This is a genomic window from Candidatus Oscillochloris fontis (genome assembly GCF_004138135.1).
Taxonomy (GTDB): Bacteria; Chloroflexota; Chloroflexia; order Chloroflexales; family Chloroflexaceae; genus Oscillochloris; species Oscillochloris fontis.
The window spans coordinates 1-57,671 of record NZ_RYFD01000005.1 but is presented as its reverse complement, the minus strand read 5'-3'; the positions used below and the strand labels follow the sequence as shown (position 1 = coordinate 57,671).

Here is a 57,671-nt window from a genome sequence, read left to right as displayed (position 1 = left end):
ATGGTATGCAGTGCCGGACCGGGTTCCCACCAACCGGGCGAGTAGTAGTACTGCGCGGCCTCCGGCAGACCGAGCTTCTCATCATCATAGGGGCCGACCCACTCGGCGGCATCAATGGCACCGGTCGAGAGTGCCTGGAAGATCTCACCCGCAGCGATAGTCTGCGGAACAACCCCCAGGCGCTCCATCACCTTACCACCGAGACCAGGGATGCGCATCTTGAGGCCATTCATGTCCGCAACGGTGTTGATCTCCTTGCGGAACCAGCCACCCATCTGGGCGGCTGTATTGCCCGCCGGGAACATTGTGATATTGAAATCAACGCCGACTTTATCCATGGCTTCGTTGCCACCGCCATAGTAGAGCCACGAGTTGTGCTGCTGAGCGGTGAGGCCAAACGGGAGGGTCGTACCAATCGCAAAGGCCGGATTGAGGCCCATGTAGTAGTAGAGGGCACTATGGCCAATCTCAACTGCACCCTGCGACACATTCTGGATCACCTCGGTACCGGGGAAGAGCTCGCCCGCCGGGAAGGGGGTAATCTTAAACATGCCATTGCTCAACTCGGCAATCCGGTCGGTCATCTGCTTCACACCGCCAAAGATCGTATCGAGCGCAACCGGCCAACTAGTACCCATACGCCACTCAACGGCTGGTAGCGAAGAACTCTGAGCCGGAGCCTGCCCTGTTGTTGGGGCAGTAGCGGCACCCGCAGTCGTCTCGGTAGCCGTTGTGGGCGAAGCCGCCGGTGCAGTTGAACAGGCCGCCAGCGTCATTCCTAGCCCACCCATGATGCCAGCAGCGGCACCGCGAAGAAACTCTCGTCGTTTCATGTTCTGCTCCTGGGAATCGGTTTGGATCGTTATCCGTGCCGGGTATTATAGTTGATTGAAGATTCTGGTGCAATAGATTGATACATCCACCCGGGCTTGTGTAAAGTCCTTGGGCTGCGCCCCAAACCCCAATTTTTGTTATGTTTTGGCGGCTTCGCCGCCAAAACATAACAAAAAAAGATCTTCGGGAGCGGCTACGCCGCCCCTACAACAGCAATAACACCACCGCCAAACTCAAAACACTCACCAGATTACTGAAGAGCACCGTGGTGGTGACAAACTGCGGCAAGAGATCATTCTCTAGCGCGATGATACTGACGAGAATGGCCGCTGGCATGCTGGCCTGCATGATGCCGACGTGGGCTTCTAGTTCGGGGAGGGCGAACCAGCCGATGAGAGTGAAGGCCAAGACTGGCCCGCTGATTAGGCGGATGGCGCTGGAAATAAAGAGATCGGAACTGAAGCGCAGCCGCCCGGCACCAGCCAACTGAACCCCTAAGATCAGCAGCATGATTGGGATAAGTGCCCCGGAGAGCAGGTCGAGTGGGCGCACAACCACCGGGGGCAACTGAATGTTAGAGACATTCACCAACAAGGCCGGAACGATAGCGATCAGGGCCGGGGTGCGAAAGACCTGCCCGACCATGGCCAGATTGAAGCCCCGGCTGACGTTCGCCGCTGCCACACAAACGACAAACGCGAGCACGAGATTTGCGAGGAAGTAGATCGTCGCCACCCCCAACGCATTGGGGCCAACCGCAAACTGGATGATCGGCAAGCCGAAGTTGCCCACATTCCCAAAGACCGCGATCATCACATAGGCCGAGGTCATGGCCTGGGAGCGCCGCAGTAGGCGGGCAACGACGAAGGCCACCAGCACCGAACCGAGGTAGACGAGGGTGATGAAGCCGATCATGCGCCCGGCTAACCCTAGCTCAATCCGGGTCTGGCTGAGGACATTGAAGACAAAAGCGGGGGTGAGGATGAAGTAGGCCAGCCGCGAGAGGGTGCGCGCTTCTAGTTGTAAGCGTGGCCCAAACAGATAGCCGGTGAGGACTAATAAGAAGACTGGGGCTAGAACATTCAGAAAAATAGTGATCAGTTGTGGCATGCGATTTCATATTTCTCGTATTTTTTGGCGGCGCAGCCGCCAAAAAATACGAGAAATATGAAAGTTTGGGGTGGCCCCAATGACGTTGCCCATGGCATGCCTATCATAACACCCGGATTGGTTGCCCAATAATTAATGAACAACAACTTTGCAAAGCTTGTGCGTCTACGCAACCTATGGTATCCTACACCTATAAATCTGGTTGAGACTTCATTTTTTCACCCAATAGGAGTAGTGCCACGATGGATGAGCAGTTTGCTGCGCCCCTGCCTTCCTCTGGTGAGGCCACGATCACCCCGTTGATGGTTGATGATCATCTGGCTGCGCTACGTTACGAGCCGCCGCCGCTGGTTGCCGAGGAGATGTTGGCCAGCCTGCGGGCTGAGCGCAACACCACGAGCCAGGATGAGGCGCTGGCGGCGTTGCGGGCGACCGCGACACCCGACCCCAAATCAATTCCGGTGCGCCTGCGTCCCAAAACGACCAAACACAAGGGAATTACGCGCATTGATCATCCGGCCAAGCGCACCTTTGGTTATTTTGTGCGCGTGACATGGAACAAGCAGCGCCGCAGTAAGTTCTTCTCTGATTCGGTTCACGGGGATCGCTTGGCGGCGCTAAGTGCGGCGCTGGATTGGCGCAACGAGGCGGAGCGCGAGTTGGGCAAGCCGCGTACCGAGCGCCAAGTGATCGGGGTTTCGCGCACCAGCACCGGGATTGTGGGTGTGCGGCGCACCGTCAAGGATGGCCGCGAGGTGTACGAGGCCACCTGGCGGGACGGTCAGCGTATCCGGCGTACCTCGTACTCCATCGCCAAGCACGGCGAGCGCCGTGCCCTGGCGTTGGCTCGCCGCGCCCGCGAGAAGTTTGAGAAGGCGCGCCACCGCATGCCGGTGGAATAATTCTTATGTGTGGGTGCGCCCGCTGCGCGGGCGCACCCACACATTCCCCTTTCCTACCCCTCTAACAACAACGCTTCGGGGTCTTCGATCAATTCTTTGATGCGAACCAGGAAGCGTACCGAGGTACTACCGTCAATCAGGCGGTGGTCATACGAGAAGGCGACGTACATCATCGGGCGGATGACGATCTGCCCGCCCACCACGACCGCACGCTCTTCGATCTTGTGCATCCCTAGGATGCCGACTTGGGGCGTGTTGAGGATGGGGGTGGACATGAGTGACCCGTAGACCCCGCCGTTGGTGATGGTGAAGGTGCCGCCCTGGAGTTCCGCGAGGCTGAGTGTGCCCGCCCGCGCCTTCCCGGCCAGTTCGCCGATTTCACGTTCCAACGCGGCAAATCCCTTGCGGTCGGCGTCGCGCACCACCGGTACCACCAACCCCTCGTCTACCCCCACGGCAATCCCGATGTCGTAGTAGTGCTTGAGTACCACCTCGTCACCCTGGATCTCGGCATTGACGATGGGGTAGGCTTTGAGTGCCCCGATCACGGCGCGGGTGAAGAAGGACATAAAGCCCAGGTTGACGCCGTTGCGTTCCTTGAAGCTGTCTTTGCGCCGCTTGCGGAGTTCCATCACCGCGCTCATGTCAATCTCGTTGAAGGTGGTGAGGATCGCTGCGCTCTGCTGGGCTTCGACTAAGCGGCGGGCGATGGTGAGGCGGCGGCGGCTGAGGCGCTGGCGCTCTTCGGGGCGTCCGCTGGGGGCCACGGCAACCGGGGCGGCTGGAGCAGGTTTGGGGGCCACCGGCGCGGGTGCGGGAGCCACCGGCGCGGGTGCGGGAGCCACCGGCGCGGGTGCGGGAGCCACCGGCGCGGGTGCGGGAGCCACCGGCGCGGGCGCGGGAGCCACCGCCTTCAAGACATCCACCTTGGTGACGCGGCCATCCACACCGCTGCCCGCAACCCCACTCAGATCGAGCGCATGCTCGGCGGCGACGCGCTGCGCCAACGGGGTGGCCGCGACTGGAGCGGGAGCGGGAGCGGGGGCGGAAGTCGCCGCCACAGGAACAGGGACTACCGGAACCGCTTGCGCAACCACCCCACTACCCGCACCCACCGTCGCCAACACATCGCCGATGGCCACCGTCGCACCCTCGCCACACAGAATTGAACCCAACACCCCGGCGTGATCCGAGGCCACTTCGAGGTTCACCTTGTCGGTCTCCAACTCCACCACCGCCTCACCCGCCGCAACCGGGTCGCCTTCACGCTTGAGCCACTTGGCAACGGTCGCCTCGACTATCGATTCGCCCAGGGCGGGAACTTTAATCTCGTAGGCCATGATGCTGCTTTCTATCCTTATTAAGATCAGTCTACTACAAAGGAACATCCCTTTGCCGCCGAACGGCCCTCACCCCCAACCCCTCTCCCGTGGGCTGCGCCCACAGGAGAGGGGGGCACATTCTTAGTGGATCTCCGCTCCTATTCCCCCCTCGCCTGTTCGCATAGCGAACGGGAGAGGGGGGCTAGGGGGGTGAGGGCCATAACGCAACGGTCAAGTTGATACGCCCCTTCTGAAACCATGTCTAACAAATCTCTTGTGTGATGTTTGGCGGCTGCGCCGCCAAACATCACACAATAACCGACACACCCTGCACGGCAGTGCGAATGATGCGGTTCTGTTCGAGTGTATGTTGGCTATGCAGCCCCTCGGCTGGGCTCGCCGACTCACCACGCCCGACGTAGTGCAACGAGACCTCGGCGGGCAGGATCTGGCGTAGGCGGGGCGCAATGTAGCTCCACGCGCCCATGTTCTGCGGCTCCTCCTGCATCCAGACCACCTCGTGCAGGTTGGGGTAGCGGGCCAACAGCGCGAGCAGTTCTTCCTCTGGGAAGGGGTAGAGCAGTTCGACCCGCAGCAGATCGACGCTACCTCCGGCACGTTCAAGCTCGCCACTGGCCAGCAGATCAACCGTGACCTTGCCGGTTCCCAGTATTAGCCGCGTAACCTGATCGGGGTTAGGCGCGTCACTGCCCAAGGTGAGGACTGGCTGGAAGGTCTCGTCGCTCAGGTCGCTGAGTGACGAGTTAGCACGCGGATTGCGCAGCAGACTCTTAGGCGTGAGCACCACGAGCGGGCGCGGGTAGCCGGAGAGCGAGGCGGCCTGGTAGCGCAGCAGGTGGTAGTACTGAGCTGCGGTGGTACAGTTGGCGACACGGATATTATCGGTGGCGGCGAGTTGCAAGAAGCGCTCCAGGCGCGCACTCGAATGCTCCGGCCCCTGGCCCTCATAGCCGTGGGGCAAGAGCAGCACGAGGGCTGGATCTTGGCCCCACTTGGCGCGCCCCGAGACGATAAACTGATCAATGATCACCTGGGCACCATTGGCAAAATCGCCAAACTGGGCTTCCCAGAGCACCATAGTGCCGGGAGCGTGGGTGCTGTAGCCATACTCAAAGGCCAGCACCGCCGCTTCGGAGAGCGGGCTATTATAGACCGCGAAGGCCGCACGCGCCTGGGGAAGGTGGTGCAGCGGCATAAAACGCTCGCCCGTCATCACATCGTGCAGCACCAAGTGGCGCTGGCTGAAGGTACCGCGCTCACTATCCTGGCCACTCAGGCGAATGGGGGTACCATCGGCGAGGATGGCGGCAAACGCCAGCGCCTCGGCGTGTGCCCACTCAATCCCGGCGGGGTCGTGGATGGCCTGGCGGCGGCGTTGCAGCATCCGCTCCAGCTTAGGATGCGGCGTAAACTCATCGGGGCGGTCGAGCAGCGCCTCATTCAGCTCGATCAGGCGGTGGGGCGTAAGCGGCTTGGCATAGACGGTGGGGCGCGGCTTGGGCTTATCGTTGGCCTTTGGTGGCGCAGGCGGCATGGTCGTACTGAGGCGTTGACGCTCGCGCACCAGATCGAATGCCTGTTGCAAGCGGCTCTGCACCTCATCAAACATGCCCTGTGCCTCAGCAGAGGTAATCACGCCGCGCCGTTCCAACTCACGCGCCCAGATCTCGCGCACCGTGGGGTGGTTGCGGATCTTCTCATACATACGCGGCTGGGTAAACTCCGGCTCATCGCCCTCGTTATGGCCCCAACGCCGATAGCCCACCAGATCGATCAGGAAATCCTTCTGGAACTTCTCGCGGTAGGCCCAGGCCATCCGCGCAACCGCAATACACGCCTCCGGCTCATCGGCATTGACATGCACAATCGGAATCTCAAAGCCGCGTGCCAGATCCGACGCATAATGGGTACTACGTGAATCCTGATAGTTGGTAGTAAAACCGATCTGATTATTTAGAATGATATGGATCGTACCGCCGATATGGTAGCCCTGAATCCGGGAGAGATTGAGCGTCTCAGCTACGATACCCTGGCCAGGAAAAGCCGCATCGCCATGCACCAGAATCGCCAGCGACTCCTTCTCATCACGCTGGGGGTAGCCGGGGCGGGTACGCTTCTCCTGGGCAGCGCGGGCGCGCCCGACAATCACCGGGTTGACGAACTCCAGGTGGCTAGGGTTGGGTGCCAGCGTAATCGGCATCTCAGTGACACCACTCTCGCGGTACGCCTTACGCGCCCCCAGATGATACTTGACATCGCCAGTCCAGCCGGTATAGGTATCTTTACTATAATCAGGCGTATGGAACTCACTCAGAATTGAGGAGTATGGCTTACCCAGAATATGCGCCAACACATTCAGGCGGCCACGATGGGCCATGCCGATCACCACCTCACGAGTACCTGCGGCAGCGGCATTCCGAATGATCGCATCAATCACCGGCACCGCCATATCGGTACCCTCAATCGAGAAACGCTTCTGACCAGGGAGCGTCTTATGCAAGAAGCGCTCAAAACCCTCCACCTCACTGAGGCGATCCAGCAACTCACGCTGGCGGTCAGTATCAAAATCCGCAAAGAAGAAGCGGCTCTCAGCCATGCGGCGAATCCACTCACGCTCCTCAAAATTCTGGATATGATCGGTCTCATAGCCAATCGAGCCAGAGTAGACCTGACGCAAGCGCTCGACCCCCTCGGCCGCATTAGGCGTCGTGCGCGAGATCGGGCCACGCACAATCTCAGCGGGCAACTGCGCCAGATCAGCCTTGGTGACGCCGTGGTTGACCATCTCCAAACCGGGGTCACTCGGCGGCGGCGAGCCAAGCGGATCGATCCGAGCGGCGGTATGGCCAAGCTCGCGGATGTAGCGGATGAGGCGTGCCGCGCCCACAATGCGGGTCGCATCGAGGGGAGACTGGGCAGTAGCAGCCACTAGCGCGACCACATCGGGATCATCGGGCGGCGGCGTCCAAGTAGCAAAGAAGGCGCGAGTCTCAGCATCAACCGCGCTGGAGTCGGCCAAATAGCGCTCGTACAACTCGATCAGATAGCCCGCATTGGGGCCATGAAAGGGGTTTGCGGCCGGCATATCGGGATTCTTTCAATCAGGGTTGGTATTTGGGCTATTGTACCACGCTCGGTTGGGGGCCAACATAGAGCGTCGGCACATACCACGCGACCCCATCGGGGGCCTCGGTATAGAGCGCCATGCGTGCCGCTGCCACTGCCGCCGCGAGGCTCACCCCGGCAACCAGTTGCTCATAGATGATGCGCGTAGCCCGATTGGCGTCCTGCTGACGCACCGTATGTTGCATCGCTACCACCGCTGGCACGCCCTGGGCGATCAGTGCCGGAGCCACCCCGCTCAACACGCCAACCGGCGCTACCTGCTGGCGCACCATCCCACTCTGGCATGCGGTTAGCACCACGAGGCGCACCTGAGCCTGGGCCAAGAGCGGAGCCAACTGACTGATCGGCGTAGGATCAAGCCGACCAGCGGGGCTATCCAGCAGCAACACCCCCTGCTCACGCAGCCCACCATGGCCGATATAGTGCAACACATCCACTCGCCCGACGCGGCGTAGTGTCTCACTGAGTGCCACACGAGTTGCCGGGCTGAGCGTAGGCAGCAGAACAACCCGGCCCTGATCCAGCAGAGGTCGCCATGCATCTAGGCGGGCGGCCTCTTCGGCGGCATGCATAGCTGGATCGAGATTCGCCTGGGGCGCAATCGCCAGCAGCCGCAGCGGGTCAGTCGGAGGGTGCGGGGCGGGGGATGCCTGCGCCAGATCGAGGTGGCGCGTGAGGTGATGAGCCTGCCCGCGACTGAGCAGGAGCGGGGTTGGTTCGTGGGGATGCCAGAGCAACTCCCAGGGCAAACCGAGCAAGCCAGGTTCATGGGTGGGGAGGTGCAGATGCAGACTGAGTGCCAGCCCCTGATGCGCGGCGGCATCACGCAGCGTACCGAGTGCTTGGGCCGCCTGGGGATCGGCGGTGAGTGCCTGGTAGAGTTGTTGCCCCACCACCCGTGCGGTGGTCGCGTTGAGCAATGGAATACCGAGGGCGGCCAAGCGCGCCTCTTCAGTGCCAGTAAAGCCGGAATCAGGGTACTGAAGAAGATCCAACGCCCGCAGCACCAACTCCAGATCCGCCGCTACAAATGGCGGCACAAAGCGGCTCACACGCTGCCCAATCAGCCCCGCCTCCCAGATGATGCGTACACCATCAGTGGTGGCGAGGCACGTAAGGCGCACCTCCAGTGGCGCGGAGGGTAGTGCAGTAGCGGGCGGCGGCGTAGGCTGCGTTGGCCCAATCGCAACCTGAGTAACCCCACGCACCCGCCGCCCAGCAATCTTCTGCTGCACCGGCTCGCTTGCCCCACGTACCTCCTGATGTGCATCTTCTATCGAATCACCCGTAATCTTCTGCTTGGGCATAGGGATGGTTCCTTTCTTCTAGAAGTACGGACAAGAAGCCCGCGCTCTCAGGGTATGCGTTTTGAGACCTTAATTGTCGGGGTAGCAATCTTATAGTACAATCAAGGTACTTGGTTTTTGTTTCGTCAGGGAAACTTTTTATGAGTACCGAGATAACAATCAGCGATGCAGCGGCAATACTTGGTGTGAGTGAACAACGGGTACGAACACTCTGCCGTGAAGGTACGCTTACTGCCCGCAAACTAGGTACGAGTTGGTTCATTGAGTCAAGCAGCCTCATGCAATACCAATCGATTAATCATACCATTGCCGAAGATCACCCATCATACATACCCAAACAGAGCAAACCTATTGCGCTCAGCTTCTTCTCTGGTGCGATGGGGCTTGACATAGGGCTAGAGAAATCAGGAATTGATGTGCGCTTGGCGTGTGAGATTGACAAATATTCCCGCCAAACTATTACACTAAACAGACCCGATATGGCGTTGATTGGCGATATTACCACCTATTCGGCGCAGGAAGTCCTCGATTTTGCAGGATTATCCAAAACAGACGATGTAGACCTGATCATCGGCGGGCCGCCATGCCAAGCATTTAGCACCGCAGGTAAACGCAATGGCTTCCGTGATGAACGCGGCAATGTATTTCTGACCTACCTTGATCTTGCTTTGGCGATCCGCCCCAAATTCCTTGTCATAGAGAATGTGCGCGGCCTGCTCTCCAGCCCCCTCACACACCGACCACATCATTTGCGGGGGCCACAATACTCACCACTATCCTTTGATGAACTGCCCGGTGGGGCACTCTATTTTATTCTAAACCTTATTCAAGCCGCAGGATACGGCTATTCTTTTAATCTCTATAATGCTGCTCATTTTGGCAGCCCCCAAATACGAGAACGTGTCGTTATGATCTGTGCGCGTGATGGAACGAAGCCACCATTTCTCACGCCCACCCATACTGAACATGGAGAATACGGATTACCACGTTGGAGAACCTTTCGGGAAGCAACACACGATATAACGACCCACCACCACATCAACTTTCCTGAGAAGCGGCTGAGGTTCTATCGCATGTTATCAGCCGGCCAAAATTGGCGTGCCCTGCCACAAGATCTGCAACCAGAGGCACTGGGGAACGCCTATACTGCGGGTGGCGGAAAGACGGGCTTTTTGCGGCGACTCCACTGGGATAAACCTGCCCCAACACTAGTAACGCATCCGGCCATGCCCGCCACAGATCTTGCGCATCCTGAAGAGGATCGCCCGCTCTCTGTGGAAGAGTATCGGCGTTTACAAGAATTTCCCGATCACTGGCAATTTGCGGGGCCAATTCTTGAGCAATACCGGCAAATAGGCAATGCCGTACCGATAAGCCTCGGTACAGCCATTGGAAGGTTGTTACAACAATTGATTGCCGGTGAAGCAGTACGCACGATACCCGGATTTCGCTATTCTCGCTACCGTGCTACCAGTGATGCCGAGTGGATGGCGGGGTTTTTAGCTCAATCGAGAAGAGAAGAAGCGATACAGTTGAGCTAGAACATTTAACCCAGAGATCGTAAATACTGATGGTAGATGTTGCTTGGAACGCCAAGAAAGGCTCTGTGGATTATCCGCGAGAAAATGGCAGATCTCAGCAAATGCTTCGACTAGCCCACTTTCTGCTCCTTGATTATGGCAATATTGACAGGCAACCGTGATGGGCAGAGCCTTATCGAATTGCACGCACTACTCCTCGTTATTGCCTACCCACTACCCTATGAGCGCGGGGACCAAAACACCCGAAATGACCTGTCGTCGTTCCCGCCGTTCGGGTCCAACCTGACGCGAGAACCGCAGCACAATTGTTCCGCTCCCCACCAGAAAGCACTACCCGATAGAATGACATCTTCGCTTGGTGTAAAGTCTTTTCGATCTTGGCCTGCGGTTGGCTCCGCGTGTGCGCTTGCCGTCCATTCTAACACATTACCCGCCATCTCTTCGGCTCCACATGCGGCTGCACCAGCCGCAAAACAGCCTACCGGGTTGGGGAGACCTAGTCCGGTCTGGTCGTAGTTGGCATGTTCGGGGGTTGGCTCGGTATTGCCCCACGGGTAGCGACGTTGATCTTGGCCGCGTGCGGCGCGTTGCCACTCGACCCAGGTAGGCAGGCGCAGGATCGCATGCTGCGGCAGCCAGCCCTGCTGGTGGCCGCAAGCGCTGAGCCAGCGACAGTAGGCGGCGGCTTCGTACCACGAGACCCCCACTACTGGTTGGAGTGGGTTGGTATAGCGCGAGTTGTGCCAGTAGCGAGGTTCGGTGATCATGACATCTTGATCATCATAAGGATGCCCACCCGGCTGGAGGAAGCGCCACCCCACCTCGCGCCACCATTGGGGTTGCTGGTAGCCACCAGCGGCTACAAAACGGGCATAGTCGGCATTGGTAATCGGGAAGCGGGCGATCTTGCCACCCTCGGTAAAGGGCATGGATACCAGTGGTGTATCGTCATCATCACCATACCAGAAGGGGCCGGGTGCAAGCGGACGCCAGTAGGTCTCCAGCGCTTGCAGCCACGCCGCATCCTGCTGCCCCGGCAGACCGAGCAGCGCCAGCGGGAGGCGTGGGTCGGGTATGGGTAGCTCGATAGCAGTGGCAGGCCGCGACAGGCTGGCGAGGCTACCATAGCAGAGGTGGCCCAAGGCACGCCCGGCACGGGCGCGCAGGGCCACCGGGACTTCCGGGGCTACCCCTTTGGTGAGGAGGTCGAGCAACATTGTGCGGGTGCGTGGCCAGAGGCCATTGGGCAGCTTGAGCAGTTCGGGGTCGTAGCCCTTCGCGCGCTCCGAACTAATCAGGTTCAGACATTCACCGCCCAGCACCTGTTCGAGTGGGCTACGCGCCAGCAGCGCTTCGGCCAGCACGAGGGGCTTCTCCAACTCCTGATCCTGAAGCACCTGGAAACTGACCATAAGGCTGAGGCTCTCGTGCCAATGGATCTGGCCTGCGCGTTCCAAACAGAGCTTGCGGTAGTCGCGCTGGCGCTTGAGGTGGTAGCCCGCCAGGAACTCCTGGAAGGTGCGGTGGGCAAAGGTATAGAGCTTATCCCCGCGTTTGAGCAATAGGCCATTACCGAAGGTCAGCGCATTGAGCATCATATGCGCCAACTCATACCGGCGAGACACGTCAAAAGGTTCAAACCCGGCCGCCAAGATCGCCATCACTTGCGTCTCATCGAGATCAGCAGGCTGATGTGGGGCGGCATTGCTTCGTTCAGCCTGGGTATGGGCCATAAAACCCAATTCGGCCATCAGCACCAGCAGATCAGAACTACGGAACTGGGGCAAATTGAAGCGTTCGAGCAGGTCGAGTTCGCCGCGAGGCTGGCGCCAACGCAGCAGCAGGAGGTCAATACATTCATAATAGAGCAAAGCCCGCGCATCGGGCAGCGTACCGCGAAAGGCATGCACCAGCGCCATCACCGTCAGCAAGAGGGGGGTACGCGCCAAATCGCGCAACTCATCGCGGCTCGCCAGTGCATCGCGCAGTTCTTGGGCATCCAGCGCCGCCTGAGCAGCAGGGCGGCGGCCACTCGCGGCCAATTCGCGGTACCAATCGCCCACAAACTGCTCGATCTGGCCATCGTCCAACTCGGCCAGGGTCAACGTCGCAAAACCCGCTAATTGGCGTTGTTGCTCTTCGTTATAATCGAGAACACGACACGTAACCAAGATCGGCGACTGGTAGCTACGATCCAAATCACGGATCATCTCCGCCACCCGTTTGAGGATGGAGTCACCCACTACCTCATCGAAGCCATCGAGCAAGAGCAGTGCCGAACCCTCCTTAAGCGCATCGGTCAGCAACGGCAATGCCGCCGCACAACCCGCATCGGCCAACAGCGTCGCCAGGAACTGCTCAAAGATGCGCACCGTCCCACGCGGAGACTCTTCCAGCGGGGCAAAAGCCGCGAGGTCGCGCAGGATCACCCGGATCGGCAAGCGTTGGCCCAACGTCCACCCCGGCAGCGTAGCGACATCATCGGTAGGATTGAGTTCTGCCTGAGCCAAACAGAGCGCCAGATGGCTGACGAAGGTACTCTTGCCGCTGCCGGGTACACCCAGCAGGATGGTACGCGGGCGCTCCTGGCGGCTGAGAGCTTCCAGCACACTAAGCGGGCGGGTAGCGGAACGATCCGGACGCGCTGCTCGTTCAGGATCTTGCACCTGCTCGGTCGTATTGAGGCCAATATAGAGCTGCGCAAGCATCAGCGGGCGAACTTCGGGGCTATCGTTGCGATCAATCTGGCCGAGTGGCAACGCATTACACTCATTGACACTACGCCGCAGGTAGGTGCGCAGCGCCGTTTCCGCCTGCGCCACTGCCGGATCAAGCGGAGCCGCGTGGATATGCTGATCGCCCTGCACCACCGTCTGTTGGGCATGGGTAATCGTTTCAGCTTCCATCTTCTGTTGGACTTGAGCAGTACGGAGGGCGGCCAATTCGGCTTCGAGTTGGGCAATCCTGGCTTCTAGTTCAGACATGCTGCGCCTCGGAATGGGGGTGTAGAACGATATAACTTCGCGCAGGTTCCTAACCCTGATCCTGGAAAAGAACCTGGGAAGGTACCCAATCCTTTGCATACAGATCGGCCATTTGCAACCAAATCGCAATGCGTTGGTCGGGAGGATAGGTTTGTCCCCAATACTCAACAAACAGTGCATCTTCTAAGCGCATAGCGGCAGCGTACATCTCAGATTCTATATCCTGCAATGCGCGTTGGATGTATATACCACCTCGTTTCTCATCTCCGCGCAAAGCAACACTTCCGGCGGAGAAGAGATCTCTTGCTTGGTGACATACAATCCCGTGATAGGTAAGCATATACAGAACTGCATCATCATATTTATTTCTAGATCGAGATGGACCAACAACTTTAGGTGAAAGAATAGCTGCTTCTGCACGTAGTTTACGCTTCTCATCTGATGAGAGACTGGTATAGAGTTTTACTTCTAGGGGTAATGAGTGTTCTGATTGCGAACTTTCTTCTAGCCACCATAAACGCTCTCCCGGCTCTAGCCTTGATCGTGCATATTGACGGATATATTCCATCTTCTCTTTAATGGAGAGATTACTAAATTCTGCATATGACACACCCATTTGCTGGAACAGAGATCGTTTGGGGTTGATTTCAACTTCAAATCGTGGCACATGAGTTGTTCGCACATGAACCACACTATCATCATATTTTGCCCATTTAACTTCAGGTGTGCCACCCATTTTCCCAAAAACGATATAGATATACAAAACATCTGCATGGCGCGTTGACTCAATAATACTATTAGCTACGCTACGCCAAGTATTATTTAGAGTAAATTTAACTTCAACACCAAATTGTTCGACTGCAATATCAGGAAAAACATGCGGATGGGGGTTAAAACTTACACTGATCCCTTTTGGAGCAACGAGTGTACTAATGACTTCTCTGACTCGATTTTCAAACTCTTTGGCGTTGGAAAAAACGCTTTTTGTGGTAATATCAGTATTGAGAATTAAGACAACTTGATCAAGAATATCTTCAAATTCCTTATGATCCATGGGAATACTCCCCATCATCAAGATAGGAACGTACAGCTTGTGCCATGTGCCATGCGAGTACGGGTGGAACCGCATTCCCTATTTGTCGTTCTGTCTCGCGTAGTTTCGCATCAAAGATAAAATCATCAGGAAATGATTGTATCCGTGCCGCCTCACGCATTGAGATCCGGCGGGGCAGTTTGTAGTGGTACTGGATATTCCCGTGACACTCTGCTCGTATTGTGTATCCGGGTTTGCATGCCTCAAGTTGGCGATTACCTTGATCTGGACTGCGATTCGCAAGACTCCAAATATGATTGATAGCCGGATTACTCTCTAGTAACTCTAGATCACCAATAGCTTCTTGGGCGGTTATCCAATTTTCACTCGATATATGTTCTTTAGGTGGGATGAATTCTCTACGAGGATCTGATATTCCAACAATAAAAACCCGTTCCCGACTCTGAGGTACACCATAGTTCGCTGCATGATACAGTTTGTATGAAACTTTATACCCAAGAGCACCAAAGTCCTCTAAGATCTTTTCGAGCGATGCTCTATTGTGACGCATTAAGAGACCTTTGACATTCTCGGCCACAAATATTTTTGGTTTTGCAATCCTGATCGCTTCTACCATTGCTCGGTATAAGCCGCTTCTTTTACCATCAACACCTGCCCCTTTACCATTGATTGAAATGTCTTGACATGGGAAACCACCAATTAAGACATCAATATCTTGCGGTATATCCTCTAAAACATCCCAGATGTTCTCACAGATAATTCTTTCGTCAATATTCTTGCGATACGTCCGACATGCAGCTTGATTGATTTCATTTGCCCAGATGATTTCAAAAGGCAATCTTTCATAATGAGTACCAAGGAATCTAAATCCCCCTCTGAATCCCAGATCCATACCTCCACACCCTGAGAACATAGAGACAACAGAATATGTTTGCTGAGATGTTGATACAATAAAATCGCTTTGATCAATGACGGAATAGCCGAGGTGATAGGTTGAGATGCCAGTGTTCATAACGTTGCTCCATGTATATTGTCATTGCTGAGTGGTAGAACATTTTTGTTATTATACACCGGTCATAGCGAAGAGGCAAGTGATCCTGATCATTAACGGGTTTATCACACCCAACCACCAACGTCACCACGACACAGAAGTAGGGACGATGCTTCGCCCCTACTTCCCCCTACCGCAGCGCCCGCAGTTGTAGATCCTCAAAGGTGGCCTCTACCGAGGTGCGGGTTCCACTGACCGCCACGAGGCCGTAACGCTGGCTGGGCGGTGGGTCGCTTAGGGTGAGTTCGGCGACCTGCTGGCCGTTGATGCGCAGGATGATCTCTTCGTCCTCAAGGCGGGCGGCGAGGCGGTTGGTGCCGCTAAGAATGGCGGGGTGTTCGTCGGCCAGTAGGGTGCTGGCGCGACCCGCACGGCGGAGTTCGAGCCGGAAACTGGCGGCTGCTGGATCGACCACAAAGGCGAGGTAGTTGTCGCGGTCGGTGAAGCGCACGATCAGCCCGGCTTCGCCGCCCTGTACGGTGACATCCACGCCCATCAGCATCTCGGCTCCGCCGGGGCTGGTGCGGTAGACCCAGATGTTGCCCGCACCGGCCTGCGAGGTGATGGTGTAGGCTCCGCCGCCTGCTCCAACACTCCAGCCCGAACCGGAACTACTGGGCCAGCCACTGCCCCGGAAATCCTCGCTGTAGATCACCCGCCCCGTTTCGGCAACGGGGGTTGGCGTGGGGGTGCGGGTGGCGGTCGGTGCGGGGCTGGGGCTGGGGCTAGGGGTGCGGGTGGCGGTGGGACTGGGGGCGCTGGTGGCGGTGGAGGGGAGCGCCGTCGCGGTTCCTGTTGCTGTCGCCACTGCCACCCCGGCAGCGGGTTGGGCCTCGGTGGGGATGGCCGGTGAGGCCGATGCCGGGTTGCGCCGCATCCACCATGTGACGCCGCCAAAGAGTGCCAACAACAGGCTCCCCGCGCCACCAACAATTAAGGTGCGACGGCTGGGCAGGGCTGGTGTGGTGCGCTGGATCGGTGCGGGGGCAACGGGGCGCTGGTTCATCTGCGCCTCAGCCTGCACCAATAGAACTGCACTATCGCGGTAGAAGGGATTGAGTTGTTGCAACTCGCGCAGTGTCGCCACCGCCTGCATGGTTCGCCCCGCATCAAGGTGCTCGTGGGCGCGTTCATAGAGCTCGGCTTGATGATCGCGAGGGTGCGCCGGTTGTTGCGGGCGGGGTGGGGATGGCACATGGCCACTCAGACTACGATTGTAGATCAAGCGTTCGCTGCGGTCGCTCAGCGTCTGGTAGGCTGCGTTGATACGGAGCGCCCGTTGGGTCGCATATGCCTGTTCTGCGGGGTTAGCTGCGGCGACGCGGTCGGGATGATAGCGCCGCATCTGTTGGCGATAGGCTTGTTTAATCTCGTCGTCTGAAGCGTTGCGGCTGATCCCTAAGAGTTGGTAGTGATCAAGCTGCTCGAAATCTTCCATAAGCGGTATTATAGGGGTGGGGTTGTTCCTAATAATCGAATACACGCATTATAGCATAGGCGCTAGGGCGGCTCTGTGGTATAGTATGCGAACTTGTAGGGCATGGATAACATCCTTGGGTCGTAGCCCCAAACCCCAATATTTATTGATATTTGGTGGCTCCGCCACCAAATATCAATAAATAACGATGTTCGGGAGCGGCTGTGCCGCCCCCGCCTCCCCCTCCGAAGACGGTGTACCGCGCTGATAATTCCTACTCGGCAGCGGGGCATGAGGTTATAAATCATGGATGCCGCGACGATCTTGGTTGTTGACGATGAGCAGCCCATCGTAGATCTTGTGGCCAGTTACCTCGCCGCCGAGGGCTTTGCGGTGCAACGCGCCTATGATGGGCCGAGTGCGCTGACCCTCGCCCGCGCCAGTCGCCCCGATCTGGTCATCCTTGATGTAATGCTGCCTGGCTTGGATGGGATTGAGGTGTGTCGCCGTCTACATCAAGAGACGGCGGTGTATGTGTTGATGCTCACCGCCCGTACCGATGAGGTGGATAAGCTCATCGGTCTCTCGGTGGGTGCCGATGATTACCTGACCAAGCCCTTCAGCCCGCGTGAATTGGTCGCACGGGTCAAGGCGATCCTGCGCCGCCACCGTGCTCCGACGGGGAAGAACAGCGAGCGCCCGATGCTGATCTTCAACTCACTCTCGATTGATCCCGAACGGCGCGAGGTGAAGCGGGGTGAGACTCAGATTGACCTGACGCCGCGTGAGTTCGATCTGCTCTATGCGCTGGCTAGTTACCCAGGGCGCGTCTTTACCCGCGAAGAGTTGCTCCAGCGCGTCTGGGGGCAAGATTTTGCCGGGATTGACCGGGTGGTGGATGTGCATGTCGGTACGCTACGCCGCAAACTTGAAGATGATGGCGATGTCTCGTATGTGCAGACGGTGCGCGGGGTGGGCTATAAGTTTGTGGGCAGCTCGCGATGAGATGGCCGCACCAACTCCGCTGGAAACTCTTCTTCTCGCATCTGGTGATTGTAGTGATTGCCGATGTGGTCTTGTTGGCGACCGCCACCTTCCTGGCGAGTATCGGGTTGGTGCATTCGGCCCCGCTCACCCTGGGGGCAGCGGCGGCGGAGACGGGTAGCCTCGATCCGAGTGGGTTGATCGAGACGCCGCCGCTCCAGCAATTTCAGGCGGTGGTGCAGCAGTCGCTCCTCGTCAGTGGCTTTGCCGCGTTAGCGGCGGCGGTGGTGGTGAGCCTGTTTGTCTCGCGGCGGATCGTTGAGCCACTGATTACGCTCACGAGTGTGAGTAAGCGGCTGGCGCAGGGTTTCTACCGCGAACGTACCCGCATCACCTCGGATGACGAGATCGCCCAACTGAGCCGGAGTGTCAATCAGTTGGCCGACGCGCTCGATCAGACTGAGCAGCGCCGCTTGGCGCTCTTGGCCGATGTTACCCATGAACTGCGCACGCCCCTGGCTACCATCGGTGGCTATATGGAGGGTCTGATTGATGGGGTAGTGCAACCCAATCACGAGACCTTCAACCTGATTCTGCATGAATCAAACCGCCTGCAACGTCTGATCGAGGATCTGGAACTACTCTCGCGGGTGGAAGCCGGACAACTGCCGGTGGTGGCGCGCAGCGTCAATCTTGTCCAGCTTATCGAGGCGATCTGTGTGCAGTTTGAACCGATCTTCAGCGCCAACCAAGTACGGATGGGCATTGAAGTCCCGCTGCGGCTCCCACTCGTTTGGGCCGACCCGGATCGGCTCGATCAGATCCTGATCAACCTGCTCTCCAACGCCTACCGCTACACCCCGGCTGGAGGCGAGGTGGTGTTACGCGCCTGGGCCACCACCGACAAGATGACAGTTGAAGTGGCCGATTCGGGGGTTGGGATTGCTGCCGAACATCTGCCGCATGTCTTTGAACGCTTCTACCGCGTAGATAAATCGCGCGCCCGCCAGAGTGGCGGTAGTGGCATCGGCCTCGCGATTGTACGCCACCTCGTGGATGCCCAGGGGGGCGATATTAGTGTCTGGAGTGCCGGTAAAGGCCAGGGAACAGTTTTCACCTTTACGTTGCGATTAGCTCCAGAGAGCCAGGGTAAACCTGCCTAACAACACCATATGGGTCTACTCCAACTCATCTTCACCATCGGCGGCACCATCGCGATTGCGATGTGGCTGCTCAACAAACTCTTCCCCCCGCTTGAGCGGGTACGGGATCGGCGGGCTAGTTTGCTCGACATGCCCACCCGCCCACCACGGCCCATACGTGAAGATGCGGCACCAAACATCCCCAGCGAGCCACTGCCGGTGGCACCCGAATGGTTGGGCGACTACTGGGCGGCCAATCTGCGCCTGATTGTGCCGTATCTCCTGATCTGGCTCTTCAGCTTTACGCTGCCCTCGTTACTGGCCGAACCACTCAACCAGATTCGTGTGCTTACCGGCTTTCCGCTCGGCTACTACATGGGTGCCCAAGGCTCACTGCTGATCTTCATTACCCTCACCTTCCTCTACCACTGGCGCATGCAGCAACTTGAACGCCAGTATGATCTCATCCCTAGCCACAGCCCCAGCGAACGCCAACGGCGGCGGCGCATCTTTGCCGCCTATAGTGGCTTTGCTGTCGGCTTTGGGCTGCTGGTCTTTGTGATCAGCCAACTCGAACATGTCTTGACGATCCCGGTCAGTGTGATGAGTTGGATCTTCATGCTGATCACCGTGGGACTCTACGCACTGATCGGTCTGCGCGGGCGCACCACCCAACTCGACGAGTACTATGTGGCGGGGCGGCGCATTCCGGGGATGCTCAATGGCCTCGCGACTGGCTCGGATTGGATGAGTGCCGCCTCGTTCATCAGTATGGCCGGGGCGATCTACCTGCTCGGCTATGAGGGGTTGGCCTATATCACCGGCTGGACGGGTGGCTATGTGCTGCTCACCCTGCTGCTCGCGCCCTATCTGCGCAAGTTCGGGCAATTTACGATCCCCGACTTCATCGGCAGGCGCTACCCCGGTGCGGGCACCCGCGTCATTAGCGCGGTGATCAGTATCATCATCAGTTTCACCTATGTCACCGCCCAAGTCACCGGGGTCGGCATCATCATGAGCCGCTTTCTGGGGGTCAACTACATGCTCGGCGTGATTGTCGGGCTGTCGGCGGTGCTGCTCTGTTCCTTCTTGGGCGGGATGCAGGCGATCACCTGGACCCAAGGGGTGCAGGGGATCATCATGGTGATCGCCTACATCGTGCCGGTGACGTGGCTCTCGGTCAAGCTCACCGGGGTGCCACTGCCCCAACTGATGTATGGCCAAGCCATGCACCAGATCGAGGCGCTCGAACTGGCCCAAGGCATTCAGAGCTACAGCCAGCCCTTCAACGACTGGACGCCGTGGAACTTTCTGGCGCTCACACTCTGTTTGATGTTGGGCACCGCAGGTATGCCGCACATTCTCGTGCGCTTCTACACCGTCCCGAACGTGGGCGAGGCGCGCAGCAGTGTGAGTTGGGCTTTGGCCTGGATCGCCATCCTCTACCTGACTGCCCCGGCCTATGCGGCATTTTCGCGCTTGGAGATCTTGCAGGAGGTGGTGGATCGCCCGATTGCCAACCTGCCACAGTGGACCGAGAATTGGGCCGCAACAGGCTTGCTGAGTATTGCCGATGCGCCCGAACAAGGCGGCAATGGCGATGGACGGCTCCAGTACCACGAGTTGCAGATTGACCAAGATCTGGTGGTGCTGGCAACCCCAGAGATCGCCGGGTTACCCGCGACTATCGTGGCGCTCGTGGCCGCAGGGGGCATGGCGGCGGCACTCTCCACCGCCGACGGGCTGCTCATGGTGATCGCCGCCGCCGTCGCCCACGACATCTTCCACCGCACGCTCAACCCCAAGGCGACTCCGCGTGAGCGACTGATGCTGGGGCGGCTCATGATCCTCAGTGCCGCCGTCCTCGCCGCACTGACCGCGATTCAGCGCCTGGCGATCATCGTGCAGATGGTGGCCTGGGCCTTTTCGTTGGCGGCGGCAACCTTCTTCCCGGTGCTGGTGTTGGGGATCTTCTGGAAGGGCGCGACCAGTCGCGGGGCGGCGTCGGGGATGATCAGCGGCCTCATGGTGACGCTGGGGTATATGCTGCTCAACTACACCTTCCCCGATTGGGGTATCCTGGGTATCAACCATAGTGCAGCGGGCATCTTCGGGATACCAGTGAACTTCTTTGTCACCTGGGTGGTGAGCCGCCTGGATATTGATCAGCCGACCCCGGCGAGTGATGCGCTGGTGGATTCGTTACGCCACCCGGAGGAGGGGGTCTTTCAGGCATAGACTTTTAGCTGGATAGCTTCAGAACACCATCCGTCCATCTCCCTCCTCTAGCACCTTCTCACTCTCTCTCGCTCGAATGTCCGTCTATCCACAATTGGCGAACCTCCCGGATCGCGGCAATCACGGTTGGCATATTCTCTAGTGACACACCATGTCCGCCCGGCATCTGCCATAAGGCGCTGGCGCTGGAACTGGCCGCTTGTGCCTGTTGGCTTGCCAACCAGTTGGGGACGGCGCTACTATCGGTGGCAACCAGGACTCGCAGTGGCAGGTTGCCAAGCGATGTATGCTGGAGTTCCGCATCATTCTCTTCGCGGCTGGCCATTTCACTGGCGATGGCGGTTTGCGTGGCGGCACTGGCGTTATGCAGTGCCGCGATCTGGTACAGATCAGGGTAATCAGACATCATCAGCCGCAGTAAACCGAGACGGCGCAGCCAGAGTTGTTGTTGGCCGCTGGCTGCATAGTCTTCTAGCATTGCGGCTCGATCCGCTGCTGAGATGGTCTGATCATAATATTCGCTGCGGACATCTATCAGTACCAGACCGGCAACCTCCTCTGGGTAGCGCAGGGCGAACATCCGCACATAGCGCCCGCCTAGCGAATGGGCGACTAGGATGTATGGCTCAGGCTCACCGGCTGCTGCGAGGAGGGCGTGGAGATCATCCGCAATATGCTCTGGTGTGCGTGGGAGAGGGCCGGGATCACTCCACCCACTCCCAGCTCGGTCGTAGGCGCAGACCCGCTGCTCGGTGGCGAGTTGTTGTTGTAGTGGTATCCAAGCTAAGCTGGTGCTGTTATAACCCGTCTCTAGCACCACGGTAGGGCCGCCAGTATCGCCCTGACAGACCAAGTGTAATTGGCGGCCACCGATGTCAACCATGCGACCAGGGGGCGGGAAACGTTGGGCGTCACCCAGCGTCATAAAACTCTCGTAGGTTGCGCCGAGGCCCGCAAGCACCAGTAGAATAGCGAGCAACTTGAGGAATGCGTACCCCAATAGCCACCATCGGAAGATCTGACGACGTGGAGAACGTCTATCCATGGTCAGGTTCCCTCTCCTGCGAAGAACGGGGATGCCCCTAGACATCCCCATGTCTAGCCCTGCGACACTTGCAGCCGCCGCAATAGATCAGTATGCTCGTAAGGGCGAAGCATCGCCCGCCAAATCTCGTTCGGGTTCGCCTGTCATATAGAGGGCGATGCTTCGCCCCTACTTTGTACGAACAAGGAGGATGCCATGAAATCTCAGGCTGCACACCGACATGAGGAGTTAGCCAACACCCTCACCCATGGAGCTGGTGCGGTTGCCAGTTTAGCCGCAGGGAGTGTGCTGACTGGGTTGGCTATCCTGAGCGGCGATGTCTGGCGCATTATTGGTGCGGCGGTCTTTAGTTTGACCTTGGTGTTGCTCTATACGGCCTCAACGCTCTACCATAGTGCGACCCAAGATCATATCAAGAAACGCTTGAAGATTTTTGATCACTGTGCGATCTACTTACTGATCGCGGGTACCTATACCCCATTTACCTTGGTGAGTCTCCACGGGGCATGGGGCTGGAGCCTCTTTGGGGTAATCTGGAGCCTCGCCATCGCTGGGGTGGTCTTTAAGCTGATCTTCGCCAATCGTTTTAAGTTGATCTCGACACTCTTCTATATTGCGATGGGTTGGCTGGTGGTGGTGGCGATTGTGCCCATGACTCAGACCTTGCCCGCATCAACCCTGGCTTGGTTGGTGGCGGGTGGCTTGGCTTATACCGGCGGGACGCTCTTCTACCATAACCAGCGCATTCCGTTTTCGCATGCGATCTGGCACCTGTTTGTGATTGCGGGGAGTGTGTGCCATTTTGTGGCGGTGAGTGCGACGTTGGTGTAGAGACGCAACATATTGCGTCTCTACACCAACATATTGCGTCTCTACACCAACATATTGCGTCTCTACACCAACATATTGCGTCTCTACACCAACATATTGCGTCTCTACACCAACATATTGCGTCTCTACACCAACATATTGCGTCTCTACACCAACATATTGCGTCTCTACACCAACATACCTCTCTACGCCCCCACCCCCTCCAACCGATCTTCCAGATCGGCGTAGATATCCCGCAGGTGCTCTAGGGTCTGCTCGTCGGCGTCCCAGAAGCCTCGGTCGTTGGCTTCGAGTAGCCGCCGGGCAATGCCCGCCGCTGCGTGTGGGTTGAGTGCCGCCAGTCGCTCGCGCATGGACTCATCAAGCAGGTAGGTCTCGGCCACCCCCTGGTAGACCCAGCCCTCGACGGCGTTGGAGGTGGCGCTCCAGCCGTAGGTGTTGCTGACGCGGATCTCGATCTCGTGGGCACCTTCGTAGCCGTGCGCCAGCATGCCCTCAAACCATTTGGGGTTGAGCAGTTTGGCGCGGCTCTCAAGACGTACCATCTGTTCGAGTGAGCGCACGCGCCCGCCCCCCGGCCCGCTGAAGGCTTCGACATCGGCGACCATGACAGTGGGCCGCGTGCCGCGTAGCTTCTCGACGCTCTTGGTGACGCCGCCCAGGTACTCGTAGTAGTGGTCTACGTCGCTGATTCCCACCTCCACCCCATCCACGTTCTGGAAGGTGGCTTGTACGGTACTCAACGCCCGCTCTAGTACCGGGCGCGCCGCTTGCCATTCGCCACGCTGATCCAGCGCAAAGCCCTTGCGCGTCATGAAGAGGTCGCCGATCTGGGTATCATCTTCCCACGAGCCGCTCTCGACCATGGTGTTGACATTCGCCCCGTAGGTACCGGGCGCGTTGGAGAAGACGCGCATCGCGGCTTCTTCTATGCTCACGCCTAGCTCCTTGGATTGGGCGAGGACGTGTTTGCGCACAAAGTTGCGCTCTTCTGGCTCGTTGGCTTCGGCGGCGAGGCGGATGGCACGGTCTATCAACTGGGCCTGCATGGCCATCAGGTCGCGGAAGATGCCGCTGACCGTGGCCACCAAATCAATGCGCGGGCGGCCCAACTCTTCCAGCGGAATGAGTGCCACGTCGGCCACCTTGCCCAACTCGTCAATCACCACCTTCGCGCCAATCAGCGCCAGCGCCTGCGCCACCCCCTCGCCCTCGGTCTTGATGTTGTCGGTGCCCCACAGGATGAGTGCGACTGTCTCCGGCAGGCTGCCCTGCTCGTGGCTCAGCCGGGTGAGCAGATCGTGAACCACCTTGGTGCCGCTCACCTGGGCGGCAGCCGAGGGGATGCGGTAGGGATCGAGGCCGTGCAGGTTGCGTCCGGTGGGCACCACCGAGGGGTTGCGCACCACATCGTTGCCCGATGAGGGCGGAATATAGCCGCCCGCCAGCGCATTGAGTAGCCCCGGCGTCTCGTGATCTTGCTCCAACTTGGTGCGCAGATCGCCGAGTTGCTGCCACGTCGCGCTCAGGGTTCCCGGTGCGACCCGCGCCTCGGTCTGTAGGAAGGTATCCGCCGCCTGTGCGCCCGCGATCAGCAAGCGCTGCACCGCCGCCTTGCCCAGATTCTCCACCTGGCGGTAGCGATCCTGAAGTACTGGGTCGCGGCTCAGGCCAGTGGAGAGATCGGCGTAGCGGTAGCCCAACCCTGCCGCGACCGCTTCGGGGAGCGTGGGGGCGCTGGGTGCAGGGCGTTGGAAGGTGGCGACAAGGCTGAGGATGTCAACCAACTCCTGCTCGGAGGGGGCACGCCCCAGCACATGCAGACCAATCGGGATGAGGCGCTGTTCGACCTGGAGCAGTTCGTGGCTCAGGGTGGCGATGAAGCCATCGGGGTTATCCGTGTAGGACTCCTGCGGACTAAGGCCCAGCTTATCGGCCTGAGTCTGAATATCTTCCAGCAGACCCGTATCGGGGCGCTGGCGGTACTGATCAATACTATCCTTGAGCGCCCGCAGCCCCTTGTAGAGGCCGGCCTGCTGCACCGGCGGCACGAGGTAGCTCACCAAGGTGGCCGCGCCACGTCGGCGGGCAATCGTGCCCTCGCTGGGGTTATTGACACAATAGTAGTAGATATTGGGCAACCCGGCCAAGAGACGCGCAGGCCAGCACTTCGGCCCCAACCCGGCCTGCTTACCGGGCATAAACTCCAAGGCTCCGTGCGTCCCCATGTGGACCACCGCATCCGCCGCAAAGACGCGGTCAATCCAGGTGTAGAAGGCGGCAAAGCCGTGGTGCGGCGCAGCATCCTTGGCCATCAGCATCCGCATGGGGTCACGTTCATAGCCGAAGGTGGGTTGAACACCGACAAAGACATTGCCGAGGCGGCGGCCCATAATCTGGAAGCGTTTGCCATCATTCAGCAACTCACCCGGCGCTGCGCCCCAGAACGGCTCAATATCGGTATAGTCGGGGAAGAGGCGACGATACTCCTCCAGTGGCAAAAAGGCCCCGACCGCCGCATCAGTACCGTGGAGCAGTGGGGCAGTGGTCGGGTCGCCCTTACCCTCCACCAACATCCGCCGCAGATCATCGGCACTAGCGGGCAGATCAACCCGGTAGCCCGCCGCGTGCAGTTCGGTGAGCAGGCGGAAGGTACTCGCAAAGACATCGAGATAGGCAGCGGTGCCGATACTGCCCAGGTTCGGCGGGTAGTTGAAGAGCACAACCGCCACCTTCTTCTCGGCATTCGCCTTACGCCGCAGGGCAACGCGGCGCGCTGCGCGTTCGGCGAAGCGATCCACCTGCACCGGAACCGGCACCGCCACCCCCGAATCCTGGGATGGCCCGCCATAGACGAGCGGTTCGGTGGCACTATCCAACTCGGCGAGGGCCACATTCATCGCAATGTGCATCGGGCTGAGGCCGCGATCATCGGCCAGCCAACTATCCACATTCTGAAAGACCAGCGGGATATTCTGGAGGAAAGGCACATTGAGCGCCTCCAGCGCTGCGCGCGCCTCATCGGCCTTACTCTGGGCCATCCCACCTACCAGCGCATAGCCGGAGGTCGTGGCGATGAGATCAACCAGTGGCTCGACCTTGTCCTCACTGCCCGGTACTGGATGCGAGAAGAAGGCATCCATCGCCGGGCGGCCATCCAAACCCGCCGTATAGGCCACCCGCGCCTCCACGCCGCGCTGCTCCAACCCACGCACCAGCGCAGTCAGGTGGGCGATATTATCACCCAGAATAATCACCCGCAGCGAAAGCAACCCCACCACGCCCTTATCGAGCTTGAGGCGGCGGCTCTTCTGCCACTTCTGGTAACTCTTGAGGTCGGTGAAGGGCTTCGGCGCATCGGGGTGCCAGATTGCCAGATCGGGATAGATGTCGGGGTCTTCCACCGGCAACTTACCCTTATAGCCCGGTATATAGCGCTCGATCAGCATACACAACATACGCTCCATATTCTTGGGCGTATTATGCACCCAGAACTGGTGCATCGCGACATAGGTATGCAGATCGCGGAAGCGTCCCGGCAGATATTTGAGGATCTTAGTCAGACCCTTGATCAGATTCATCTGCCGCGAGACCTCACCGTGGCCATGTTTGGGCCGCAACGACTGAAGAATACCCTTATGGCCCTCCTTGTCGCTGCCATCGGAGACCTTGCCCAAACTGAACTTGCCCAGCCGGGTATGCCGAATGAGGGTCGGATTACTAATGATGATACAGACCGGGCAACTCACCTGGGCCAACATCTGCTCCAAGGGGCGCACAATCGCCTCACCAAAGACCATGCCACCAATAATAAAATCGGCCCGCTTCAGGTCATCCTCAAGACGTTGACGCAGAGCCGGATCGCTCAATTCCGAGGTCATATAGACACCGACCGTCAGATCGATCTTGTATTGACGCGAGAGCGCGGCGGCCGCGTTGCGCAGGGCGAGGGTATAGTTATCCTGCGTAGTGAGGAAGACAAAGCGCATAATACACTCCTTGGTGCCGTTGCAGTTGGGTTGCTGCTGACAATGGGGCTATTATACATCTAAATAGTCAGATCTGACGAATCGGTGCAGTAGCACCGTAGGGTATGGGCAAAGCCCTTGAGGCTAGGCCCCAAACCCCAATGTTGTTGTTGTTTGGCGGCGAAGCCGCCAAACAACAACAACAAAATCTTCGGGGTCAGCTACGCCGCCCCCGATCCCCCACCGAAGGCAACGGCACCCCGAATCCCTTACCCTCCCATATTCAAACTTACATAGATAAGCAGCATCGCCATACCGTTCTGGAACATGTGGTAGAGCACCCCCGGCCAGATCGAGCCGCTGCGTTCGCGCAGATAGGCCAGGATCAGGCCAACCACGAAGAGGCTGGGCAGCAGAACGGGTATGAGGTGGATGGCGGAGAAGATCGCGGCGTTGAGGATGACCGCCACCAGCATGGGGAGGCGCTGGCGCAAGAGGGGGTAGAGCATGCCCCGGAAGAAGAGTTCTTCGACTAGGGGCACCAGCACCGCGATGAGGAGCAGCCCCGCGCCGAGTTCACCCAGGCTCATTGCAGTGCCGCCGCTGATCGCTTCGACCTGCGGGTTTTCAAAGCTGCCGATCATCTGCATGATCAGCATGTTGAGGGCAGCAACCGCACTCAGCCCGATCATAAAGAGTAGCGGCACGAGGGCGTAGTAGTACCACTGGGTGGTGCGTACCCCCAACGCCGCCCACCCCGCCCGCCGCGCTCCAAACAGGTACATCCCCAAGAGCAGCATCAGGTAGAAGCCGATGCCGGTGATGTAGGCCGGTGGGGAGAGCAGGCCACCCTCGGTGGGCAGGTTGAGCAGCGCCACGATGAAGCGCATCACGATGATGATCGCTGCGCTGCCACCAAAGAAGACGAGGAGGGTTAGGCCAACTTCGCGCCAGCCGAAGCCGGGGTGGGTGGGTGTTTGGGGGTACATAGAAAGTAGCGACCAGCCAGGAGACTGGCTGGTCTGTAGGGGCGTTGCTTACGCCTGCGTGTTGATCAGCACCGGGTTCTGCGCCTCGTAGGCTACAATGTCCGACTCCTGCTGCATGATGAAGCCCAACTGGTCTACGCCGTTGAGCAGACAGTGCTTGCTGAAGCCATCTATTGGAAAGTTGACCTGCTGGCCACCCGGTAGGCTCAGGCTCTGCTGGGCGAGGTCAATACTGACCTCGGTGGTCGGGTCTTCTTCGCACAGGCTGACGAGTTGGTGGAAGGTCTCTTCGTCCACGATCACCGGCAGCAGGCCGATCTTGAGCGAGTTGCCCCGGAAGATGTCGGCGAAGGCGGGGGCGATGACGGCCTTGAAGCCATACGCCTGGAGCGCCCAGGGGGCATGCTCCCGCGAGCTGCCCGACCCGAAGTTCTTGCCCGCCACGAGGATGCTGGCCCCCTGCGCCTCCGGCTTGTTGAGCACAAAGTCGGGGTTGGGGCTGCCGTCGGCGTTGTAGCGCCACGTCTCGAAGAGGCCGTCGCCTAAGCCGCTCTTGTCGGTGACTTTGAGCCACTTGGCGGGAATGATCTGGTCGGTGTCTATGTTCTCCAGGGGCACGGCGACAACCTTGCCCGTGATGTTGGTAATTGGGTCCATCGGTAGAGTTCCTCTTTCTGGTTTAGAGCATGGTATCAGCTTGATCGCTGTGTCTGGCCCTCCCCCCCCTAGCCCCCCTCTCCCGTTCGCTACGCGAACAGGCGAGGGGGGAACCCCAGATAGCGCCCCCCTCGCCTGTGGGCGTAGCCCACGGGAGAGGGGCTGGGGGTGAGGGCCATCCGCATGGTTTACAGCATCGTGCGCGGATCGGTGACCCGCCCGGTAATCGCGGCCGCAGCGGCGGTGAGCGGGCTGGCCAGTAGGCTGCGCGATCCTGGCCCCTGACGCCCGACAAAGTTGCGGTTGCTGGTCGAGACGGCGTACTTGCCGGGGGGTACCTTGTCGTCGTTCATGGCCAGACATGCCGAGCATCCCGCCTCGCGCCACTCCGCACCGGCGGCCTTGAAGATGGCATCCAGCCCTTCGGCTTCGGCCTGCTTCTTCACCTGCTGGCTACCCGGTACAACCATGACCCGCACGCCTTCGGCGACGCTGCGATCCTTGAAGAGTGCGGCGGCTTGGCGCAGGTCGTTGATGCGGCTGTTGGTGCAACTGCCGATGAAGACCACGTCAATCGGTTGGCCGAGGATGGGCTTGCCCGCCTCTAGGCCCATGTAGTCGAGTGCCTTCTCCAAGGCGACCCGCGAACTGGCGTCGGGCATGTCGCTGAGGCGCGGAATGGCCCCGGTGATCGGGATGCCCATGCCGGGGGTGGTGCCGTAGGTGATCATCGGTTCGAGGCTGGTGGCGTCGAGGCTCATTTCGTGGTCGAAGCTGGCGCCCGCATCGCTGGGCAGGGCGCGCCAGCGCGCCAGTGCGGCCTCGAAGTCGGCTCCCTGGGGCGCGAAGCGCCGCCCGGCCACATACTGGAAAGTGGTCTCGTCGGGGGCGATCATACCGGCACGGGCGCCACCTTCAATACTCATATTGCAGATGGTCATGCGCTCTTCCATCGAGAGCGCCCGGATGGCCTCGCCCATGTACTCGAAGACGTAGCCGGTGCCGCCGCCCACGCCATACTTGGCGATCAGGGCCAGAATGATGTCCTTGGAGGTCACGCCTGCCTGCAACCGCCCATCCACACGCACCGCGCAGGTCTTCGGCTTGCGCTGCAAGAGGCACTGCGTGGCCAGCACGTGGCCCACCTCACTGGTGCCGATGCCGAAGGCCAGCGCCCCGAAGGCCCCGTGGGTGGAGGTGTGGCTATCCCCACACACAATCGTCATGCCGGGCTGAGTCACGCCCTGCTCCGGCCCGATCACATGCACGATGCCCTGATCCTCGGTGCCCAGATCGAAGAGCGGGATACCAAACTCGGCACAGTTGGTGCGCAGTTGATCAAGCTGCGCAATCGCCTGCGGATCGAGTACCGGGATGATCCCGTCGCTATTGCGCGGGGTGGTGGGGGTGCTGTGATCCATCGTCGCCATGGTGTGGTCGGGGCGGCGCACCTTGAGGCCACGCTGGCGCAACTCGGTAAAGGCTTGCGGCGAGGTGACCTCATGGATGAGGTGGAGGTCAATATACAGCACCGCCGGGGTAGCGTCGGTCTCTGGGCACACGAGGTGGGTTTCCCATACTTTCTCGAACAGGGTCTTGGGGCTGGTCATGTGGTTCTCCGTATTGGTTGTTTTGACGCAAAGGCATGTTAGCGCGAAGAAGTCCTGGGATGCGCCGCATGGCTTCGACAAGCTCAGCCAGCGGCGCGGTGGCTGAGCTTGTCGAAGCCCCGCGCCGCATAGTCGTTCGATTACGGAGGGCATCATCCTCGCTGGTACACCCTATCAACCGCAGAGGACACAGAGGTGCGCAGAGGGATGGGTTTTGCGCTACCTATGGTTCTTCCTCTGCGTTCCTCTGCGTCCTCTGCGGTCAAAAACCGAGGCGCAAGAGGACGCTTAACCGAACGCCAATGCGGCTGCACCGCCTCCGTAGAGACGCAACATATTGCGCGTAGAGACGCAACATATTGCGCGTAGAGACGCAACATATTGCGTCTCTAGCCACGCAACAACGGCAACTCCAGGCTATCCCAGAGCGCCTGATAACTAGCGGCAATGATATTGGGCGAGGCTCCGGTGGTACTCCAACGCTCATCGCCACGGGCACTCTCGATCAGAACACGGGGGGTGGCGGCAGTACCCAGGTGCGCATCAATAATACGCACCTTGAAGTCCACCAGGCGCACCTCGGCCAGTTGTGGGTAGTGGGGCAGCAACGCCTTGCGGATGGCGGCATCCAGCGCATCCACTGGCCCCTCACCTTCGGCGGCGGTGTGCATGAGTTCGTCACCCACCCGCACCTTGACGGTGGCGAGGGCGGTGATTTCATTGCTGCCACGCTTCTCCACCGTGACGGTGAAGTCGAGCAGTTCAAAGGGCGCTACATAATCGGCGGCGCTACGGCGTACCAGCATCTCGAAGCTCCCCTCGGCGGCCTCGAACTGGTAGCCCTTGCTCTCGCGCTCCTTGATCTGCTGGAGCACTTCGCGCTCGTGGCCATTCAGGTGTAACCCCAACTCTTCGGCACGCATGCGGATGTTGCCACGCCCGGAGAGTTCGCTGACCACGACCCGCTTCTGATTCCCAACCAGGGTCGGGTCAATATGCTGGTAGCTATGCTCCACCTTGGCAATCGCAGCCACATGGATGCCGCCCTTGTGCGCAAAGGCACTGCGCCCCACATAGGCCGCGTGGTCGTCGGGATTCAGGTTGGCAATCGCGGCCACATAGTACGAGAGTTCACTCAGGCGGGCGAGTTGGGCCGGGGTGATGCAGGTATAGCCGAGTTTGAGTTGCAGATTGGCAATCGTGGGGATGAGATCCATGTTGCCGCAGCGCTCGCCATAGCCGTTGATCGTGCCCTGCACCTGGGTCGCACCCTCTTGGACGGCGGCCATCGCATTGGCCACGGCCAGTGCGCCATCGTTGTGGGTATGAATGCCGATCTGGGTCGGAGCATCACCGATCTGCGCACGTACCACCCGTGTAATCGCAGCCACCTCGTGGGGTAACGAGCCGCCGTTGGTGTCGCACAGCACCAGCACATCGGCCCCGGCCTCGGTGGCGGTGCGCAACGTACTCAGCGCATAGTCGGCATCCAGTTTGTAGCCATCAAAGAAGTGCTCGGCATCATAGCAGACCTCTTTGCCCAGCGCTTTGAAGTAGGCTACACTCTCACCGATCATGGCCAGATTCTCGGCGCGGGTGGTTTCGAGCACCTGCTCGACATGCAGCACCGAGCTTTTGCCCACCAGCGTCACCACCGGGGTTTGCGCGGCGACAAGTGCCTGGATGTTAGCATCATCATCACACTGGCCCCCGGCACGGCGCGTACTGCCAAACGCGGCTACCCGCGCTTGGCGCAGCGGCGTCTCGCGGACACGCTGGAAATACTCGGCATCTTTGGGGTTCGAGCCGGGCCAGCCGCCCTCGATGTAGTGGATGCCCAACTCATCAAGCATCAACGTGATCTTGAGTTTATCCTCGACGGAAAGCGAAAGCCCCTCGCGCTGCGTTCCATCGCGGAGGGTGGTATCGTAGAGAAAGATCTGCACGCGAAGACTCCTTAGGACACACCGCCCTCATTGGCTCTGCCAACGCGGGTAACTCCCGAACACCTTGAACATGCCCGACTGCGCGGCAATCTGTTCGAGCGCCCGCGCTACATGCGGTTCGCTGCGGTGTCCGTTAATATCCACCAAGAAGATATACTTCCCCAACACTTCACGCGCTGGGCGTGATTCCAATTTGGTCATGTTAATCTGCTCAAGCGCCAGTGCTTGCAGAGCTTCAACCAGCGTTCCGGCGCGATCTTCGGTGAAGGCAAAGCAGAAACTGGTCTTATCATCGCCCGTGAGCGCAGCATCCTGGCGGCCCAAGCTGATAAAGCGGGTCACATTGCCCAGCGTATCGGCAATATCGCGGGCCAGAATGTGCGCACCAGTAATCTCAGCGGCGCGCAGGGTACTGATCGCTGCCGCCGGGCGCTCATCGGCCATGGCCTCGGCAGGCGCGGCACTGTTCGAGAGCGAGGCGATGGTCGCCACCCCCGGCAGACAACGCTCGACAAACTTGCGGCACTGCCCCAGACTCTGCGGATGGCCATAGAGTACCTTAATATCGGGCAGACGCAGCCCCTCACGCGCCACCAAGTATTGGCGAATGGGGATCACAATCTCGCCCGCAATCTGGAGTTGGGTCTCGTGGATGAGCAGATCGAGGGTAAAATTGACACTGCCCTCCAGCAGATTCTCAATCGGCAGCAACCCGCGATCTGCCGCCCCGGTTTCGATTGCGGTGACGACGGCGGGGATACTAGCCAGGGGTAAATAGCTGGCTTGCCCGCCGGTGTAGGCCATCGCCGCCTCTTCCGAGAAGGTGCCGGGCGGGCCGAGATAGGCTATTGTGTGCATAGTTTTGACCTTCGGTTGGGAGTTTGGGGTTGGCGGTGCCGCCGAATGGCCCTCACCCCCAACCCCTCTCCCGTGGGCTTCGCCCACAGGAGAGGGGGGCACATGGCTGGGGTATCCCGGAGCGTATCCCCCCCTCGCCTGTTCGCATAGCGAACGGGAGAGGGGGGCTAGGGGGGTGAGGGCCAATGAACCTACTCGCCGGTATACCCCGCCGCATACGCCGCCGCCTCGGCGGTAATCCGCGCCTGCCCGGCAGCCAACATCTTGTTGAGGGCGGCCATGTAGGCTTCCGCCGCTGCCAGCACCGAGTCGGTGTTGATGCCATAGCCGGAGAAGATCTGCTGCACCGAGCGCTTGCCGGTCAGGTTGATGCTGGTGGGATCATCCACTGCCCCGGCCTCTTCGCTCTGCTCGCGGATGCGCACCGTCACCTCGGCCACCGCGTCCAACCCCTCGGTGATCGCCTTGATCGAGAACTCGATCAGCTCGTTGGGACGGTTGATCATCTTGTTGATCGCCTGATAGATCGCATCCACCGGGCCAGTACCGAGCGCACTATCAATCTGCTCGCTCTCATCGGGGCCAACCAAGCGCACCGTGGCGGTGGGAATCATGCCCGTGCCCGCACTGTACTGCACGTGGGCCAGCTTATAGATCTGGGGCGTATGCTGGATCTCGCCAGAGATCAGCGCCTCAATATCGCGGTCATCCACGCGCTTCTTACGGTCGCAGAGATCCTTAAAGCGCGCAAAGACATGCTGGAAGGCTTCATCGTCCAACGCATAGCCCATCGCATCAACATGCTTGCGAAAGGCGTGACGACCCGAATGCTTGCCCAGAATGAGCGCATTGCCATCCAAGCCCACCGTCTCGGCACTCATGATCTCATAGGTCATACGGTTCTTCAGCACGCCATCCTGGTGAATACCCGACTCGTGGGCAAAGGCATTCGCGCCCACGATGGCCTTATTGGGCGGCACCGGCACGCCAATGAAGCTGCTCACCGTGCGCGATGCACGCGCCAACTCGCGGGTCACCACCTGGGTCTTCAGGCCGTAGAACTGCTCGCGGGTATGCAGCGCCATCACGACCTCTTCGAGCGAGGCATTCCCGGCGCGTTCCCCGATGCCGTTGATCGTACACTCGATCTGGCGCGCCCCGGCATGCACCCCGGCCAGTGAGTTGGCTACCGCCACCCCCAGATCGTCGTGGCAGTGGGTCGAGATGATCACCTGATCACCACCGGGGACGTTCTGACGAATCGCGGCGATCAGATCGCCATACTCCTGGGGTGTTGAATAGCCAACCGTATCAGGAATATTGAGCGTCGTAGCGCCACATTCAATCGCAATCTTTAATGCCTGGAAGAGATACTCATGATCAGATCGGGTAGCATCCATCGGTGAAAACTCAACATCATCACAGAGGGAACGCGCATAGCTGACCATTTCGCCGATCAATTCGAGCGCCTCACCACGACTCTTGCGGAACTGGTGATCCAAATGAATATCCGAGGTGGACATGAAGGTATGGATACGCTTATGTGTCGCTGGTTGAATGGCCGTCCACGCCTTATCAATATCGTCCTTGTTGGCACGCGCCAAGGCCGCAATCGTGGGGCCATCGGGGGTACCCACCTCACGAGCGATCTCATGCACCGCCGCCCAGTCACCAGGGGAAGCCGCCGGGAACCCAGCCTCAATAATATCCACCCGCATACGCGCAAGTTGGCGGGCAACCTCCAGCTTCTCCTCCAGGGTCATCGTGCAGCCAGGGGCCTGTTCACCATCGCGCAGGGTCGTATCGAAAATCCGTACATGATCGACATCCATTGCAGTATCCCTCCTGTGGAAAAGAAGCGCCGCAGCGCGACATTCGCACTGCGGCGCTTCTTTTTACGCTCCGCCTTCGCCCGGCTTTACCTCACGCGGCCCAACAAAGGGCATCATCCGCCGCAACTGCACCCCGATCTGCTCAATCGGGTGATCAACATCGGCCTTGCGCATCGCATTGAAGCGTGCCCGCCCGGTGTGGTTCTCCTCGATCCAATCCTCGGCAAACGCGCCACTCTGGATCTCGCTCAGGATCTGGCGCATCGCGTTGCGGGTCTCGTTGGTGATGATGCGCGGCCCGGCCACATAGTCGCCCCACTCAGCCGTGTCGCTGACCGAGTAGCGCATGTAGTTCAGACCACCCTGGTAGAAGAGATCCACGATCAGCTTCAGTTCGTGCATACACTCGAAGTAGGCCACTTCGGGCTGATACCCGGCCTCGATCAGCGTCTCGAAGGCGGTCTTCACCAGCGAGCTGACGCCGCCACACAACACCACCTGCTCACCGAACAGGTCGGTCTCGGTCTCTTCGGCGAAGGTGGTCAGCAACACACCGGCACGGGTGCTGCCGATACCCTTGGCGTAGGCCAGCGCATCCTGCAACGCGCCGCCGGTGGCATCCTGCTGCACCGCGACCAGTGCCGGCACGCCGCCGCCCTGGGTGTAGACCTCGCGCACGCGGTGGCCGGGCGACTTGGGGGCGACCATGCTGACATCAATGCCCGCCGGGGGCGCGATCTGGCCGAAGCGGATGTTGAAGCCGTGGGCGAACATCAGGGTCTTCCCCGGCTCCATGTGCGGAGCGATATGCTCGCGGTAGATCTCGGCCTGCACGGTATCCGGGGTCAGGATCATCACCATCTGGGCCTCTTTGGCCGCATCGGCAACGCTCATCGGCTTCAAACCGGCCTCTTCTACCTTGCTCCAGCTCTTCGAGCCGGGGTAGAGGCCCACCCGCACATCCAGGCCACTATCGGCGAGGTTGCGCGCATGGGCATGGCCCTGGCTGCCAAACCCGATGATCGCAATCGGCTTCCCCTTCAACCGCTCAAGATCTGCCTGCTTGTCGTAAAAAAGCTCCGCCATGATGTCTCGTTCCTCCACAAATAAAGGTTGTAGGGGCGCTACTTCGCCCCTTCGCGGGGTGTGGGGGCCTGTGGCCCCCACGAAAAAATTCTTGTTTTGGTGGTGCGATTGGCTGCAAAGCGGCCAACCGCACCACCAAAACCATAGGTTTGGGGCGTAGCCCCAAGCGGAAGTCGCCTGCGACGCTACTATATCAGATTACGCCGCCGACTCGATATACTCCCCGGCATTGTGCCCGCGTGAGCCGCGCACCATCGCGATCCGTCCGGTGCGCATCATCTCCTTGATCCCGTAGGGGCGCACCACCTCCAAGAAGTTCTCCACCTTGGAGGGGGTGCCGGTCATCTCGATGATCAGCGTGGTCGTCCCCACATCCACCACCTTGGCCTCGAAGACCCCGCACATCGAGATGATCTCGTGGCGCACCGAGGCCGGGGCATGCAACTTCACCACCGCCATCTCACGCTCCACCGTCGGGTCGAAGGTCACGTCACTCACCTTAATGACCTCGATCAGCCGGTAGAGTTGCTTGGTGACCTGTTCGACATCCTCGGACTCTACCACGATTGTGAGGCGGCTCACGCTGGGTTGTTCGCTGTGTCCAACCGCCAGACTCTCGATATTGTAGCCGCGCCGCCGCACTAACCCCACCACCCGGCTCAACACACCGGGGCGATCTTGCACCAGGGCCACAATGGTATGCTTCTGCATTGGAGATTGTACTTTCTTCTTTAAGACAATATTCGTAGGTACTTGACACTGCACCGCCGGATGGCCCTCACCCCCAACCCCTCTCCCGTGGGCTTCGCCCACAGGAGAGGGGGGTACATTGCTGCGGTATCCCGGAGTGTATCCCCCCCTCGCCTGTTCGCGCAGCGAACGGGAGAGGGGGGCTAGGGGGGTGAGGGCCAATAGGGACACCCCTACATATCTGCCTCGGTCGTCAGCATCTCACCGATGGACTTGTTCTGCGGCACCATCGGGAAGACGTTGACCTCACGCTCGACGCGGAAGTCAATCAGCACCGGGCCGTTGGTGTTGTTAGCCTCTTCAATCGCGGCGCGCACATCCTCGCTGCGCTCCACGCGGATGCCCTTCCAGCCGTAGGCTTCGGCCAGTTTGACAAAGTCGGGGCCACTCAGCGGGGTGCCGCTGTAGCGCTTGTTCTCGAAGAGTTCCTGCCACTGACGCACCATACCCAGGTAGCCGTTGTTGATCACCGCCACCTTGATGTTGGTGATCCCCTCCTGCATGATCGTTGCCATCTCCTGGTTGGTCATCTGGAAGCCGCCATCACCACAGATCGCCCAGATGATGCTGTCCGGGTTGGCCACTGCCACACCGAGCGCGGCCGGGACGGCGAAGCCCATGGTGGCTGCGCCACCAGAGGTGATCAGGGTGCGCGGGCCGTGGTTGTAGTCGAGGAGTTGCGCAGCCCACATCTGGTGCTGGCCCACATCGGTGACGACGTGGTAGTTGCCGTGGAGGTTGAGCATCTCGCTGATGCCTGCGTAGACATCGTGGGGCGGCAGCGCCATGTTCTCGGTCTTGGCGCGGTTGACGTACTGTTGCTTGCCCTGGTGCTGATCCTGCATGTCGCGGATGTGCTCCATCCAGTCTGAGGCGTTGCTATGCAGCGCGGCCAACTCTTCCTGGGCGGGCATATCCTCCAGCAGCGCCTTGAGCACATTGCGCGCATCGCCCACAATCGGCACCGCCACCTTGACGTTCTTGCCAATCTCGGAGGGGTCAATATCCACATGGATGACCTTGGCATTGGGCGCGAAGGTGCTGGCCTTGCCGGTCACGCGGTCATCAAAGCGTGCCCCAATGTTGAAGAGCACATCACAATCCTGGATGGCGCGGTTGGCATGTACCCAGCCGTGCATCCCCGGCATGCCGATGTTGAGCGGATGGCTTTCGGGCAGTGCGCCAATCCCGTGCAGCGTGGTCAGCACCGGGATGCCCAGGCGCTCGGCAAAGGCACGCAACTCATCGCTGGCCCCAGCCTGAATGATCCCATTGCCGACAATGATCAGCGGCTTCTTCGCATGGGCCAGCATGCGCAGCGCCTCGCGGATCTGCTTGCGGTTGCCATGGTAGTTGGGCTTGTAGCCGGGCAGGTTGAGCTTGACATCCCAGTTGGGAACGATGCTCTTCTGCATGGCATCCTTGGTGATGTCAATCAGAACCGGCCCCGGCCGCCCGGTGGTGGCAATATGAATTGCCTCCTTGAAGACATACGGCAGTTCCTCGGCGCGCTTGACCAAGTAGTTGTGCTTGGTGATCGGCATGGTGATGCCGGTAATATCGGTCTCCTGGAAGGCATCCTTACCCAACACCAGGCTGCCAACCTGACCACAGATCGCCAGCAGCGGGGTGCTGTCCATCATCGCGTCAGCAATCGGGGTAACGAGGTTCGTCACACCCGGCCCGGAGGTACCAATACAGACCCCGATGCGCCCGGTGGAGCGTGCGTAGCCCTCGGCGGCGTGGCCCGCACCCTGCTCGTGACGACACAGAACGTGGCGCAACTTCTCGCGGTACTCCCACATTGCGTGGTAGAAGGGCATGATCGCCCCCCCCGGAATACCGAACATGACCTCAACATTCTCGCGGATGAGCGCCTCACACATGATCTGGGCGCCTGTACGTGTCTCTGACATAGTCTCTACTCCTGATGCTTGCAGTAGTGGTGCGTGCGGCTACGCCGCGCGCACCAGATGTCTTTATTCTAAAACTGCGCCCTTGCTCGCATTGGTCACCATTCGGGTATAGCGCGCCAACCAACCCCGGCGATACTTGGCCGCTGGGGGCGTCCAGGCCGCGTGGCGTGCCGCCATCTCATCCTCACTCACATCCACACTGAGGGTGCGTGCCCCCAGGTCAATTGTTACCATATCACCGTCAGTAACGAGGCCAATCGGGCCGCCCTCGGCAGCCTCCGGGCTGACGTGGCCAATGCAGAGGCCGCGTGTGCCCCCCGAAAAGCGCCCGTCGGTGATCAGGGCGGTGGTGCTAGCCAGTTCGGGAATGCCCTTGACCATACTGGTCAGCGCGAGCATTTCGCGCATGCCAGGGCCGCCACGCGGGCCTTCGTAGCGCACGATGATCACGTCGCCCGGTCTGATCTGGCCATTGATGACCGCATTGGTGGCCGCCTCTTCGCTATCGAAGCAGCGCGCCGGGCCGTGGAAGTGCATCTCGTGCTGCTCGACCGCACCCACCTTGATGATGCTGCCTTCGGGAGCGAAGTTCCCAAAGAGGGCACTCAACGCCCCGCGCTCGGTGTGCGGGTTCGTGACCGGGCGGATGCACTCCGGATTGAGCACCATTGCGCCCTCCAGGCTCTCACCCAGCGTGCCGCCCATCACCGTCAGCGCATCCAACTTCAGCGCCCCCGGCTTGGTGGCCAACTCGGCCAGGATCGCCGGTACTCCGCCCGCCGCATGCACATCCTGAATATGCCACTGGCGCGTACCATCCCATGCCGGGCTGACCTTAGCCAAGTGCGGAACCCGATCCGAAACCTCGTTAAAGCGCGCCACCGGGTAGTCCAGATCGGCCTCACGAGCCAGCGCCAGCACATGCAGCACCGTGTTGGTCGAACCGCCCATGGCCACATCGAGCGCCATGGCATTATCAATCGCATCGGCGGTGACAATATCGCGGAAGCGCAAATTGCGCTCCACCAGGGTCATGATCTGGGTAGCGGCGCGGCGGGCCAGATCGCGGCGCTCCGGGGCAATCGCCAGGATCGTGCCATTGCCGGGAAGCGCGATGCCCAGCGCTTCGCAGAGGCAGTTCATGGAGTTGGCGGTGAACATGCCGGAGCAGGAGCCACAGGTGGGGCAGGCAATCTGCTCTAGTTTGAGCAGTTCCTCGTCGCTGATCTTGCCCGAAGCGCGCTTCCCGACCGCCTCAAAGACCGTGATCAGGTCGGACTTATTGCCCGCCTCATCCATACCGGCGGCCATCGGGCCGCCGGAGACAAAAATGGTTGGGATATTGACGCGGGCCGCGCCCATCAGCATACCGGGCACGATCTTATCACAGTTGGGGATACAGACCATGCCATCGAAGCAGTGGGCCGCAACCACCGTCTCGACACAATCAGCGATCAACTCACGGGAAGGCAACGAGAAACGCATCCCCTCGTGGCCCATGGCGATGCCATCGTCTACACCAATCGTATTGAACTCAAAAGGAACACCACCAGCAGCGCGGATGGCCTCTTTGACGATCCGCCCGAACTCCTGCAAATGGGAATGCCCAGGGATCACATCAATATAGGAGTTACAGACCGCAATAAACGGCTTACCAAAATCAGCCTCATCAAGGATCTGGCCGGTCGCCCGCAAGAGACTGCGGTGGGGGGCGCGTTCAAACCCGCGCTTGATCGTATCTGATCGCATAGCTACGTACTCTCACTCCATGACGCAATGCGAGACCAAGCGGAACAACCGGCTGGTTGCCCGCGCCGCCACCGTGGCGGTCTTATCCCTACGAGAGGCGGTGCTGATTCATCCCCACGGCGATGTGGGTATCCCTGAGGTGCGGCGTTGGTCAGGGTGATGATGACGAAAAAAACCCCCCGCGTTTCCGTGGGAGGTTCAGACTTAGTGCTGTACCGGGTTGCTAGGCTTCCCCCCCCAAACGGTTATCGCTCCACCCAATAAGGAGGAGTACGAGACCACCAATGAGGAGAATATTACCAAATGCTGCGCCCATAAACTGTGCAACCCTTACAATTGACGAACATAGCGAGGATACCATAGGCATTCGGAAACGTCAAGCGCGACAAAAGTCAAAATATCACACCCCGAAACACAAACAGACGCCACGCATAGAGCGTGGCGTCTATCCTTGTGGTGGAGCCAAGGGGGTTCGAACCCCTGACCTCGACACTGCCAGTGTCGCGCTCTCCCAACTGAGCTATGGCCCCATGAAATGTACGTTTGGTGGAGGTGAGGGGGCTCGAACCCCTGACCTCGACAGTGCGATTGTCGCGCTCTCCCAGCTGAGCTACACCCCCGCACGCACTCGCGGAGTATAGCATGAGGTGGTCATTGTGTCAAATTTGAAATACCTTGTAACTATTCCACACTTGGGGTAAAAGAAATCTCGTATTGACGCAAAGGCGCAAGGACGCAAAGGTTTTGTTGCAGGCTTTGCGCCTCTGCGTCTTTGCGTCAAAAACTGGAAGCTAGGAGAAGTGTGAACAGTTACCCGCAGACGGCCTTTTGCACACAACCGCATGAGGCTGGTATACTTGCAGCGTATTAGACGCTTCACGCCGAGGTGGCCCCTCGGTTCTATTTAGGTAACCATGTCGGATCAGAACCATATTCGCACCTTTTCGATCATCGCCCATGTCGATCATGGCAAAACGACGCTTTCGGATCGGCTGCTCGAAGTAACCAAAACGATTAGTGCCCGCCAAAGCCGTGAGCAGTTGCTCGACGGTATGGATTTGGAGCGCGAGAAGGGGATCACGATCAAGGCTAAGGCGGTGCGTATGGAGTATGTGGCCCAGGATGGCCAGCGCTACCAACTGAACCTGATTGATACTCCCGGCCATGTTGATTTTGGCTATGAGGTATCGCGGGCGCTGGCCGCCTGCGAGGGTGCGCTGCTGGTGATTGATGCCGCTCAGGGCATTGAGGCCCAAACCTTGGCGAATGTCTACCTCGCAGTTGAACATGACCTGACGATTATTCCGGTGGTCAACAAGATTGATCTACCCGGTGCGCATCCCGAAGAGGTGGCCGGTGAGGTCGAGTCGGTGATCGGGATTCCCGCCGAAGAGGTGATCATGGCCTCGGCGAAGGAGGGCATCGGGATTGCGGAGATCCTGGAGGCGATTGTGCAGCGCATCCCGCCGCCGCGTGGCCAGCGCAACCAGCCCGCCCGCGCCCTGATCTTCGACTCGCACTATGACGCCTATAAGGGTGTGATCGCCTATGTGCGTGTGGTGGATGGAGCCTTCCCTACCGGCTCGGTCGTGCGCTTTATTGGCACCGGCGCGAGTGCGAGCACGCTTGAGTTGGGTATCTTCCGCCCCGGTATGACCCCGCTCAACGAACTGGTCGCCGGGGAGGTGGGCTATATCGCCACCGGCCTTAAGACGGTTGAGGAGTGTCAGGTGGGGGATACGATCACCCTCGCCGATAATCCGGCTGAGTCGCCGCTACCCGGCTATCGCCCGGCGAAGCCGATGGTCTTCGCTGGACTCTATCCGGTGGATAGTAATGCCTACCCGGAGCTGCGCGAGGCGCTTGAGAAACTCAAGATGAATGACGCGGCGCTCTCCTTCCAGCCGGAGAGTAGTAACGCGCTCGGCTTCGGCTTCCGCTGTGGCTTCTTGGGCTTGTTGCACATGGAGATTGTGCGCGAACGCCTGGAGCGTGAATATAACCTCGATCTGCTCATTACCGCGCCGAGTGTGGAGTACCAAGTGCTGCTCACCGATGGTGAGATTCTTGCGGTGGATAATCCTTCCGATATGCCCGACTTGAGTAAGTTGGGTAGCATCGAAGAGCCGATTGTGCAGATCAATATTATCTCGCCAACACGCTATATCGGCACAATTATGGATCTGGTGACGACCAAGCGCGGTAGTTTTGATGCGATGGATTACCTCGATCCGACCCGTGTGCAGTTGAAGTATAAGATGCCACTGGCCGAGATCGTGATTGACTTCTATGACCAACTGAAGAGCCGGACTCAGGGGTACGCCTCGCTCGACTACCATCTGGCGGGCTACCAGGAGGCCGATCTGGTCAAACTCGACATCCTTGTCAACCAGCAGCCGGTAGACGCCCTCTCGCTGATCGTTCACCGCGACTTCGCCTACAACCAGGGGCGCACCTTGGTCGAGCGACTACGCAAGCTCATCCCGCGCCAGATGTTTGAAGTGCCCATCCAGGCCGCGATTGGCGCGAAGATCGTCGCCCGTGAGACGGTGCGAGCGATGCGCAAGGATGTCTTGGCCAAGTGTTATGGGGGCGACATCAGCCGTAAGCGCAAACTGCTCGAAAAGCAGAAAGAGGGCAAGAAGCGCATGAAGATGGTTGGGAATGTCGAGATCCCCCAAGAGGCGTTCATGGCGATCCTCTCGCTCAACGAGACGAGCTACGATGATGATTAGTGTGGAGGTGTGTGTGAAGCACTATGTTGGCGGGCTGTTAGCCCTGATTCTGCTACTGGCGTTGGGGGCGTGTCAGAGTACAACCAACGGTGCCACTCTTCAGGTGAGTGCCACCAATCCCCAGATCCTGCGGGTTGGACCAGATACCTATACCCTCAACGACTTCGCCCAACGCATGGAGACCGACATTGGTCCGGCGATTGCGAACATGATGTTGACTGGCCAGACTCGTGAGCAGATCGAGGCGTTGGCGAATGAGCAGAATGCGCGGGCGGGGATCTTTGATTCGATGGTGCAGGAGTTGTTGCTCATGCAGTATGCCCGTGGCCATGGGATTGGGATTGATCCCGCGCAGGTGGATGCGAGTTTCTTCAGTATGACCAGCCCCTTCGATCCCCAAAATCCCTTTGCCAATCCATCGGCAGATCGGCTCATGCAGGCCCAACAACAGTTGACGCTGGAGGTACTGGCACGCAACACCCGCGCTGATATGTTCCACGCCCGGATCATGATGCTGACGAGTGAAGCCGATGCGAATCAGATCCTTGCCGATCTGCAAGCCGGGGCTGATTTTGCCACTCTAGCCAAAGATCGCTCGAAGGATCTGGAGACTGCGCCTAAGGGTGGCGATATGGGCTGGGAGCCGCTTGGTAATCTGCCACCTGAGCTGGATGGGGCGGGGTTCACACTGGAACTGAACACCCCCACCAAGATCCAGGTTGGTGAGTCGTGGTATGTCTTTGAGGTCTTGGAGCGCCAAGCTGGCCCCAACCTTGAGGATAAGCGCGCCTTTGAGAACTTCAACCAACTCCAACAGAGTATGGGTGCGCAGCAATTCTATGCCGAGACCTTCATCCCCTGGTATGATCAGTTGCGTGCCGCCGCTGAGGCGAGTGGCGATCTGGAGATTGCCGACGGCTTTGATCCGAATAGTGTGCCGCTGCCGTTCCCAGAGTAGAGACGGCCCGGTGGGCCGTCTGGGGTTCCCCACCGTAGAGACGGCCCGGTGGGCCGTATGGTTGCGCTGCCCCCCCAAACCCCAGTTTTTGTTGTGTATTGGCGGCTTCGCCGCCAATACACAACAAAATAAAGATTTTCGGGGGCGGAAAGCCGCCCCCAAAACCCCAGCGGAGCTTCTTCCATGCACGCTTCTCTGCTGAATGCCTGTATGGCGGCGCTTGATCTCGCGCCGACGAGCAGCATTCAACTCCACCATGTGCCGACGCTGCTCGCCCAAACCACCCACCTCCCCGATCAGGGGGGGCCAGATGCGTCGGTACGTTCGTGGGCCGAAACCAATGGTCATGATCGCTACCTCGCGCCGCCCAGCCCCTTCCCACTTCACGTCACGACCCCGGCAATCCTCTGGGGGCTGGAGGCGAACCTGCTGCCTGCGCTGCATAGTCTGTTGGCGTGGCGTTACCCCGCTGATCACCCGCTCACCCTGCTCAGCCACGATCCATCCGGTCGGGTAGCGCTTCAGAGTCGGGTGACGCTCGCGAGCCTCGTGGACGGAGCTGATCTGCTCTACCTGCCAAGTGTGCCGATCCAGCAGAACGAGCGTGACATTGAGGGGCTAACCTGGGTGGTGGCGCGGCTCTTGGGGCCGGGCGGCTGCCCGTGGGATGTTCGTCAGAGCCACCAATCGTTGCGCGGGGCGCTGCTCGAAGAGGCCCACGAGGTGTTGGAGGCGCTCGATGCCGGAGATATGGCAGGGTTGAGTGAGGAGTTGGGCGATCTGCTGCTCAACATTCTGGTGCATAGCGAGATGGCGCGCCAGCATGGCACCTTCAGTCTGCCTGAGGTGGTGGCGCAGGTGACGCGCAAGATCATCGGGCGCCACCCGCACGTCTTTGGCACGCAGGCGGCGGCACATGAGGGGCTGATCCATCAGCGCTGGGAGCAGATCAAGGCGGCTGAGTTAGCCGCTAAGGGCCGCGAGCGTTCCAGTGCCTTGGATGGAGTGCCCAAGAGTATGCCCGCGTTGGCAACGGCGCAGAAGTTGGGCAAAAAAGCGGCGCGTACCGGGTTTGCCTGGTTTGATGTGGCGAGTGCCTGGGCTAAGTTGCAAGAAGAACTGGACGAACTGAAGGCAGCGATGCAGAGTGGGCATACCGCGCATGTGGCGGAGGAGATCGGCGATCTGCTCTTTATCACCGCCCGCCTCGCAACCTACTTGGAGGTAGATGCTGAGGCTGCGCTGCGCAACACCAACCAGAAATTCCGGCGGCGCTTTAGCTTTATCGAGTCCCATGCGGCGACCCAAAGGCGCACCCTGAGCGACATGAGCTTGGAGGAGATGATCGCCTGCTGGAACCAGGCCAAGATGCAGGAGCGCGTCTGATGCCAGCACCGATCCCGATCTACCTGGGCGATGTGGTTCAGATGCGCAAGAGTCATCCATGCGGCGGGGATACCTGGCGGGTGGTACGAGTGGGGGCGGAGATCGGTATCCGTTGCCTCACTTGCGAGCGTAAAGTCTTTCTCTCGCGGGCTGAGTTTGAACGCCGCATCCGCCAGTTTGTGGAGCGTGGAGCCTCGTAGGGGCGAAGCATCGCCCGCCAACATGGGTAGGGTTTACCCGGCCATCTGGTGGGCGATGCTTCGCCCCTACTTTGACGTGCCATACAGCGGGGGGTATAATCGCAACAGTACACACCCAGTCATCCACGTAGGTGTGTAGGATTCTCTATCGCTTGTTTGCGAACATGCTAGGATTCATCTCCTGAATCCTAGGTGTAACAGGTGCCACGCACCATGTCACTCAAAACCCTTCAGGGGAAGATTCTTGCCTCGCTCATGCTTGGCTTGGCAGTCGTGATTGTGATCGGCTTGGCCAGCGATCTGCGTGAGGTCGGGCAGGATCTCGGTGCGTTCCAGTGGGCACTGATCGCCCCCATCCTCGGCTTTACCCTGCTCAACTATCTCCTGCGTGGCCTGAAGTGGGATTACTACCTGCGCCGCTTGGGCTTGGGCGAGGGGGTGAGTTACTTCGATAGCGGCCTGATCTTCACCGCTGGCATGGTCATGGCGGTGACGCCGGGGAAACTCGGCGAGGTCTTTAAGTCCTACCTGCTACGCCGCATCAACCGCACCCCCGTGAGTGTCTCGGCCCCGATTGTGCTGGCCGAACGGCTGACCGATGGCTTGGCCATGCTGCTCCTTATGGCACTGGGGTTGACGCTCTACCCACCGGCACGTATGCTCTTCATTGCCTTACTCCTCGCCACCTTCATGGGCATTCTGATCATCCAGAACCGGCGGCTCTCGCTCCTGATCCTCGATTTCATTGCCCAACTGCCACTTGGCAATCGCATTGCCCCCAAACTCCACCAGATCTATGATAGCACCGCGCAACTGCTCGACTGGCGCATCCTGATTGTCTCCACGCTGATCAGTGTGGTCTCGTGGGGTTTCGAGTGTCTCGCCTTCTACTATGTCCTCGTGGGACTAGGCGTAACTGGCACCCCGCTGCTGCTGCTCCAGGCCACCTTCATTTTTGCCGCCAGCACGCTCTTCGGTCTGGTCTCGTTCCTGCCGGGCGGCTTAGGAGCCTCCGAGGTGAGTAGTGTGGGTCTGTTGGTGGCGCTAGTGGGCCAGAGCGCCAGTGGGGCCACGAGTGCGACGATCATTATTCGCTTCTGCACGCTCTGGTTTGGGGTCTTGCTGGGGGTGATCGCGCTCACCTGGTTTAGTCGTCGCTATGCGGAACGCAGTGATGAGGGTGAACAGCAAACCGTAGAAGGTAGCGCGGTTCTTTAGGGAAACAGGATTTCTTCGACTTGCTCAGGAGGAGCTATGGCCTCGATCTTCACGCGCATCGTCAATGGAGAGATACCGGCGGCTAAGGTGTACGAGGATGACCTGACCCTGGCCTTCCTCGATGTCAATCCGGCTACTCGTGGCCATACACTGGTGATCTGTAAGCAGGAGGTGCCGACGCTGCTCGATCTGCCACCCGAACTGGTGACGGCACTTGCCCAGACGGTTCAGCGGGTGGCGCAGGCCATTATGGCCGCGCTTAACCCAGACGGATTGAATGTGTTGCAGAACAACGGATCGGCGGCGGGGCAGGTCGTACACCACTACCATGTGCATCTCATCCCACGCTGGGAAGGCGATAACGCCGTGCGCCACTGGCGACCAGGGAGTAGCACGCCGGATGAACTGCGCGAGGTGGCAGCGGTGATTAGTATGCAACTGGGTGAGGGAGGTGCCGGATGAAGTGGCCCAAACCGCGTAGTAGTTATGTGGCGGAGAACCGCAATCCATTAGCACGCCCCGATGATGCCAGTGCAGGTTCGGGGCCAAGTACGAGTGGGCCAGCGGGGCCAAAGAATCGCCCACGCATCACCATGAGTGGCTCGATCCTGAAGTGGATCATTGGTATTCTGGGCTTCCTGGCGATCTTTCTGCTGCTGCTAATGATCTGGTCTACCTTCTTCGCCCGCCCGCAGCAGGCCAGTACGCCCAATCAGGGGCCGTTGTTGGGTAGCCCGCCAACGGTGGTGAGTGAGCCGCTGGTACTCGGTGATAACCCGCTGAGTATGGGCGAGGGGGTGCAGACCAGCGTCCCGGTGGTGAGTGGGCCAACGGGTGGCCCGCCCATGCCTGCCGACTTTGCCGCGTTCTACAGTGCCAATGGCGGGATTGATGTCCTGGGCAACCCGATCAGTGAGGTGATCGTGGTGAATGGACGCGAGATCCAGTGGTTTGAGCGTGCTCGCTTGGAGCGCTGGCCGGAGTATGCCGGTAGCCCCTACGAGATCCAGTTGGGGCGCTTGGGCGCGGAATATACATCTGGACGTACATTTGCCAACCAGCAGTTCTTTGTTAGCCGTCCCGATCTGCGCTTCTTTGCTGAGACCAGCCACTCGCTTGGCGGAGCCTTCCTCACCTTCTGGGAGGCCAACGGCGGGGTCAAGATCTTTGGCTTGCCGATTAGTGAGGAGTTTGACGAACTGCTCCCCAATGGAAAGACCTACCGCGTGCAGTATTTTGAACGCGCACGCCTAGAACTTCACCTCGATGCCGCCGGAACGCCCTACGCAGTGCAGGTTGGTCTGTTGGGAAGCGCCCTCTACCAGAACGAGAGTCGCCCGACGACCATCCAGCCAGTCCCGACTCGCGTACCATTACCGTAGCGTGTTGGTGGGGGATGCCTAAGATGGACGATGCGCAACTCTTCATTATGGCGGCTCAGCATGCGGGCTTTGGAGCCGAGGCCGCAGCCGCAACGCTGGCATGGGCACGCGGCTTCCTAGGGGATTCGGGCCAGCCGGGGCAGCGCCTGTATATTTTCCGTAGTGCCAGCCATGGCACTGGCACGGGTGAACTCTCTGCGGCCTCGCCCCCCGCTCGGCCACGCATGCTGCTGGCCTTTCGTAATGCGGACACCGCGTTGAGCTTTGCGCAGAAGGCCGGGTTGGGACTCGCACCACGGCTGGCGAGTATGGGCATCGGACATCTGTTGGCGGCGCTCATCCAGCGTCCCTCGATTACCACGCTGATTGTCGCTGATGATGACGATGCGCCATTGCGCGCTGGTCTCCCGGTTGGTGTTCGTATCGAGCGCAGCGCCTTGCTCGATCAATTGCAGATTGCAGATTGCAGGTTGTAGTTTACGATCATTTGGAGAGTATCATGGGAAGCCGTTTCGACGAACTGCGCATCTTCACTGGCAACGGTAATAACGCTCTGGCTCAGGCGATCTGTGATCGGGTCGGTGTCCCCTTGGGTGATGCAACGATTGTCAAGTTCAGTAACGAGAATATCTTCATTAAGCTGAACGAGAGTGTGCGCGAGAAGGATGTCTTTGTCGTGCAGTCGCTCTCGACACCCAACCTGAGCGACCGGATCATGGAGTTGCTGATCATGCTGGATGCGTGCAAGCGTGCTTCAGCGGGGCGCATCACGGCGGTGATTCCCTACTATGCCTACGGGCGTACCGATAAGCGCGATCAGCCGCGTGTGCCGATTACGGCGCGGTTGTTGGCGGATATGATCCAGGCGGCGGGTGCCCATCAGGTGCTCACGATTGACCTGCACGCCGGGCAGATCCAGGGCTTCTTCAATATTCCCACCGATGAACTGACGGCGATGAACTTGCTGGTGCGCTACTTCGCTGATAAGAATTGGGATGATGCGATTGTGGTCTCGCCTGATGTGGGGTTTGCCAAGCGCGGGCGCAACTTTGCTGAGGCGTTAGGTGCGCCACTGGCGATTGCTGAGAAGCGGCGCGTGCAGCATTTCGGGCGTACCGATGGCGGCAACCTGACTTCGCCGGAGATCCTCAACCTGATCGGTGATGTGGCCGGGAAGCGCTGCATCCTCGTGGATGATGAGATCGCCACCGGTGGCTCGATGCTGGAAGTAATCGAGTTGCTGGAGCGCGAAGGGGCACGCGAGATTTATGCCAGTTGTGTCCACGCGGTCTTTGCGGGTAAGGCGGTCGAGCGGCTGCGTAAGAGTTCGCTCAAGGAGTTAGTAACCACCGATACCCTGCCGCTGCCGCCGGAGAAGCGCTGGCCGCAACTGACGGTGCTGAGTGTCAGCCACTTGGTGGCCGAGGTGATTCAGCGCATCCATAGCGGGGTCTCGGTGGATACGATCTTTCAGCAACGCAACCACCCGGCGTTGATGTAGCGTAGAGACGCAAGATATTGCGTCTCTACGCTACATGCGTCTCTACGCCCCGATTATAATTTAATCGCCCCCCTGGCCTTGAGCAAGGCGCGTTTGGTGTAGACCTGCACCATGGCCCGCCGATACTCCTCGCTGGCATGAATATCACCGAGGATCTCCATCTCCTGCCCGGCAAGTGCGGCGGCATTGGCGATGGCCGCGTCCGAGGCGTCGGTGCCGAGCAGCGCCTGTTCGCAGGCGATCTGGCGGGTGGGCATCGGGCCAGCCCCGGTGATCGCGACGCGGCAGGCGCTCACCTTGCCGTCTGTTAGTTTGAGGTAGGCGGCCGCGCCCACAATCGGGTAGCGGCTGGCAGGATGGGGGAACTTGGTGTAGGCCGCGCCCTCGTCCGCACCGAGGCGTGGGCAGATGATCGCGGTGATCAACTCCTCTGGCTCTAGCGCCGTGGTGAGCATGTCCACGAAGAAGTCGGCGGCGGAGATAGTGCGGCTGCCGTTTGGCCCCTGGGTACGGATCTGGGCGTCGAGCACCAACACCACCGCCGTGATGTCCGCCGCTGGATCGGCGTGGGCCAACGAGCCGCCCAGGGTGCCCCGGTTGCGCACCTGGATGTCGCCGATCTTGGCCACCGCCTGCGGCAATACCGGGCAGACCTGCTTTAGTTCGGGGTGATGCTCGATCATCTGCCAGGTGGTGCCTGCGCCGATGTTGATCGTGCCGTTGACCACAATGCCGCGTAGTTCGGCGATGCGGGTGATGTCAATCAGGATGCTGGGGGCAGAAAGGCGCAACTTCATCGCCGGGATGAGCGAGTGGCCCCCGGCGAGAATCTTCGCATCCTCACCATACTCCTGCAACAAGGTGATCGCCTCGTCCACACTGGTGGGGGCGAGATATTCAAAGGGGCTGGGGATCATACAGGCTCCTTGTGGATCGCGTGCCAGACCCGCTCTGGGGTGGCGGGCATCTGCATGTGCTTGACCCCCAAGGGGGCCAGGGCGTCAATGATCGCGTTCATTACGCACTGCGCCGCGCCAATCGTGCCCGCCTCACCAGCCCCCTTCACCCCCATGGGGTTGACCGGGCTGGGGGTGAAGGTGTGGGCAGTCTCGATGTGCGGGGCCATCGCAGCAGTGGGGATGGCGTAGTCCAATAGGGTGCCGGTGAGCAACTGGCCATTGGCATCGTAGATGGCCTGCTCGTAGAGTGCCTGGGCGATGCCCTGCACAATCCCGCCATGGATCTGGCCCTCGACCACCAACGGGTTGATCAGGTTGCCACAGTCGTCCACGGCGATGTAGCGTTGCAGATCCACATGGCCGGTTTCGGGATCTACTTCAACCATGCTGATATGCGTACCGAAGGGGAAGGTACAGTTGGGCGGGTCGTAGTAACTGGTCTCGTCGAGAAATGGCTCCATGCCTGCGGGCAGGCTGTAGGCCACACTCGCCTGCAACGCAATCTCGGCCAGGGTCTTGGCCTGCGCAGGCGCACCGCGCACAAAGGCTTTGCCGTCAGTAAATTCAATGTCGTCCGCGTTGGCTTCGAGCATGTGGGCCGCGAGGCGCTTGGCCTTAGCCTTGATCTTATCGAGGCTCTGCTTGATTGCCGTGCCACCCACGGTGAGCGAGCGCGAACCGTAGGTTCCGTAGCCAAACGGCGTACCGAGCGTGTCGCCCCACTTAATCTCGACATCCTCGTAGGGGACACCCAACTCATCGGCGACAATCTGGGCGAAGGTGGTCTCCAAGCCCTGGCCATGCGGCAGCGAGCCGGTGGTCACCACCACCTTGCCGGTGAGGTGGACACGCACGTTGGCACTCTCGAAGAGCCCCGCGCCCCAGCCTTCACCGGCGAGGCCGATCCAGGCGCTGGGAGCCACACCACAGATCTCGACATAGGAACTGATACCGAGGCCCAAGTAGCGCCCCTGAGTACGCGCCTCGGCTTGGCGGGCGCGGAAGTCGGCATAACCGACCATCTCCAGTGCCTTGTCGAGCGCGGGTTCATAATTGCCGCTATCGTAGGGCAAGAGGCCCATGCCATTTGCGTAGGGGAACTGGTCGGGCTGGATGAAGTTCTTGCGCCGCACCGCAGCGGGGTCCATGCCGATCTCGGCGGCAAAGCGGTCGAGCATACGCTCGATCAGATAGCTCGCCTCTGGCCGCCCCGCGCCCCGGTAGGCATCCACCATAGCGGTGTTCGTGTAGACCCCGGTGACGTGGCAATAGGCGGCGGGGATCGCATACACCCCGGTGATGATGCGGCCATAGAGAGTGGTGGGAATACCGGGGGCAATCGTGCTCAGGTAGGCCCCCAGGTTGGCATGAGTCTTGACGCGCAAGCCAGTGATCGTACCATCGCGGCGGCCACACAACTCCGCATCGGTACTGTGGTCGCGCCCGTGGGTAGAGGCGCGGTAGTTCTCGGAGCGTTCTTCCACAAACTTAACCGGCCGCCCCAGTTTGCGCGCCGCCCACATGGTAAAGGCCATGTCGTTATAGCAGAAGATCTTCTGGCCGAAGGCCCCGCCGACATGGGGTGAGATACAGCGCAGCTTGGTTTCGGGGATACCGAAGACAAACGCGGCGAGGAGCAGCCGCATGACATGGGGCGCCTGCGAAGTCATCCAGACCGTGAACTCGCCGGTAGCCGCATCATAACGCGCCACCGTACCGCGTGTCTCCATCGGGGTGGGGATGAGGCGTTGGTTGATGATCGGTTCGGCCACGACAACCTCAGCCTGGGCAAAGGCGGCATCAGTCTTGGCGCGATCCCCGGCCTCCCACTCCATCACGATATTATTGGGCGCATTCGCGTGCAGTTGCGGCGCACCGGGCTGCGTGGCATCACGCGCATCCACCACTGCCGGTAGCGGCTCATAACTCACATCAACCATATCGGCGGCGTCACGGGCAAGATAGCGATCCTCGGCCAACACCATGGCCACCGGCTCACCGACGTGGCGCACCGTATCCACCGCGAGGGCACGCGGCGTATTGACGTGGTTCGTCACCCGCCCGGCCTGCCACGCACAGGGCAAAGGATTGAGATCGAGCATATCCTGGCCGGTAAAGACCGCCACCACCCCACGCCGATTGAGGGCGCGGCGGGCATCAATCGCGGTGATCCGGGCGTGGGCGTAGGGGCTGCGCACGAGGGAGACATGGAGCATCGCGGGCAGTTTAATATCATCGAGATAGGTACCGCGCCCGGTGATCAACTGGGGATCTTCGCGCCGCTTCATGGCCTGGCCCACATAGCGCGGCTTGAGGTCGGACTCATTGGTCATCGTTGCCTCCTTCTTCCTGTATAGGGGCGAAGCATCGCCCACCAACCTCGTTCGGGGTCCCTTGCTCCATGGAGGGCGATGCTTCGCCCCTACGGGATGACCGGAGATCCCATCTTCTCAGCCGCACTACTCACCGCGCGCACGATATTCTCATAGCCGGTGCAGCGACACAGATTGCCCTCTAGGCCATGGCGGATCTCACTCGGCGTGGGATGCGGGTTCTTGGCCAACAGATCCGCCGCCGACATGATCATGCCGGGGGTACAGTAGCCACACTGGAGGCCGTGCAACTCCCAGAACGCCTCCTGAAGCGGATGCAGCGTCCCTTCGGGGGCAAGACCCTCAATCGTCGTAACCTCGGCCCCATCGCACTGCACCGCCAGCGTCGTACACGACTTGACACTCACCCCATTCAGATGCACGACACACGCGCCGCACTGGCTAGTATCGCAACCAATATGGGTACCAGTCAGGTTAAGTTGTTCGCGCAGGAAGTGGACGAGCAGGGTACGCGATTCCACATCACGGGTGTAGCGGGTACCATTGACGGTTAGCGTAATTTTTGTCACGGTGAGGAACCTCCTTGTTGTACGAGCGACATCTACGACGAGCGGCGGGTACCGAAGAGGTAGCCGAGCAGGAAGGCGGCGACTACCCACCCCAGCCAGGGTTTCTGGGCGAAGAAATCCACCAGCATGCCACGCGCAATATCAACTTCGCTGAGTTGCTCGTGGGCGGGGACGACAATCGTGCGACGCTCGATCTGGGGCGGGGCGGAGGGTACAGGATCAGGTTCGGCTACAGGTTCAGGGGCGGGGGGCGCAGGTGGTGGCTCGGCGGGTAGGCGGCGGGCCTCGATCTGGGTAGCGAGAGCCTTCAGGCTCTGGTGGATGAGGGTACGCGCCGCCCCATCAATCAGGCGCTGGCCCACACTAGCAATCGTGCCACCGATCTGAGCCTCGCCACCATAATCGAGGATCGTCGTTTCACCCTCGATGCGCAGCTTGATCACCCCATGGCCATTGAGAAAGCCGTTATTGCCCTTGCCATCAACATGCACCGTGTACGATTCAGGGACGACCACATCATCAATCTTGACCCGCCCCGAATAGACGCCGCGCACCGCCTGAAGACCGATCTTCAGCGTCGTCTCATACTCGTTGGGGCCAACCTGATCCAACTGCTGGCAGCCCGGAATAGTCCGGGCCAGCACCTCAGGATCATTCAAAGCGGCCCAGACCTCCTCGCGGGTGGCCTCGAAGGTATAGTTGCCAGCGATCCTCACGCTGTGCTCCTTATAGATATGATTTTGATTCGTTGGGAATAAGAATCATCGTAGCGGATGGGAATCGCTTTGTCAACCGCCCTTCAGGGCAGTGATAGCTCGCGTCTCTACCGCATAACCACCGGCAGGTAGACATATTCATTGACCGCCTCAATCGTCACGTTGACGGTGATCGTATCGCTGAGGCTACCGTCGGAGATGCGCACAACAAAGCTGTCATTGCCGTTGTAGTCGGTTACTGGCGTGTAGGTGATAGCCTTGCTCGTACCCGTACCGCTCACACTTGCGTTGCCATGTGCGGCGGCGGTGGCAATACTCCAGGTGAGCGTATTGCCGTCGGGGTCGCTGGCATTGAGGGTAAGGGTGAAGGCGGTGGGGCTACCATCCTCACTCATCGTCACGCTGGCACTCGTCCCCTCGGTGATCAGAGGCGCGTTGTTACCCCGTGTTAAGGCGGCTGAGTGAAACGCTCCAGCGGCGATGGCAACAACATTGCTCATCCCGCTCGGTACGTTTGTCTGGCCATCATTATTGTGGCCCCACGCAACAACGGTACCATCAGCCTTGAGTGCCACGTTGTGCCACCCTCCAGTGGCGATAGCGACAACATTGCTCAGCCCACTCGGCACATTCGTCTGGCCATTCCTATTGTCACCCCACACGATAACGGTACCGGCGGCGTTGAGCGCGATGCTGTGAAACGCGCCAGCGGCGATAGCGACAACGTTGCTCAGTCCGCTCGGTGCGTTTGTCTGGCCATAATCATTGAAGCCCCACGCGACAACGGTGCCATCGGCTTTGAGCGCCATGCTATGCCACCCTCCAGCGGCGATGGCGACAACGTTGCTCAGCCCGCTCGGTACACTCGTCTGGCGATAATCACTGGAACCCCACGCAACAACGGTACCATCAGCCTTGAGCGCCATGCTGTGCCACCCTCCAGCGATGATGGCGACAACATTGCTCAGCCCACTCGGTACATTCGTCTGGCCATAATTATTGTAGCCCCACGCGACGACGGTGCCATCTGCCTTGAGCGCCATGCTGTGATGCCATCCAGCGGCGATGGCGACAACGTTGTTCAGCCCGCTCGGTACATTTGTCTGACCATTCGCATTGTCGCCCCACGCGACGACGGTGCCATCGGCCTTGAGCGCCATGCTGTGATTCCCTCCAGCGGCGATGGCGACGACATTGCTTAGATCGGGCGGCACGTTCCTCTGGCCAGAATCATTGTCGCCCCACACCCTGGTGATGCTGTTCGCTACTAGAACCATACTGTGAGTTGTTCCAGCGGCGATGGCAACGGCGTTGCTTAGATTGGATGGCACGTCCGTCTGGCCATCCCCATTGCCTCCCCACGCGACGACAGTGCCATCGCTTTTGATCGCCATGCTGTGAAACGCTCCAGCGGCGATGGCGATGACATTACTCAGCCCGCTCGGCACACTCGTCTGGCTCGCCCCATTGTCACCCCACGCAACGACGGTACCATCTGCCTTGAGCGCCGTGCTGTGATTCCCTCCAGCGGCGATAGCGACAACGGCATTCAGCCCGCTCGGCACGCTCGTCTGGCCAGCCCCATTGGCGCCCCACGCAACCACGGTGCCATCCGCCTTGAGCGCCATGCTGTGATTCCCTCCAGCGGCGATAGCGACAACGGCATTCAGCCCGCTCGGCACGCTCGTCTGGTTGTCACCCCACGCAACCACCGTACCATCCGCCTTGAGCGCCATGCTGTGATTCCCTCCAGCAGCGATGGCAGCAACGGTGTTCAGCCCGCTCGGCACGCTCGTCTGGCCAGCCCCATTGTCGCCCCACGCAACCACGGTGCCATCCGCCTTGAGCGCCATGCTGTGATTCCCTCCAGCGGCGATGGCGACGGCATTGCTTAGATCGGGCGGTACGTTCCTTTGGCCAAAATCATTGCCGCCCCACGTGACGATGCTGCCCACACCCCGACCTTCAGCGACGGGAGGGACGGGTAGCGCAAGGGTGACGAGCAGGGGCAGCAGGATAAGCAGGGCAAGACCGGAGATCGGGATGCGGTGGGAGTGCGGGTTGGAGCGCATGGTAAAGGTCTCCTTTGAGGGTAGCCATTATTTGGTCTCACCACGCCATTATTATACTTCCCTGGCTCCTCTTTCGGGGCTAGGCCCATGTGCGAGGTAGGGCATGTGCAAAGCCACCTCCGGTGGGGGTGCGGGGGCGGCTGCGCCGCCCCCGCAGAAATTTGTTGGTATGGTTTGGGGCGTAGCCCCAAGAACTTTGCACATGCCCTGATGTGCGAGGGGCCGGGGGGCAGGGGCATTCGACGGTATAGTGTCAATCTGCTACGAACCATGTCTACCAAAAAATTGTCACCACGGCACAGACAGACTATAATGTGCCTACTATTTCTTTCTACCTCGCGCTCAGATGCGCCAGACACACCTCGTCTATCCAAACTGCACCGGCGGGATACACTATGCACGAGCAGATCGAACAATTTTTGGTGTCCATGGCGACCGACCAGCAGAGGTCGGAACATACCTGTTCCGCCTATCGCACCGATCTTGAGCAACTGCGGCTCTTTCTGGCTGAACGTGCGGTGACGACATGGCAGGCCGTTACCCACGACGATATGTTGGCGTTTATGATCTCGCTGCGCGAACGTGGCTACGCGACCAGTACGGTGGCGCGGCGTACCGCTGCGATGAAGTCCTTCTTTGAATTTCTGGCTGAGCAGAAGATCGTCAGTAGTAATCCCACGAGCCAAATCGGCTCACCCAAAGTGAGCCGCGACCGGCCTAAGGCGATCACCCAGTTCGATATGGACGAACTGCTCGAATTACCCATGCGTTCGAGTGGCCCGGAGAGTCTGCGCGATAAGGCAATGCTCGAACTGCTCTCGGCCACCGGTATGCGCGTGAGTGAACTGGTGGCGCTCGAACTGGCCGATGTCTCGCTCGCAGCCGGTACGGTGTGCTGCAAGAACAAGAACGGGCGTGAACGAGTCTTGCCGATGAGCCCCACGGCGGCCACAGCGATTGAGGAGTACCTGGATATTGCCCGCAGCCAACTGGTGCGCAGCGAAAACGGTGCGATCCAGACCCTCTTCCTCAACCATCGCGGCAAACAGCTTACCCGCCAGGGCTTCTGGCTCATTCTGAAGGGCTACGCCGAGCAGCTTGGTCTGCACGACCTGACCCCGCATACCCTGCGCCACTCCTTCGCCGCGCATCTGTTGGGTGAAGGGGCCGACCTGCGTGAGGTGCAGGAGCGCCTTGGCCATGCCTCGCTCTCCACCACCCAGATCTATGCCCAGATGCCAGAGCCGTTGGTGCGTGAGCCAGTCGCTACTGATGATGATGATGCGTGATTCCCAGGAGTTTTGCCATAGCCTTCACCAAATACCCAAAGCTGAACAAACCTGCGCACCCTGCGCACGAAGGAGCCAACCGT

Annotated in this window: 44 protein-coding genes and 2 tRNA genes (1 of these 46 running past the window's edge); 17 read left to right on the top strand and 29 right to left on the bottom strand. The window is 59.8% G+C overall.

The genetic code is table 11. The features are described from left to right. Positions 1–833 carry the 5' portion of a TRAP transporter substrate-binding protein DctP gene (gene dctP / locus EKD03_RS03770; protein ID WP_129627707.1) on the bottom strand. Its footprint begins 346 nt before the window's first position, so only the first 833 of its 1,179 coding nucleotides appear in the window; it begins with the start codon at positions 831–833; its stop codon lies beyond the left edge, outside the window. Positions 834–1,038: 205 nt separating this feature from the next. Next, positions 1,039–1,944, bottom strand: a complete 906-nt coding sequence (locus tag EKD03_RS03765) for an AEC family transporter (protein ID WP_129627704.1) — start codon at positions 1,942–1,944, stop codon at positions 1,039–1,041. 242 nt (positions 1,945–2,186) lie between these two features. Between EKD03_RS03765 and EKD03_RS03760 the strand changes: the two genes are divergently transcribed. Then, positions 2,187–2,846, top strand: coding sequence for an AP2/ERF family transcription factor (locus EKD03_RS03760; RefSeq protein ID WP_129627701.1), 660 nt, complete (start codon positions 2,187–2,189; stop codon positions 2,844–2,846). A 53-nt stretch (positions 2,847–2,899) separates the two neighbouring features. Here EKD03_RS03760 and odhB read toward each other — a convergent pair whose 3' ends face one another. From odhB to EKD03_RS03745, 3 genes are all read right to left on the bottom strand, one after another. Beyond that, positions 2,900–4,186 carry a 2-oxoglutarate dehydrogenase complex dihydrolipoyllysine-residue succinyltransferase gene (gene odhB, locus EKD03_RS03755; RefSeq protein ID WP_129627697.1) on the bottom strand — a complete coding sequence of 429 codons (1,287 nt, stop codon included), beginning with the start codon at positions 4,184–4,186 and terminating at the stop codon, positions 2,900–2,902. Between the two features lie 289 nt (positions 4,187–4,475). Further along, a complete protein-coding gene (locus tag EKD03_RS03750) occupies positions 4,476–7,274 on the bottom strand; it encodes a 2-oxoglutarate dehydrogenase E1 component (protein WP_129627694.1) in 2,799 nt (932 codons plus the stop codon). 34 nt (positions 7,275–7,308) lie between these two features. Continuing rightward, positions 7,309–8,622 (bottom strand): CHAT domain-containing protein, encoded by a 1,314-nt coding sequence (locus EKD03_RS03745; protein WP_129627691.1) that lies wholly within the window; start codon positions 8,620–8,622, stop codon positions 7,309–7,311. Between the two features lie 140 nt (positions 8,623–8,762). Between EKD03_RS03745 and EKD03_RS03740 the strand changes: the two genes are divergently transcribed. Next, entirely contained in the window at positions 8,763–10,163 is a 1,401-nt protein-coding gene (locus tag EKD03_RS03740) for a DNA cytosine methyltransferase (protein WP_129627688.1), read from the top strand. On the opposite strand, the gene EKD03_RS19020 is transcribed toward EKD03_RS03740, so the two are convergent. From EKD03_RS19020 to EKD03_RS03715, 5 genes are all read right to left on the bottom strand, one after another. Then, the gene (locus tag EKD03_RS19020) at positions 10,122–10,349 is read right to left on the bottom strand and encodes a SinI family restriction endonuclease (protein ID WP_129627685.1); all 228 of its coding nucleotides are present in this window, start codon (positions 10,347–10,349) and stop codon (positions 10,122–10,124) included. The two genes, EKD03_RS03740 and EKD03_RS19020, sit on opposite strands and share 42 nt — an antisense overlap. 32 nt (positions 10,350–10,381) lie before the next feature. After that, the gene (locus EKD03_RS03730; RefSeq protein ID WP_161569176.1) at positions 10,382–13,147 is read right to left on the bottom strand and encodes an NACHT domain-containing protein; all 2,766 of its coding nucleotides are present in this window, start codon (positions 13,145–13,147) and stop codon (positions 10,382–10,384) included. A 49-nt stretch (positions 13,148–13,196) separates the two neighbouring features. Further along, positions 13,197–14,201 carry a restriction endonuclease gene (locus tag EKD03_RS03725; RefSeq protein WP_129627680.1) on the bottom strand — a complete coding sequence of 335 codons (1,005 nt, stop codon included), beginning with the start codon at positions 14,199–14,201 and terminating at the stop codon, positions 13,197–13,199. Next, positions 14,191–15,213: a DNA cytosine methyltransferase gene (locus EKD03_RS03720; protein WP_129627677.1), complete on the bottom strand. Its 1,023-nt coding sequence runs from the start codon at positions 15,211–15,213 to the stop codon at positions 14,191–14,193. Before EKD03_RS03720 ends, EKD03_RS03725 begins: the two co-directional genes overlap by 11 nt. Before the next feature lie 169 nt (positions 15,214–15,382). Next, positions 15,383–16,690 carry a J domain-containing protein gene (locus EKD03_RS03715; RefSeq protein WP_129627674.1) on the bottom strand — a complete coding sequence of 436 codons (1,308 nt, stop codon included), beginning with the start codon at positions 16,688–16,690 and terminating at the stop codon, positions 15,383–15,385. 285 nt (positions 16,691–16,975) lie between these two features. Here EKD03_RS03715 and EKD03_RS03710 point away from each other — a divergent pair, with 285 nt between their 5' ends. Genes EKD03_RS03710 through EKD03_RS03700 form a run of 3 tightly spaced genes read left to right on the top strand, consistent with a single transcriptional unit; the run spans position 16,976 to position 21,033 of the window. Further along, positions 16,976–17,674 (top strand): response regulator transcription factor, encoded by a 699-nt coding sequence (locus EKD03_RS03710; protein ID WP_129627671.1) that lies wholly within the window; start codon positions 16,976–16,978, stop codon positions 17,672–17,674. Next, the gene (locus tag EKD03_RS03705) at positions 17,671–18,816 is read left to right on the top strand and encodes a sensor histidine kinase (RefSeq protein ID WP_129627668.1); all 1,146 of its coding nucleotides are present in this window, start codon (positions 17,671–17,673) and stop codon (positions 18,814–18,816) included. Before EKD03_RS03710 ends, EKD03_RS03705 begins: the two co-directional genes overlap by 4 nt. A 9-nt stretch (positions 18,817–18,825) precedes the next feature. Continuing rightward, positions 18,826–21,033 carry a VC_2705 family sodium/solute symporter gene (locus tag EKD03_RS03700; RefSeq protein WP_129627664.1) on the top strand — a complete coding sequence of 736 codons (2,208 nt, stop codon included), beginning with the start codon at positions 18,826–18,828 and terminating at the stop codon, positions 21,031–21,033. A gap of 58 nt (positions 21,034–21,091) precedes the next feature. Here EKD03_RS03700 and EKD03_RS03695 read toward each other — a convergent pair whose 3' ends face one another. Then, positions 21,092–22,078, bottom strand: coding sequence for an alpha/beta fold hydrolase (locus EKD03_RS03695; RefSeq protein ID WP_161569175.1), 987 nt, complete (start codon positions 22,076–22,078; stop codon positions 21,092–21,094). Between the two features lie 195 nt (positions 22,079–22,273). Between EKD03_RS03695 and trhA the strand changes: the two genes are divergently transcribed. Next, on the top strand, positions 22,274–22,909 hold the full coding sequence (gene trhA, locus EKD03_RS03690; protein ID WP_129627658.1) for a PAQR family membrane homeostasis protein TrhA: 636 nt from the start codon (positions 22,274–22,276) through the stop codon (positions 22,907–22,909). A 185-nt stretch (positions 22,910–23,094) separates the two neighbouring features. Here trhA and EKD03_RS03680 read toward each other — a convergent pair whose 3' ends face one another. From EKD03_RS03680 to ilvD, 11 genes are all read right to left on the bottom strand, one after another. Beyond that, entirely contained in the window at positions 23,095–26,901 is a 3,807-nt protein-coding gene (locus EKD03_RS03680; RefSeq protein WP_274542392.1) for a magnesium chelatase subunit H, read from the bottom strand. A gap of 245 nt (positions 26,902–27,146) precedes the next feature. Continuing rightward, a complete protein-coding gene (locus EKD03_RS03675) occupies positions 27,147–27,866 on the bottom strand; it encodes a CPBP family intramembrane glutamic endopeptidase (protein ID WP_129627652.1) in 720 nt (239 codons plus the stop codon). 48 nt (positions 27,867–27,914) lie between these two features. After that, positions 27,915–28,523 (bottom strand): 3-isopropylmalate dehydratase small subunit, encoded by a 609-nt coding sequence (gene leuD / locus EKD03_RS03670; protein ID WP_129627649.1) that lies wholly within the window; start codon positions 28,521–28,523, stop codon positions 27,915–27,917. 188 nt (positions 28,524–28,711) lie between these two features. After that, complete coding sequence (gene leuC, locus EKD03_RS03665; protein WP_129627646.1) at positions 28,712–30,133, bottom strand: 3-isopropylmalate dehydratase large subunit; 1,422 nt, start codon at positions 30,131–30,133, stop codon at positions 28,712–28,714. Between the two features lie 389 nt (positions 30,134–30,522). Then, positions 30,523–32,079 carry a citramalate synthase gene (gene cimA, locus EKD03_RS03655; protein ID WP_129627639.1) on the bottom strand — a complete coding sequence of 519 codons (1,557 nt, stop codon included), beginning with the start codon at positions 32,077–32,079 and terminating at the stop codon, positions 30,523–30,525. A 27-nt stretch (positions 32,080–32,106) separates the two neighbouring features. Beyond that, a complete protein-coding gene (pheA, locus tag EKD03_RS03650; RefSeq protein ID WP_129627636.1) occupies positions 32,107–32,937 on the bottom strand; it encodes a prephenate dehydratase in 831 nt (276 codons plus the stop codon). A gap of 191 nt (positions 32,938–33,128) precedes the next feature. Beyond that, on the bottom strand, positions 33,129–34,769 hold the full coding sequence (locus EKD03_RS03645) for a 2-isopropylmalate synthase (RefSeq protein ID WP_129627633.1): 1,641 nt from the start codon (positions 34,767–34,769) through the stop codon (positions 33,129–33,131). A 63-nt stretch (positions 34,770–34,832) separates the two neighbouring features. After that, positions 34,833–35,855 (bottom strand): ketol-acid reductoisomerase, encoded by a 1,023-nt coding sequence (gene ilvC / locus EKD03_RS03640; RefSeq protein ID WP_129627630.1) that lies wholly within the window; start codon positions 35,853–35,855, stop codon positions 34,833–34,835. Positions 35,856–36,053: 198 nt separating this feature from the next. Then, complete coding sequence (gene ilvN / locus EKD03_RS03635) at positions 36,054–36,566, bottom strand: acetolactate synthase small subunit (protein ID WP_129627627.1); 513 nt, start codon at positions 36,564–36,566, stop codon at positions 36,054–36,056. A gap of 212 nt (positions 36,567–36,778) precedes the next feature. Further along, complete coding sequence (gene ilvB / locus EKD03_RS03630; RefSeq protein WP_129627624.1) at positions 36,779–38,521, bottom strand: biosynthetic-type acetolactate synthase large subunit; 1,743 nt, start codon at positions 38,519–38,521, stop codon at positions 36,779–36,781. Positions 38,522–38,584: 63 nt separating this feature from the next. Continuing rightward, positions 38,585–40,270, bottom strand: a complete 1,686-nt coding sequence (ilvD, locus tag EKD03_RS03625) for a dihydroxy-acid dehydratase (RefSeq protein WP_129627621.1) — start codon at positions 40,268–40,270, stop codon at positions 38,585–38,587. 19 nt (positions 40,271–40,289) lie between these two features. On the opposite strand from ilvD, the gene EKD03_RS18340 reads away from it, so the two are divergent. Continuing rightward, on the top strand, positions 40,290–40,430 hold the full coding sequence (locus EKD03_RS18340) for a hypothetical protein (RefSeq protein WP_161569174.1): 141 nt from the start codon (positions 40,290–40,292) through the stop codon (positions 40,428–40,430). Between the two features lie 294 nt (positions 40,431–40,724). Here the strand turns inward: EKD03_RS18340 and EKD03_RS03620 are convergent. After that, a tRNA-Ala gene (locus EKD03_RS03620) sits at positions 40,725–40,800 on the bottom strand. Positions 40,801–40,814: 14 nt separating this feature from the next. Continuing rightward, positions 40,815–40,890: transfer RNA gene (locus EKD03_RS03615), tRNA-Ala, on the bottom strand. A gap of 294 nt (positions 40,891–41,184) precedes the next feature. On the opposite strand from EKD03_RS03615, the gene lepA reads away from it, so the two are divergent. The 9 genes from lepA to EKD03_RS03570 all read left to right on the top strand — a co-directional run bounded on the left by lepA (position 41,185) and on the right by EKD03_RS03570 (position 49,650). Next, entirely contained in the window at positions 41,185–43,005 is a 1,821-nt protein-coding gene (gene lepA, locus EKD03_RS03610) for a translation elongation factor 4 (protein ID WP_129627618.1), read from the top strand. Next, positions 42,995–43,963: a foldase protein PrsA gene (locus EKD03_RS03605; protein WP_161569173.1), complete on the top strand. Its 969-nt coding sequence runs from the start codon at positions 42,995–42,997 to the stop codon at positions 43,961–43,963. The genes lepA and EKD03_RS03605 overlap by 11 nt, the downstream gene beginning before the upstream one ends. A 183-nt stretch (positions 43,964–44,146) precedes the next feature. Continuing rightward, positions 44,147–45,349, top strand: a complete 1,203-nt coding sequence (gene mazG, locus EKD03_RS03600; RefSeq protein WP_129627611.1) for a nucleoside triphosphate pyrophosphohydrolase — start codon at positions 44,147–44,149, stop codon at positions 45,347–45,349. Further along, positions 45,349–45,549 carry a DUF951 domain-containing protein gene (locus tag EKD03_RS03595; RefSeq protein WP_129627608.1) on the top strand — a complete coding sequence of 67 codons (201 nt, stop codon included), beginning with the start codon at positions 45,349–45,351 and terminating at the stop codon, positions 45,547–45,549. The genes mazG and EKD03_RS03595 overlap by 1 nt, the downstream gene beginning before the upstream one ends. Positions 45,550–45,762: 213 nt before the next feature. Continuing rightward, complete coding sequence (locus EKD03_RS03590; RefSeq protein WP_129627605.1) at positions 45,763–46,767, top strand: lysylphosphatidylglycerol synthase transmembrane domain-containing protein; 1,005 nt, start codon at positions 45,763–45,765, stop codon at positions 46,765–46,767. 36 nt (positions 46,768–46,803) lie between these two features. Next, entirely contained in the window at positions 46,804–47,229 is a 426-nt protein-coding gene (locus EKD03_RS03585) for an HIT family protein (protein WP_129627602.1), read from the top strand. After that, positions 47,226–48,149 carry a hypothetical protein gene (locus EKD03_RS03580; RefSeq protein WP_129627599.1) on the top strand — a complete coding sequence of 308 codons (924 nt, stop codon included), beginning with the start codon at positions 47,226–47,228 and terminating at the stop codon, positions 48,147–48,149. The genes EKD03_RS03585 and EKD03_RS03580 overlap by 4 nt, the downstream gene beginning before the upstream one ends. Positions 48,150–48,172: 23 nt before the next feature. Then, positions 48,173–48,625 carry a hypothetical protein gene (locus tag EKD03_RS03575; RefSeq protein WP_129627595.1) on the top strand — a complete coding sequence of 151 codons (453 nt, stop codon included), beginning with the start codon at positions 48,173–48,175 and terminating at the stop codon, positions 48,623–48,625. Between the two features lie 23 nt (positions 48,626–48,648). After that, entirely contained in the window at positions 48,649–49,650 is a 1,002-nt protein-coding gene (locus tag EKD03_RS03570; RefSeq protein WP_129627592.1) for a ribose-phosphate diphosphokinase, read from the top strand. A 53-nt stretch (positions 49,651–49,703) separates the two neighbouring features. Here EKD03_RS03570 and EKD03_RS03565 read toward each other — a convergent pair whose 3' ends face one another. From EKD03_RS03565 to EKD03_RS03545, 5 genes are all read right to left on the bottom strand, one after another. Continuing rightward, complete coding sequence (locus EKD03_RS03565; RefSeq protein WP_129627588.1) at positions 49,704–50,567, bottom strand: FAD binding domain-containing protein; 864 nt, start codon at positions 50,565–50,567, stop codon at positions 49,704–49,706. Continuing rightward, positions 50,564–52,942: a xanthine dehydrogenase family protein molybdopterin-binding subunit gene (locus tag EKD03_RS03560; RefSeq protein ID WP_129627585.1), complete on the bottom strand. Its 2,379-nt coding sequence runs from the start codon at positions 52,940–52,942 to the stop codon at positions 50,564–50,566. Before EKD03_RS03560 ends, EKD03_RS03565 begins: the two co-directional genes overlap by 4 nt. A gap of 89 nt (positions 52,943–53,031) precedes the next feature. After that, a complete protein-coding gene (locus EKD03_RS03555; RefSeq protein WP_129627582.1) occupies positions 53,032–53,511 on the bottom strand; it encodes a (2Fe-2S)-binding protein in 480 nt (159 codons plus the stop codon). Between the two features lie 32 nt (positions 53,512–53,543). Continuing rightward, positions 53,544–54,227, bottom strand: a complete 684-nt coding sequence (locus EKD03_RS03550; RefSeq protein WP_129627579.1) for an SRPBCC family protein — start codon at positions 54,225–54,227, stop codon at positions 53,544–53,546. 107 nt (positions 54,228–54,334) lie between these two features. After that, positions 54,335–56,299, bottom strand: a complete 1,965-nt coding sequence (locus tag EKD03_RS03545) for an RCC1 domain-containing protein (protein ID WP_129627576.1) — start codon at positions 56,297–56,299, stop codon at positions 54,335–54,337. 395 nt (positions 56,300–56,694) lie between these two features. On the opposite strand from EKD03_RS03545, the gene EKD03_RS03540 reads away from it, so the two are divergent. Next, a complete protein-coding gene (locus EKD03_RS03540; protein WP_129627573.1) occupies positions 56,695–57,588 on the top strand; it encodes a tyrosine recombinase in 894 nt (297 codons plus the stop codon). Positions 57,589–57,671 lie beyond the last annotated feature (83 nt).

What these genes read in the sequence shown, in the direction of transcription:
- EKD03_RS03715 (WP_129627674.1), bottom strand. Translation starts at nt 16,690, where the DNA reads ATGGAAGATTTCGAGCAGCTTGATCACTACCAACTCTTAGGGATCAGC.
- pheA (WP_129627636.1), bottom strand. Translation starts at nt 32,937, where the DNA reads ATGCACACAATAGCCTATCTCGGCCCGCCCGGCACCTTCTCGGAAGAG.
- EKD03_RS03705 (WP_129627668.1), top strand. Translation starts at nt 17,671, where the DNA reads ATGAGATGGCCGCACCAACTCCGCTGGAAACTCTTCTTCTCGCATCTG.
- ilvD (WP_129627621.1), bottom strand. Translation starts at nt 40,270, where the DNA reads ATGCGATCAGATACGATCAAGCGCGGGTTTGAACGCGCCCCCCACCGC.
- ilvB (WP_129627624.1), bottom strand. Translation starts at nt 38,521, where the DNA reads ATGTCAGAGACACGTACAGGCGCCCAGATCATGTGTGAGGCGCTCATC.
- EKD03_RS03675 (WP_129627652.1), bottom strand. Translation starts at nt 27,866, where the DNA reads ATGTACCCCCAAACACCCACCCACCCCGGCTTCGGCTGGCGCGAAGTT.
- EKD03_RS03730 (WP_161569176.1), bottom strand. Translation starts at nt 13,147, where the DNA reads ATGTCTGAACTAGAAGCCAGGATTGCCCAACTCGAAGCCGAATTGGCC.
- EKD03_RS03720 (WP_129627677.1), bottom strand. Translation starts at nt 15,213, where the DNA reads ATGAACACTGGCATCTCAACCTATCACCTCGGCTATTCCGTCATTGAT.
- EKD03_RS03645 (WP_129627633.1), bottom strand. Translation starts at nt 34,769, where the DNA reads ATGGATGTCGATCATGTACGGATTTTCGATACGACCCTGCGCGATGGT.
- EKD03_RS03580 (WP_129627599.1), top strand. Translation starts at nt 47,226, where the DNA reads ATGAAGTGGCCCAAACCGCGTAGTAGTTATGTGGCGGAGAACCGCAAT.
- odhB (WP_129627697.1), bottom strand. Translation starts at nt 4,186, where the DNA reads ATGGCCTACGAGATTAAAGTTCCCGCCCTGGGCGAATCGATAGTCGAG.
- EKD03_RS03540 (WP_129627573.1), top strand. Translation starts at nt 56,695, where the DNA reads ATGCACGAGCAGATCGAACAATTTTTGGTGTCCATGGCGACCGACCAG.
- EKD03_RS03545 (WP_129627576.1), bottom strand. Translation starts at nt 56,299, where the DNA reads ATGCGCTCCAACCCGCACTCCCACCGCATCCCGATCTCCGGTCTTGCC.
- leuD (WP_129627649.1), bottom strand. Translation starts at nt 28,523, where the DNA reads ATGGACCCAATTACCAACATCACGGGCAAGGTTGTCGCCGTGCCCCTG.
- EKD03_RS03560 (WP_129627585.1), bottom strand. Translation starts at nt 52,942, where the DNA reads ATGACCAATGAGTCCGACCTCAAGCCGCGCTATGTGGGCCAGGCCATG.
- EKD03_RS03725 (WP_129627680.1), bottom strand. Translation starts at nt 14,201, where the DNA reads ATGGATCATAAGGAATTTGAAGATATTCTTGATCAAGTTGTCTTAATT.
- EKD03_RS03760 (WP_129627701.1), top strand. Translation starts at nt 2,187, where the DNA reads ATGGATGAGCAGTTTGCTGCGCCCCTGCCTTCCTCTGGTGAGGCCACG.
- EKD03_RS03700 (WP_129627664.1), top strand. Translation starts at nt 18,826, where the DNA reads ATGGGTCTACTCCAACTCATCTTCACCATCGGCGGCACCATCGCGATT.
- EKD03_RS03765 (WP_129627704.1), bottom strand. Translation starts at nt 1,944, where the DNA reads ATGCCACAACTGATCACTATTTTTCTGAATGTTCTAGCCCCAGTCTTC.
- EKD03_RS03595 (WP_129627608.1), top strand. Translation starts at nt 45,349, where the DNA reads ATGCCAGCACCGATCCCGATCTACCTGGGCGATGTGGTTCAGATGCGC.
- EKD03_RS03575 (WP_129627595.1), top strand. Translation starts at nt 48,173, where the DNA reads ATGGACGATGCGCAACTCTTCATTATGGCGGCTCAGCATGCGGGCTTT.
- EKD03_RS03740 (WP_129627688.1), top strand. Translation starts at nt 8,763, where the DNA reads ATGAGTACCGAGATAACAATCAGCGATGCAGCGGCAATACTTGGTGTG.
- leuC (WP_129627646.1), bottom strand. Translation starts at nt 30,133, where the DNA reads ATGACCAGCCCCAAGACCCTGTTCGAGAAAGTATGGGAAACCCACCTC.
- EKD03_RS03570 (WP_129627592.1), top strand. Translation starts at nt 48,649, where the DNA reads ATGGGAAGCCGTTTCGACGAACTGCGCATCTTCACTGGCAACGGTAAT.
- EKD03_RS03695 (WP_161569175.1), bottom strand. Translation starts at nt 22,078, where the DNA reads ATGGATAGACGTTCTCCACGTCGTCAGATCTTCCGATGGTGGCTATTG.
- mazG (WP_129627611.1), top strand. Translation starts at nt 44,147, where the DNA reads ATGCACGCTTCTCTGCTGAATGCCTGTATGGCGGCGCTTGATCTCGCG.
- ilvN (WP_129627627.1), bottom strand. Translation starts at nt 36,566, where the DNA reads ATGCAGAAGCATACCATTGTGGCCCTGGTGCAAGATCGCCCCGGTGTG.
- EKD03_RS03565 (WP_129627588.1), bottom strand. Translation starts at nt 50,567, where the DNA reads ATGATCCCCAGCCCCTTTGAATATCTCGCCCCCACCAGTGTGGACGAG.
- EKD03_RS18340 (WP_161569174.1), top strand. Translation starts at nt 40,290, where the DNA reads ATGACGCAATGCGAGACCAAGCGGAACAACCGGCTGGTTGCCCGCGCC.
- EKD03_RS03585 (WP_129627602.1), top strand. Translation starts at nt 46,804, where the DNA reads ATGGCCTCGATCTTCACGCGCATCGTCAATGGAGAGATACCGGCGGCT.
- ilvC (WP_129627630.1), bottom strand. Translation starts at nt 35,855, where the DNA reads ATGGCGGAGCTTTTTTACGACAAGCAGGCAGATCTTGAGCGGTTGAAG.
- EKD03_RS03605 (WP_161569173.1), top strand. Translation starts at nt 42,995, where the DNA reads ATGATGATTAGTGTGGAGGTGTGTGTGAAGCACTATGTTGGCGGGCTG.
- lepA (WP_129627618.1), top strand. Translation starts at nt 41,185, where the DNA reads ATGTCGGATCAGAACCATATTCGCACCTTTTCGATCATCGCCCATGTC.
- EKD03_RS03710 (WP_129627671.1), top strand. Translation starts at nt 16,976, where the DNA reads ATGGATGCCGCGACGATCTTGGTTGTTGACGATGAGCAGCCCATCGTA.
- EKD03_RS03745 (WP_129627691.1), bottom strand. Translation starts at nt 8,622, where the DNA reads ATGCCCAAGCAGAAGATTACGGGTGATTCGATAGAAGATGCACATCAG.
- EKD03_RS03590 (WP_129627605.1), top strand. Translation starts at nt 45,763, where the DNA reads ATGTCACTCAAAACCCTTCAGGGGAAGATTCTTGCCTCGCTCATGCTT.
- trhA (WP_129627658.1), top strand. Translation starts at nt 22,274, where the DNA reads ATGAAATCTCAGGCTGCACACCGACATGAGGAGTTAGCCAACACCCTC.
- EKD03_RS03750 (WP_129627694.1), bottom strand. Translation starts at nt 7,274, where the DNA reads ATGCCGGCCGCAAACCCCTTTCATGGCCCCAATGCGGGCTATCTGATC.